Below are 55301 nucleotides of genomic sequence, written 5' to 3'. Positions count from 1 at the left end.
TCGCGGCTTGCGCCGCTCCTACAGTCGGCGACCGCGATTGACGGATATCTGGATGTGGGAGCGGCGCGAGCCGCGACCGCGAATCGGCCACCGCCACGCCGACCGACCCGCGCGCGAAACCCTCAGCCGCCCACCTGCTCGAACGCCATCTCCTCCAGGCAGGTGGCGAACAGCTTCGCCGCTTCCTCGATCTCGGCCACCGACAAGGCACCGTAGCCGAACAGCAGACCGGCGCGTTCCAACGGATGCAGGTAATACGGCGCGATCGAATACAAGCCCAGACTGCGGCTTTGCGCATAGGCGATGAACGCCTCGCCCTGGGCCGCCGTGCGTCCGCGCAACCACACCAGCAGGTGCATGCCCGCGTGCGAGTCGTCGATCTGCAACGCGTCGCCGGCCAAACGTCGCAACGCGGCCAGCAGCACATCGCGGCGCTGCTTGAGGGTCTTGGCGGTGCGGCGCAGATGCCGCTCGAAGCCGCCGTCGGCGAGGAAATGCGCGAGCGCGGCTTGTTCGATGCCCGGCGATCCGAAATCGTCGACCCACTTGGCGCTGACGAAATCGTCGCGCAGCCCGGGCGGCGCGACGATGTAGCCCAGCCGCAGCGAGGGAAACAGCACTTTCGAGAACGTACCGACGTAGATCACCCGGCGACTGTCGTCGAGCCCGCACAGCGCCGCGTGCGGCTGCGCGTCGTAGCGGAACTCGCCGTCGTAGTCGTCTTCGAATACCCAGCAATCGTGGCGATTGGCGTAGTCCAGCAGCGCGCGCCGGCGCGGCAGCGACATCAGCGAGCCGGTCGGAAACTGGTGCGACGGCGTCACGCAGATCAGCCGCGGCGGTCGCTCGGGCAACAGGTCGGTGCACAGGCCGTCGGCGTCGACCGGCACAGGCACCAGCTTGGCGCCGTGGATCTGCAGCGCCTCGCGCACGGCGAAGTACTGCGGGTCTTCGATCACCACCTCATCGCCTTCGTCAAGCAACACCCGCGCGGTCAGACTGATCGCCTGCTGGGTGCCGGCAACCACGATCACGTCCTCGGGCGCGGCCTGCACGCCGCGGCGCAGCGACAAGTACTCGCACACCGCCGCGCGCAATACCGGCAGGCCCTGCGCGGTCGGATAGTTGGGCGGCGTGTAGGCGGCCGCGTGCGACAACGCACGCGCCCAGGCCGAGGTCAGCAGCGGATTGGTGAACGGCACGCCGTACTGGAAGCTGTGCAAGGTGCCCGGCGCGCGTCGGCCGGGAATGTTGGCGTGATCGTGATAGCGCCGCAGCCGCCGCGCATAGGCGCTTTGCGCGGCGATCCGCTGCGGCGGCTCGTTGCGCGCCTGCACCGGCGAACCCGGCAGGGCCACGAAACTGCCCGAGCCCACCCGCGCCTGCATGAAGCCTTCCGCGCGCAGTTGCTCATAGGCGGCCAGCACCGTGTTGCGCGACAGTCCGAGCTGCTGGGCCAGCAACCGGGTCGGCGGAAACCGCACCCCGGCCGGCAATCGGCCCCCCAGCACGGCGTCTTTGAGCGACCGGACCAATTGACCGTGCAGCGGACCCCGGCCGTCCAACGGCAGATACATGGTGTGCTCCGGATTGGCCCCCTCGGGCCTTGCGTCGCATCGAGTGTGCCAAGCCAATCGGCGAGTTGCGAGACGGCGACTGCGAGTCGGGCGTTCCCGGCACATCGACGGCGCTAGACCGGCGCAATGCCGGATTGAGACGGCGATCCGCGCCGCAATCGATTGGCTCCTTCGGTGCCGAAGTAATTGGCCCTCCTGATGAGGGCTCCGGATGGCTAGCTTAGGTGCCAACCGAGGTGGTCCCCCCACACGCAGCACCCCCGACGAGGGCCGTATGAGCCTGCATCAGCACCGGATTCATTTCGCCGAGCACCTGGATCTGTCGGCCGCCCGCCCCGGCCCGCATCCGCCCGGGCTGCACCTGATCCGCGCCTCCGGCCGCGCGGTCCAACTGGACGTACCGGCCGGCTGGATGTCGCTGTGGCTGCCGTTGCGCGGCCCGCTGCGGCTGGAGTCGGCCGACAGCACCTGGGAGCTGGCCCCGGGCCATCTGCATATCTGGCGCGACGGCCGCCTGCGCAGCAGCGCGCGCTTGCCGTGCTGGTGGCTGTGCCTGAGCGGGCCCGAGGCGGCATGGCGCCCGTACCTGCTCAACGGTCCGGACGAACAAAGCAGCGATCTGCTGCCGTGGGAAGGCGCCGCGCCGCGCGACGTACAACGGCTGCTGGTGCGGCTGGCGCGGCTGGCCGCGCAGCCGGCCGAATTGGCGGCCAACGGCGCCGCGCTGGTGCGGACCTTGTGCTCGCTGTTGCTGGAGCAGCAGCGCGACCTGCAAGAACGCCTGCCGCGCTGCAGCGGCCGCACCCAGCGCCGGCGTCAGCAGACCTTGCTGCGGCTGTTGCGCGTGCAGCACCTGATCCGCCGTCATCCGGAGATCCGCCTGGACCTCAACCGGCTCGCGCGCAGCGCCAACTATTCGCCCTGCCACCTGATCCGGATCTACCGCGACGTGTTCGACGAAACCCCGACCGAATTCGCCGCGCGCCTGCGTTCGGACCGCGCCTGGCGCATGGTCCGCGAAACCCGCATGCCGGTGTGCGAGATCACCGAGGCGCTGGGCTTCGAAAGCCAGAGCGCGTTCTGCCGCGCGTTCAAGAATTCCTTCGGGCTGACCGCGACCCAGGCGCGGCGACTGGACCGGCCGGAGGTACGGGCGGCCTGAGTCGCCGCGCGCCCAAGCCGCCTTCGCCCGATCGCCATTGCAGCATCCGCAGCGCCACCGCCCTCGTATCGACTGGCGACCGCAGCGCCTCGCGTTCTTCCCTAATTCACGAGATCCGTCATGACTTACGCCGCACGCCCCACCCGCTCGTTGCCGTTGTGGACCGCGATCGGCGGTCTGATCGCCGGCACCCTCGATATCGCGTATGCGATCACCTACTGGGGCGTCACCGTGGGCGTGCCCGCGCAGCGCATCCTGCACAGCGTCGCCTCCGGCCTGATCGGCCGCGAAGCCGCGATGGCCGGCGGCGCCGGGACCGCGGCCCTGGGCCTGTTCCTGCATTACTTCATCGCCCTGGTCATGGCCGCGGTCTACGCCTTCGCCGCGACCCGCCTGGCGTGGATGCGTCGACGTCCGTGGCTGGCGTCCACCTTGTACGGCTTGTGGCTGTTCGTGGCGATGAACTTCATCGTCGTGCCGCTCTCGCGAGCCGGCAGCAAGGGCTTGCCCGACGACATGCTGTGGATCGTGCTGAGCATCGCCGTACATGTGGTCTTCGTGGCGTGGCCGATCGCCTGGGCGGTGCAACGCGCCTTCGCCGACAAGGGGCTGTCGCATGCGCGCTGACCGCGATGGCGACGGCGCGCGCGCATCGAATGGCCGCGGTTGCGGACGGGCCGACGCGATCGCCCTGGCCGCCGCGCTCGCCCTGGCCCTGGCGATCGGCGGCTTCGCCCAAGCCGCCTCGCCGCCCGCGGATCCGCCGCGGGCCCAAGATGCGCCGGCAATCGCGTTCCCCGCCGGCTACTCGATGTGGACCCACATCAAGAGCGGCCTGATCACCTCCGGCCACGCCGCCTACCCGCGCTTCGGCGGCCTGCACCACATCTACGCCAACCCCGCCGCGCTGCAGGGCTATCGCAGCGGCGAGTACCCCGACGGCGCCGTGCTGGTCTACGACCTGTTCGAAACCCGCGACAGCGGCGACGGCATCGTCGATCAAGGCCCGCGCCGGCATATCGATGTGATGGTCAAGGACAGCGCGCGCTTCAAGGCCAGCGGCGGCTGGGGTTACGCCGAATTCGCCGCCGGCGAACGCGCCGACCGGCTCAAGACCGCCGAACGCGACGGCTGCGCGGCCTGCCACGCATCCCGCCAACAACACGGCGATGTCTTCAGCGAATGGCCCAACGCCGGCGCGCGCGAGCACTCGGATTCGTAACCGCCGCGGGCCCGATTCGATTCGGATCTACGGACCGGCAAGCTCTTGTGGGAGGGCCTTCAGGCCCGACGCCTTTCGGCCGGGCCTGATCGAAAAGCGTCGGGCCTGAAGGCCCTCCCACAAAAGCACGGCATCGGCCTTGGCGCGCACAGCCCCGATCCGCCCAGCGCTCGCCCGAAATGCGAGAATCCGCGTTCGCCCCCATCCCCGCCCCAGGCCCGGCCGATCCGCCGGGCCCTTGTCGGCGATGGCATTCAAGAACGCATCGGCCGCCGCGCGCGGGGCCGGGTGGCACCAGGGCCGCGCCTCAGGCCGCGCCCGGCAGGACAGACCATGATCAACAACGACGTATTGCGCAGCATCCGCTACATGCTCGATCTGAGCGACCTGAAGGTCGTGGAGATCGTCAAACTCGCCGACCCGGCCTTCGCGCTGGAAAAAACCGACGTGCAGGCCTTCCTCAAGAAAGACGAGGACGAGGGCTATGCCGAATGCGACGACGCCGTGCTCGCGCGTTTCCTCGACGGGCTGGTGTTCCACTACCGCGGCCGCGATGAAAGCCAGCCGCCGCGCCCGCTGGAAAAACGCGTCAGCAACAATCTGGTGCTGAAGAAACTGCGCGTGGCCTTCGAGCTGAAGGACCTCGACATGCACCAGGCCTTCGCCGACGCCGGTTTCCCGGTATCCAAGCCGGAGCTGAGCGCGCTGTTCCGCCAGAGCGACCACAAGAACTTTCGCGCCTGCGGCGATCAGATGCTGCGCAACTTCCTCAAGGGTTTGACGTTGCGCATTCGCGGCAACGCGTGATCGCACGCGCGACGGGTGCGCTGCGGCACCCGTCGGACTCGAAGCGGGTCAATGCCCGCCGTCGAGCGCCTTGAGCTCGGACACCAGCGCGCTGGCCATCTCGGCGCCGTCGCCGTACAGCATGCGGGTGTTGTCGGCGTAGAACAGCGCGTTTTCGATACCGGCAAAACCGGTGCCCTTGCCGCGCTTGATCACGATGGTGTTGCGCGAATTGACCACGTCCAGGATCGGCATGCCGTAGATCGGCGAGGACGGATCGGTCTTGGCGACCGGATTGACCACGTCGTTGGCGCCGATCACCAGCGACACGTCGGTGTTGGCGAATTCGGGATTGATGTCGTCCATGTCGGCGATCAGGTCGTAAGGCACGCCGGCCTCGGCGAGCAGCACGTTCATGTGCCCGGGCATGCGGCCGGCGACCGGATGGATCGCGAATTTCACCTTGACCCCGCGATCCATGAGTTTCTGTGCCAGCTCCCAGATCTTGTGCTGCGCCTGCGCCACCGCCAGGCCGTAACCGGGCACGATCACCACGCGTTCGGCGAAGCCCATCATCGCGGCGACGTCGCCGGCCTCGATCGGCTTCTGCGTACCGCTGATTTCCTGCGCCTGGCCGCCGCCGCCGAAGTTGGAGAACAACACGCCGCTGATCGGCCGGTTCATCGCCTTGGCCATCAATCGGGTGAGCAGCATGCCGGCCGCGCCGACCATGGTGCCGGCGATGATCAAGGCCTCGTTGCCGAGCACATAACCTTCGAACGCCACCGCCAGACCGGTGAAGGCGTTGTACAGCGAAATCACCACCGGCATGTCGGCGCCGCCGATCGGCAAGGTCATCAGCACGCCCAGCGCGAGCGCGACGATGAAGAACGCGAGAATGATCGGCACGTTGAGGGTCATGACCGCGGCGACGCCCAGCACGACCATCGCCAGGGCCACGATCGCGTTGAAGATCTGCTGGCCCGGGAACACCACGCGCTTGTCCAGGCGGCCGTCGAGCTTGGCCCAGGCGATCACCGAACCCGACAGCGACACCGCGCCGATCGCCGCGCCGATCACCGCCAGCACCAGCGCCACGCTCGGGGTCTGCATCTCGATCACGCCGCGCTGCAACTGCGCCTGCAGCGGATCATCCGGAATCCGCGCCGACAAGCGCAACAGCTCGACCGCGCCGATCGCCGCCGCCGAACCGCCGCCCATGCCGTTGTACAGGGCGACCATCTGCGGCATGTCGGTGATCGCGACCTTCTTGCCCGACACCCACGCCAGGATCGTGCCGATGCCGACCGCCAGCACGATCAGCGCCAGGTTGTGCAGCCCCGGCAGGAAGAAGGTCGCCACCGTGGCGATGACCATGCCCGCGCCGGCCCAGCGGATGCCGCTGCGCGCGGTCACCGGCGAAGCCATGCGCTGCAGGCCCAGCAGGAACAAGGTGGCGGCGACCAGATAGCTGGTCTTGACCAGAATCGATAAGGCTTCCATCAGCGCGTGCGCTCCATAAAACCGCAGCTGCCCGAGCGGCAGCACGTAACCGAAGAAAGCCGGAGCGGCGAGCACCGCCAGCCCCACGACGACCGCCGCGGCGATCGCGGCGTAGCGACAGACCCGACCATTCAACCGCCCGCCTTGCCGGCCGGCTTCTTGCTGGACTTGAACATCTCCAGCATGCGTTCGGTCACCACGTAGCCGCCGGCGGCGTTGCCCGCGCCGAGCAGCACCGCGACGAAGCCGATGACTTTCTCCAAGGTGGTGTCGGCGTGGCCGAGCACGATGATCGCGCCGATCAGCACGATGCCGTGGATGAAGTTGGAACCCGACATCAGCGGGGTGTGCAGAATCACCGGCACCCGCGAGATGATCACGTGGCCGGCGATACCCGCCAGCATGAAGATATACAGCGCCACGAACCCGTCGCTCATCCTAATCCGTCCCCATGCGATGTCTCCCGCATCATAACCGTCCGTGAATACGGCGCCACCGCTGTCAACCGATCCGGGGCCGGGACGTTTCCGGTTTCCGTAAGCGCCGCACATTCCGGCGCGCGGAAACGCCCATGCCGAACGCGACGAACCGTCATATACGCCCGGGCCGCCGGACCGGACGCGGTTGAGGCCCCCCAGGTGCTGCTACCGCCAAGCGCCCGTATGCTGGAGGTCGTGAGCGTCGACCACGACCCGCTGCCGCCGAACGATCCGCTCGAACACCGCTACCAGGCGCGGGCGAACGGGCGGCCGCAAGCGCGCGATTCCGGCCGGGCCGGCGCCGATCCGCAGGCGGCTGGGCCGGTTTCGCCTCACGACAGGCTGCGCGAAGGCGCGCCGTCGGGCGCAAACGCCGAATCGGACACGCAAGGCGGGGCGCAGCCCGCGGACGGATCGGCCGACGACTGTGCCGGACAGGACCCGGCCGCAGTCGAGGCGACCACACCGGACGCGCCGGCGCGCCTGCCGGCGACGATCGACGAGTTCCTCGCCGGCCTGGGCACCCGCGCCTTCCGTTTCGCCGAACTGGGCCTGCGTCACCGCGAGGACGCGCTGGACGCGGTCCAGGACGCGATGATGAAGATGCTGGCCTATCGCGAGCGGCCGGCGCGGGAATGGACGCCGCTGTTCTGGAGCATCCTGCGCAGCCGCATCGTCGATGTGCAGCGCCGCCGCACTTTCCGCCTGCGCTGGCTGATGCCGGCGCCGCGCGAAGACGATGCGCCGCTGGACTGGGCCGACGATGGCCCCGACCCGCAGCGCAGCTTCGACGGCCGCGAGGCCTACGCAAAATTCGCCGACGCGCTGGGCAAGCTGCCGCGCCGGCAACGCGAGGCGTTTTCCTTGCGGATTCTGGAAGAACTCGACGTCGCCACGACCGCGCGGGCGATGGGTTGCAGCGAAGGCGCGGTGAAAACCCATCTGTCGCGCGCGCGCGAAGCCTTGCAGCGGCAATTGGAGGACTGGCGATGAACCCCAACCAACACTCGCAACACCGCGCAAACCCGCCGCCCGATCCGGATGCGCGCTTCGACGCCGCCGTGCGCGATCTGCACGCGCGCGCCGTCGACAGCGTCAGCCCGCAGATCCGCGCCCGCTTGCGCACGATCCGCAGCGAGGCCGCCGCCCAGCCGCAGCGCGGCCGCGGCGGCCTCCTCGGCTGGGCCCTGGCCGGTTCGGGCGCGTTCGCCGGTATCGCGGCGCTGGCGCTGGTGGTGAACCTGCAACTGGGCGCCAACCCCGGCCCGGCCTCGGCGCAGTCGGCGACGGCCGTGCCCGCGGTGATCGCCGCGACCGCCGGCGCGACTTCACCCGACGCGGTCTACGACCCGGACACCGCGGTCGCCTCGCTCGACGAAAATCCCGATCTCTATCTGTGGCTGGCGTCCAACAGCGACGCCCTGCCGTCCCGGACTCATACGGAGTAAACCGCCATGCGTCGCCTCGCCCCGCTACGCCGCGCCGGATGGGCTCTCGCCCTGGCCGCGCTGGTCGCGCCCGCCCTCATCGCCACCGCCACCGCGGCGCCGCCGGATCCGGCGGCCGCCAGCGCAGCCAACCTGCCGGCCTGGGATCAGCTCAGCCAGGCCCAGCGCGAGCAGCTGATCGCGCCGATGCGCGAGCGCTGGAACAACTCGCCCGAAGAACGCCAGCGCATGCTCGAACACGCGCGCCGTTGGCAGCAGATGACGCCCGAAGAGCGCAAGGACGCACGCCGCGGCATGAAACGCTGGGAACACCTGGACCCGGAAGAGCGCAGCCAGATGCGCGCGCTGTTCGCTCACCTGCGCGGCCTGGACGACAACGCCCGCCGCGCGATGATGGAAAAGTGGCGCGCGATGACGCCGGAGCAGCGTCGCGCCTGGGTGCAGGCCAATCCGCCGCCGCCGAAGCCCGAGCGCGGGTCGTCGTCGAGGGATTGATCGGGTTCCACCGTCGTCATCCCCACGAGGGAGCGACCCCGTTCACCGTCATCCCGCGAAGGCGGGGATCCAGGGATTCATCGGGGCAGGACCGTGAAACCGCTGGATCTCCGCTTTCGCCGGGCCTAGGCATAGCCGCATCGCCGATAGCCACGCCGGCGACCGAAAAGTCTCGGTCGCAGCTTGCGCAGCTCCTACTGCGAGGTGATCGGTACGACGCAGCAACCGTAGGAGCTGCGCAAGCCGCGACCGCGCTGCCGCAGCCACGTCGAAACCCCAGTCGCGACCGACTCGCCGCCAGCTGGGCGAACGGCGCAACGTCTCCAAACGGGAACATTGCGCCGAGTGCGCTAAATCCGGTCGCACTCGATCATTTCAGTTCCTCATCGATCCGCGGCGCATCCGGCCGCTGCCGGTCCAGCGACTCGCGATAACGCACGCAACCGCGCAGAAACGCCGGCCACTGCGGCACCGCGATCCGCGGCTGGGTTCGTTCGGGCAACAGATTCCACAGCTGCGGGTGATGCCAGCACAGTTCGTGTCCGCTGCTGTCGCGATGCGCGCGGATGCCCGCGCGCAAACGCCGCACCTGTTCGCGCAGTTCGTCCGCGCTCATCGATTGCAGGTCCTCGTCCATTGCGCCTCGCCGTCAGTGAGCCCGGTCCGAGCCTGCGAGAATCCACGTTAATTCCGTGCGTGCCGGGCATGAGCGCCGCGTAAGCCGCATCGACGCGCCGCGTGTTCAGCCCCGGGCTTGCAAGCGATGCCGCGCCCACGGAAATTCGCGCGCATGCAGGGCGAAATACGGACTCGCCAGGTTCACCCCGACACCGGCCAGACCGTCGTGCAGCGCGTGCCGGACCGCCTCATCGCCGGGTTCCGGCGGCCTGGTCAGAAACAGCGCTTCGACGGGGCGATAGCACAGGCTGTATTCGTATTCGACCGCGCCACCCCAGAAACATGCCGAGTGGTACAGCACCGGCGCCGACAGCTCGGCCGCCAGTTCGCTCAGATAGCGTCGCAACGAAGGCGGCGGCAAGGAATCGACGTCCTCGGGCAAGGTGTCGGCCGACGGCGTCTCGCCGCTCGTGCATTCCAGCAGATACATCGCCAGCTTCCGGCCGATGCGATCCGGCTCGGGGCCTTGATCGTGCGTGGGCCGCAAGCTCGACCACTCCAGCGACGGCACGCCGTACCAGGAATCGTCGCCGTCGTCGCCGCGGGTGTCGCGCACCGGGCGGATCGCGATCAACCCGTCCTGGGGCAAATCGTGGCGATGGTGTTCGGCGTGCCAGACATGGCCGTCGAGATCGCGCACCCAGTACGCGAACGGCGCCAGCAAAGGATCGCCGGCGATCCGCTTCACCGCGTGCGCGGTGGCCGGCAAGAGGATTTCGTCGGCGAACCAGGTCATCCGCGCTCAGGCCGTGGTTGTGCGCTCCGGCCAGATCGTCTTGGCCAGCAGTTCATCGTTCCAATCGAAATTCAGCGCGCCGTCGTTGACGAACAGGCTGACGAAGTTGAGCACGTTGCGCGCATACATCTCGCTGGCGTGCACCGCGCCGCTGCTGGCCAGGTTCAACGGGCCAGCGACGGTCACGCCGTCGACGTCGATGGTTTCGCCGGGCTGGGTGAGCTCGCAATTGCCGCCGGTTTCCGCGGCCAGATCGACCAGCACGCTGCCCGGCTTCATCCCCGCGATCATCGCCGCGCTGATGATCTTCGGCGCCGGACGCCCGGGCACCGCGGCGGTGCAGACGATCACGTCGATGTTCTTCAGATGTTCGCCGAGGCGGCGCTGCTGCTCGGCGCGCTCCTCGTCGGTGAGTTGGCGGGCGTAACCGCCCTCGCCCGCGGCGCTGACGCCCAGGTCGAGGAACTTGCCGCCCAGCGATTCGATCTGCTCGCGCGTCTCCGGACGCACGTCGAAGCCTTCGACCTGCGCGCCCAGGCGCTTGGCCGTGGCGACGGCCTGCAGCCCGGCCACGCCGGCCCCGACGATCAGCACCTTGGACGGCCGGATGGTGCCGGCCGCGGTGGTCAGCATCGGAAAGAACCGCGGCGCCAGCTGCGCGGCGATCAGCACCGCCTTGTAACCGGCCATGCCGGCCTGCGAACTGAGCACGTCCATGGCCTGGGCGCGGGTGGTGCGCGGCAGGCGTTCGAGCGGGAAGGCATTGAGCCGGCGCGCGACGATGGCCTCGCCGCGCGCGGCATCGGCCTGCGGCTGCAACAGCCCGACCAGCGCCGCGCCTTCGCGCAATTGCCCAAGCCTGGCAGGTTCCGGTGCCTGCACGCATAGCACCACGTCGGCATCGCCGGTGGCCGCGTCGGCATCGTCGGCGAGCTCGGCGCCGGCCTGGACGTAGGCCTCGTCGGTGAAACTCGATGCGCGCCCGGCACCGCGCTGGATGCGCACGCGCGCGCCGCGGGCGACGAGTTTCTTGCAGGTCTCCGGCGTCAGCGCTACGCGCTTTTCGCCGGATGCGGTTTCGCTCGCAACGCCAATCGTAATGCCCGACATGCTCCGCTCCGTGCCCCGTTCGATGCATCGTAACGGAATGATCGGGGCGCGTGCGATCTCGGATCGATGACGGTCGGCGGCGGTGTCGCGGAAACGGATTGGGGTCACACGGGCTGCGGGCGACAGGTCGCCTCTAGGAACCTGTGTCCGCCACTTGTGAGGCCTCAAAGTCTTTTGTGGGAGGGGCTTCAGCCCCGACGCTTTCCGATCAGTCGTCCCGATAATGCAGCGATCTGACCGAACAGCGTCGGGGCTGAAGCCCCTCCCACAAAAGAGTTCGGGGCTTTCGCCCCGTCTGGTTCATCTCGAAGACGTCGGGCTTTCGATCCGATCCCCATCTGCTGCGCTTGCGCGAATCCGATCGCGGAAGGCTCAGATCACCCGGTCCAGATGCCTGCGCACCTGGCGCATCGCCTCGTCGAAGGCGGTGCGCTCTGCGCCGACCATGAGCCGTCCGGCCGCCGCCAGTACCGCCAGTTCCTCGGCCGAGGCTACCAGCGCGCGCACGCCGCGCCGGTTCACCAGCAAGAAGCGTGAGGTCAACGGGCTGATCCAGGCGACCTTGACCGCGACGGTCTCGCCCTGGGTGTTGGTCAGGCGCAACCAATCGCCGGGTTCGAGCTGGCGCATGCGCTGCGCCAACAGCGGATCGTGCGCGACCTGGGCGGTGCCGCCGGCCAGATACAACCGGCGTTCCTCGGCCACGTCCTCTTCGACTTCGGCCGAGGTGGGCAGAGGGTGTTCGCTGCGTTCCTTGTCCGGCGTCGCCAACGCGCGCACCAGGCCGGCCATGCCGTGCTGGGCGGCGCTGTCGTCCAGGCCCGAGCTGGCCAGGCACTGGACGATGATCGGCTGCAAGGCCAGCAACTGATCGGCCAGCTCGCGGCCGCGATTTTCCGCGGCGAGTTTGTCTGCCATCACCAGCGCGTCGCCCAGCGCCAACGCTTGCGCGCGGCGCTTGGGATCCTCGTTCTCGCGCAACATCACCTGGACCAGATGATGCCGCCACGGCGTGGCGATGAAATCGGCCACCGCCTGGGTCAGGCGCGCTTCGCCGATGCGTTCGCGCACCGCGTGATCGGCCTGGCTGCGCGCCGCGCCGAGGCGCTCGCGGCCATACGTGGCCTTGGCCGCGCGTTGTTCCTGCAATTCGATGCGGCGGCGATGCTGGGCCAGCAACGCGTCGAGTTCGGCATGGGCGAGTTCGAACACCGCCAGGTCTTCGTTGTAGTCCGAGACGATGCGCTGGGAGATTTCCGAGGCGCGTTCGAGCAGATCGCGGTCCTGCGGCGTCTCGCCGTCGTTGCCTTCGCAGGCTTCGGTGATCGCATCGAGCAGACGTCGCGCCGGGTGTTCGCGCTTGACGAACACCGCGTTGTCGGTCAGCGCCACCTTGACGTAAGGCATGACCAGCCGCGCATACACGCGCCGGGCGCGGTCCTGCAGGGCGTGGTTGCGGAACAAAGAATCGAACAGCAACGCGACCAGATCGATCGCATCGTCCTCTTCGGCGCTGAAGCAGGTCTGATCCGGGTTGAAGCCCAACCGGCGCGCGCCGTCGTAGAGCTGATCGCGGATGGTTTCGCCGAGCCGGCCGGACACCGACAACGCCCGCGCATACGCATCGGGCGGCTCGGGCTGCAGCAACGAGGCCATGCCGACCACTTCTTCCACGCGCAGTTCGCGACGCGGCGCCATCGTGCGCTGCGGCTGCTGATGGGTCGGCGGCAAGCCGCCGGCCTTGATCAAGCCTTCGCGCCAAGCGTGCAGCTGCGAACGCAGCTCGGCCAGCTCGCTGGCCATCGCCGCGACATCGGCGGGCGATACCTGCGAGTGGGCGCCGCCATCCGCGCGGCCCATATGACCTGCGTGCGCGTCGCCGCCATAACCGCCTGCGCCGCCGTGATCGTGCGACGGATCGCGATGAGGAACCGTGTCGAACACATCGTCGAGGGTGTTGCGCTCGCGCCGTTCTTCGGCCGGACGCGCCGGCCCGCCCGCCGCCGGGCCGGCCATGCCCACGCCGTAACCGGCGGTGGCCAGCAAGTTGTTGATCCGCGCGTACAGATCGCCGAGCAGCCGCGACAATTCTTGTTCGTACTGACGGAACAGCCGCAGACGCAGGCTTTCGTTGACCTGCGCTTCGCTATACAGGGCGATGAACGCCCTGATCAACCGGTACGGTCCGAGCGGGTTGTCGCCGCCGGTCGAGCCCAGCGCCTGGCCGAGCATCTTGAGCCGGCCCTGGATCATCTCCAGCGGACGCAGATAGCGTTGATCCAACGCCTCGGTCAACCGTTCGCCGTCCAGGTCGAAGGCCAGTTGCTGTTCGCCGACCAACTGCAGCGGCGAACCGCCGAGTCCGCCCACGGCCGTGCCGGGCGAGCGGAACTGCTCGAAGCCCTGACTGACGTGCTGACGAAACGCCATGACATGGCTGGCCTGTTGCTGGCGCAGCACCCACAATGCGGCTTGGTCTTCGAAATGGTGGTTGCGGCCGTCGCCTTTAAGCGAATCGGCCTTCAGGGCGTCCTCGATCGGCCCATACAGGGTGCCAGGCAGCCCCCCGAGTTGCTCGAGCGTCTGTCGTTTGATTTCTTCGAGCACGCGCGATGGGTCGGTGCGCGTGGTCTGAACGACGCCGTGCAAGTGACCGGACACTGTACGGAGTTCCCCCTGGTGGATTCAGCGTGTCGGGTTGCGACCGCCGAAGTCAGGATAGTGCTTCGTTGCGACCGTTTATGTGTCGCCGTTCATTTTTGTGACAAGGATTCAATTTACTTAAATGGCCACTCCCAACCCCGACTTGCTCGCCGCGCTAGACAGCCGGCGCTCGATCCCCGCCAAGCAGCTTTCGGCGCCCGGACCGGACGAATCCACGCTCCAGCGTATGTTGATCTCGGCCGTGCGCGTGCCCGATCACGGCAAGCGCGTGGCGTTCCGGTTCCTGACCATCCAGGGCGACGACCGCCACGTGCTCGGCGAGCGCCTGGCCGCGCGCGGCATCGAAAAATTCCCCGATGCCGGCCCGGCCGCGGTGGAGAAAGACCGCGGCCGTTTCTCGCACGCGCCGCTGATCGTCACGGTGATCGCCCAACTCGGCCCGGACGAAAAAATCCCCGAGTTCGAGCGCACCCTGACCGCCGGCTGCGTCTGCTTCGCCTTGCTGCAGGCCGCCCAGGCGCTGGGTTTCGGCGCGGTCTGGCTGACCGGCTGGCCGGCCTACGACGAACAAGTCGCCTCGTGGCTGGGCCTGGCCGAGCACGAACACGTCGCCGGCTTCATCCATATCGGCACGCCCAAGCTCGACGCGCCCGAGCGCGAACGCCCCGATCCGGCCGCGGTGACCCGCGCCTGGTCGCCGCGGTGAGCGGCCGCGTGCTTGAATGAACGCATGAACGACGCCGCGCGCACTCCGCTGTACCTGGTCGATGCCAGCCTGTATGTGTTCCGGGCCTGGCACTCGATCCCCGACGACTTCCAGGACGCCGAAGGCTGGCCCAGCAACGCCGTGCACGGCTTCGCGCGCTTCCTGCTGGAGCTGATCGAACGCGAGAAACCCCGGCACATCGCCGTCGCTTTCGACGAAGCCCTGGATTCTTGCTTCCGCAACGCCTTGTACCCGGCCTACAAGGCCAACCGCGACCCGGCGCCGGACGCGCTCAAGCGCCAGTTCGGCCATTGCAAGGCCTTGTGCGAAGCGCTGGGCCTGGCGGTGCTGGCCGACGCGCGATACGAAGCCGACGATCTGATCGGCAGCGCCATCGTGGCGATGCGCGGGCACGGCTACCGCGGCGTGATCGTATCGGCCGACAAGGACCTGTCGCAGCTGCTGGTCGAGGCCGACGAGCAATGGGACTTCGCCCGCGGCGTGCGCTGGACCGCCGACGGCGTGCCCGCGCGGCAAGGCGTGCTGGCGCGGCAGGTCGCCGACTATCTGGCGCTGACCGGCGATGCGGTCGACAACATTCCCGGCGTGCCCGGCATCGGCGCCAAGACCGCGGCCGCCCTGCTCGCTCATTTCGACACCCTCGACGCCTTGCTGGCGCGGGTCGAGGAAGTTCCGTTCCTGCGCCTGCGCGGCGCCGCCAGCGCCGCGGCGCGATTGCGCGAACATCGCGCCCAGGCGCTGCTGTGCCGGCAACTGACCACCATCGCGATCGACGCGCCGCTCGCCAACAGCGGCGCTCACTTCGTGCGCGGCCAAGCCGACTCGGCCAACCTGCAAGCGTTGTGCGATCGCCTGCGCTTCGGCCCGATGACCCGCCGGCGACTGTTCGACGCGGTCGGACTCGACTTCGCCGCGTCACAAGTTCCGTCGTAGCATCGCTTCATGCAGCATGGGCTTCGAACGCCTTCAAGCACGCGGCCCGGACGCGATACGCTGACGCAACCCACACGGCCCGCCCGCTCCGGCCTGACCCGGCGGTCCGCACGGCCCGGCACATCGACATCACTTTGAAGCGTATCGGGCTCCCGCCCGCGACACGCCACGCGAGGAACGCAATGACCCAAGCAGATCACGCAGCCCACGACGAACCGGTCGAAACCATCTACACCGGCCAATGGCTGCGCATGATGCGCCGCGGTCACTGGGAATACGCCGAACGCACCCACGGCAAGGGCATGGCGGTGATCATCGTCGCCGTCACCCCCGACGACAACATCCTGTTCGTCGAGCAATACCGCGTGCCGCTGGGCGCGCGCACCATCGAAATGCCGGCCGGTCTGGTCGGCGACGACCACGATCACGACACCCTCGAATCGGCCGCGAGCCGCGAACTGGTCGAAGAAACCGGCTGGGAGCCGGCGCGGGTGCAAGTGCTGCTGACCGGCCCGACTTCGGCCGGCATGAGCAGCGAGCGCATCGCCTTCGTCCGCGCCAGCGGCCTGAGCAAGGTCGGCAGCGGCGGCGGCGTGGCCGGCGAGGACATCGTCGTCCACGAAGTCCCGCGCGCGCAGGCGCCGGCCTGGCTGATGGGCAAGCAGGCCGAGGGCTACGAACTGGATCTGAAGCTGTGGGCGGGGCTTTGGATGATCGAGCGCAATCCGGATGGGTCGGTGGCGGGGTAAGTCGCGGCACACGGTGATCGGCCCATTCGAAGGCCGGCACAAGAACCTCGGCAATCGCGCGCGATCGAACTACTGGAAAGACGGCTCGCTGTAACCCGTACTCCCGCAACCCGAACACGCGCCTGCGCGTCGGCCTGCGTCTGTGTGCGCCTGGTGCGGCTCGGATTCTCCCAAGCCGCTCAAGGAAGCCTCTTTGATCGGCACAAGCGCCGAGCAAAGAGGCAACCGGCGGCTCAGGCGAACTTATCCGTCGCCCGTACCAGCGCATCCACATTCTCATCCTCGAACGCCGAATGCCCCGAGGCCGGGGTGATGGTGAGTTCCGCCTTCGGCCAGGCCTGCTTGAGCTCCCACGCGTTCTGCACCGGGCAGACCACGTCGTAGCGGCCGTGCACGATCACGCCGGGGATGTCGGCGATCTTGTGCGCGTCGCGCAGCAGTTGGTCCTCGACTTCGAAGAAGCCGCCGTTGACGAAGTAGTGGTTTTCGATGCGGGCGAAGGCCAGGGCGAACTTGGCGTCCTCGTGGCCGCTGACGAAATCCTGATCGACGTGGAGGAAGCTGGTGGCGCCTTCCCACACGCTCCAGGCGCGCGCGGCGTCCAGGCGGGTGTTCTCGTCCTCGCTGGTCAGACGGCGATGGAAGGCGCTGATCAGATCGTGGCGTTCGACCGGCGGAATCGCCTTGAGGTAATGCTCCCACGCGTCGGGGAACAGACGCGAGGTGCCTTCCTGGTAGAACCATTCCAACTCCCAACGGCGCAGCATGAAGATGCCGCGCAACACCAGCTCGGTCACGCGCTGCGGATGGGTTTGCGCGTACGCCAGGGCCAACGTGGAACCCCAGGAGCCGCCGAACACCTGCCAGCGCTCGATGCCGAGCTTGGCGCGCAGCTTTTCGATATCGGCGACCAACTCCCAGGTGGTGTTGCCGACCAGATCCGCATGCGGCGTCGAGCGTCCGCTGCCGCGCTGATCGAACAGCACGATGCGGTACTTGGCCGGATCGTGGAAACGCCGCATCTTGGGGCTGCAACCCGCGCCGGGACCGCCGTGCAGCAGCACCACCGGCTTGCCGTCGGGGTTGCCGCACTGCTCGTAATACAAGGTATGGCGGTCGTCGACCTTGATCGTGCCGGTGTCGAAGGGTTCGATATCGGGATAGAGCGTGCGCATCGCGAGCCTCGCAGTCGGGGATGCGCGCAGTTTACCGGGACGGGCCGGCCGATCGCTTGCGCATGCGACGGTTTCGTCGTGCCGATCGGCGCGGTCGCCGATTCTGCGACCGCGGGTGGTTTCAGTCCGGCGCCCGGCGCCCCAGGCTGACCCGGTCGCGACCTTCCCAATCGCGCTCGGTCGTCACCTCGATCAACCCCGCGGCCTGCAGCAACGCGCGTACCGCGGCGCCCTGCTCCCATCCGTGTTCGACCAGCAACCAGCCTCCCGGCAACAGATGCGCGGGCGCCTCGCGGGCGATCGTGCGGATCGCATCGAGACCATCGGCGCCCGAGGCCAGCGCATTCGCAGGTTCGTAACGCAGATCGCCCTGGCGCAGATGCGGATCGTCGGATTCGATGTAAGGCGGATTGCTGGCGATCAGCTCGAAGCGATCGCCGGCCAGCGGCGCGAACCAGTCGCCGTGGCGGAACTCGACATTGGCGAAATCCAGCGTGCGTGCATTGGCCCGCGCGACCTCGAGCGCGGCTTCGCTGACGTCGACCGCGATCACCTGTGCATTCGAACGCTCGCAGGCCAAGGCCAACGCGATCGCGCCGCTGCCGGTTCCCAGATCGGCGACGCGCAGCGCGCCGGACTCGGGCAGACGCTGCAGGGCCAGTTCGACCAGAAGCTCGGTTTCCGGACGCGGGATCAAGGTCTCCGGCGTGACCTGCAGATCGAAGCGCCAGAAGCCGCGCGAACCGGTCAGGTACGCCACCGGCTCGCCGTCGGCGCGGCGATCGATCAGGCCGCGCAAGTGCCGGACCTGCGCATCGCTCAGTTCGTCGTCGCCATGCGCGAACAGCCAACTGCGCGATTTTCCGAGCCCATGGCAGACGATCAGTTCGGCGTCGGCCGGCTCCACGCGTTGGCGCGCCTCGCGCAGCAGGGCATCGATGCGGGTCATGAGCGGCGCGGCTGGGATCGGCAAGACAGGAGCGTCATCGTAACGCGAGCGGATGCGCACACCCAAGGCCAGGCCGCGACGAATCGTGCATGCCGCGCTCACGACACGACACAGACGTCGCCAACGCCGAAACACGCCGATCCCCTACCCCGTCGCGGATCGGCGATTCGCACGCACGTCTGTCGAATCGATCGATCGCGCGGAACCGTGCTGCGACGCAGCGCAGCGCCTCGCCAATCTGTGCGCAGCATCGAATTCGTCCACGGGCGCGCCGATGCGCACAGCGCTTTGATTGGCTTGGGAAAACCGTGACGCCCCGCCGCGTTTTAACGTTTTTACCCGATTTAAATCGATCCAAATATTGACACGACGAAATCGCCGCTCGCACTGTCGGCCCGTCGCCGCGTGGCGACAAGGAGCGCGTCTACGCGCCGCGATCGTCATCGCGGCGACGTCGCGCGCATTGCCGCCATTGCGTCGTCGCCGACGCTCATCGCAGGGGATCGCTCCATGTCGAAGTCGAACCAGAAACCGTCCGCCACCCTCCGCCGTCTTACCCCGGCGTTCGCCGCGCTGACGCTCGCGCTCGCCGCGCCGGCCGCGATCGGCGCCGAGTCGGCGATCTTCGGCGGCGGTCCGTTCTATTCCGGCGGCCAGGCTGTCATCAACGACCTGCGCGAGTCGGGTTTCACCACGGTGTTCTTGTGGAGCATCCATATCGAAGACAACGGCGACCTGGTCTACAACGACATCCCGATCGTCAAGAACGGCGCCTACATCGGCGCCGACGCCGATTGGCCGGCGCGACTGGCCACGCTGAAGACCGCGCCGACTTCGGTCAAGCGCGTCGAGGTCTCGATCGGCGCCTGGGGCGTGCCCGACTTCGAACGCATGTCCAAGCTGGCCAACGGCACCGCGGCCGGCTGCGGCACCACTCTGGTCTGCGGCACCGGCAGCACCAGCATCCTGTACCGCAACTTCCAGGCGCTGAAGACCGCCACCGGCGCCGACGCGGTGAATTTCGACGACGAGAGCCACTACAACGTCGCCGACACCACCACCTTCGGCCAGATGCTGGTCGGGCTGGGCTACAAGATCACTTTCGCGCCGTACACCAACCAAAGCTTCTGGAAGGGCGTCAAGGACAACCTGGGCGCATCGGTCGACCGCATCTATCTGCAGGTCTACGACGGCGGCGCCGGCAACAACCCGGCCACCTGGAACACGGCGATGGGCATGACCGTCATGCCGGGTCTGTGGACCAAGCACGGCAGCGGCTGCAGCGCGGGCGACAGTCCGGCGCAGGTCAACACCCGCATGGCCGGCTGGAAGACCAGCGCCGGCATCAGCGGCGGCTTTCTGTGGTTGTACGACGACATCCAGAAATGCTGGGCCCAGGGCACCACCGCGCAGTACGCCGCAGCGATCAACAACGCGGTCAGCGGCAACACCGCGCCGGTGGCCAACTTCGGCGTCAGCATCAGCGGATTGACCGCCAACTTCAGCGACTCCTCCAGCGACGCCGACGGCAGCATCGCCGCGCGCAGTTGGAACTTCGGCGACGGCGGCACCTCGACCGCGACTAATCCCAGCCGCACCTATGCCAGCGCCGGCAACTACACCGTCACCCTCACCGTGACCGACAACGGCGGCGCGACCCACACCAAGACCCAGACGGTCTCGGTGGGCGCGGGCAACGTCAATCTGGCGCTCAACAAGCCGACCACCAGTTCGGCTGCGTGCAACAGCAACGAATCGGCGGCCAAGGCGGTCAACGGCAGCGTGTCCGGCGGCAACACGGACAAGTTCTGTTCGCTGGCTTCGCCGGCGTGGTTGCAGGTCGATCTGGGTTCGGCGCAGACCATCGGCAGCTTCACCGTCAAACACGCCGGCGCGGGCGGCGAATCGGCGAGTTGGAACAGCAAGGCCTTCACCATCCAGACCTCGAGCAACGGCAGCACCTGGAGCACGCCGGTGACGATCACCATCAACACTGCCAGCTCGTCCACGCATTCGATTACTGCCGCGTCGGCACGTTACGTGAAGCTCAATGTGACTACGCCGACGCAGAACACGGATCCGGCTACGCGGATTTACGAGTTCGAGGTGCGCTGAGGGGGCGCATTTCGCGCTGGGATGACAAGCCGGCCGCGTCGTCGCAGGTCCGGCGGTTTGTTCGATGTCTTTTCGAACTGGCGCGGTGACATGCGGTTGCGCGGTCGCGGCTTGCGCCGCTCCTACATGGGTTACCTGTAGGAGCGGCGCAAGCCGCGACCGCGCTACTCGCCCTCCTCGCACTGCACCCAAAACGACAAAAAGCCGCCGGCGTTTCCACCGGCGGCTTTTGCATGTACCCAACGTATCGCGTCGAATATGGCTCAGGCCTGTTCGAGTGTCACCGCCACCGCATGTACCACCGCGCCGATCTTGAGCGCGCTCTGCACGCCCTGCGCGCTGATCTCATGCTTGCGCAACACCTTCTCGTGCGAATCCATGCAAGCGCCGCAACCGTTGATCGCCGACACCGCCAGCGACGCCAACTCGAAGGTCATCTTGTCGATGCCCGGATTGGCCATGACGTTCATGCGCAGCCCTGCGCGCAGCTGGCCGTACTCTTCGTTCTGGATCAGGTGCGTGGCGCGGTAGTAGATGTTGTTCATCGCCATCACCGCGGCCGCGGCCTTGGCGCCGTTGATCTCCTCCGGCGACAGCTTCTCGGCGGCGAACGCCTCGATCGCCTCGGCGAAGGGCTTGTAGCGCGAAGCGATCGCGCAGGCCAGGGCCACGGCGCGGATCTGCTTGCCGTCCAGCCCCTGCGAACCGGCGTCGCTGAGCACGCTGTCGAGGTTGAGCTTGAGGTCCTTGGCGTAGTCGGGCAGCGAATTGCGAAGATCGGAAAGGCTCATCGAAAGCTCCTGAAATCTGCGGAAAGATCCGTCGAGGGACGGACACGCGTCATCGCCTGGCGGGCATGCGCAAGCGCACGGCTGGCTGGGATGACGAAGGCTTGCGTTGCCGATAAGAGCGGCCGGGGCGAACCCCGGCCGCGGGCATCCCGCACGGGAGGGACGGAGGCCGGTAGAACCGGCCGCATGCGGGTATTGCCGAAAACGCGGTAAAAAACTGCGCTGGCGGCCTCGGCCGGCAGCGCAGGGAGAACCAGAGGGGAGCCGGGTCACGGAATCCGGCCCCGCCGCTCACTCCGGGCCGATCATCGATGCGGGTCGTCCATTGAAGGACGATCCGGCACGAATCAAGCGACCTTGAGGGTGCTCTCGCCCTGGCTCCAGTTGCACGGGCACAGCTCGTCGGTCTGCAGGGCGTCGAGCACGCGCAGCACTTCCTGCGGGTTGCGGCCGACCGAACCGTCGGTGACGTAGACGAAGCGGATGATGCCGTCCGGATCGACCAGGAAGGTGGCGCGCTGAGCGACGCCGTCTTCGGTCAGGATGCCGAGCGCCGAGGTCAGATCCTTCTTGATGTCGGCCAGCATGGGGAACGGCAGATCGCGCAGATCCTTATGGTCCTTGCGCCACGCCAGATGGACGAACTCGCTGTCGGTCGACGCGGCCAGCACCTGGCAATCGCGGTCGAGGAACTGCTGGTTCAGGTCGCCGAAGCCCTTGATCTCGGTCGGGCACACGAAGGTGAAGTCCTTCGGGTAGAAGAACACCAACAACCACTTGCCCTTGTAGGTGTCGTTGTCGATGTCGGCGAACGCGCTATCGAGGTTCTCGATACCGACGGTGGCCTTGACCTTGAATTTCGGAAACTTTTCACCGATCGAAAGCATGCGGATGACTCCTTAAGGAAGGGATGGGAGGGGTGGAAAGGGGGTGGGTGCAACCGATGGGTGCAGCCTATGGCGCCTATGCTGCGCCACAGCAATTGATTAATGAAATGAATTGTTCCTATTATGCCGATAGCCATCCTCAATTGACAGCCATCCATGAATCTTCGTGATCTCAAATATCTGGTCGCGCTGGCCGATCACAAGCACTTCGGCCGCGCCGCCGCGGCCAGCTTCGTGAGCCAACCCACGCTTTCGACCCAGATCAAGAAGCTCGAGGAAGAGCTCGGCGTGTCCTTGGTGGAACGCGCGCCGCGCCGGGTCATGCTGACGCCGGTCGGACGCGACATCGCCGAACGCGCGCGCAAGGTCATCGCCGATGTCGAACAGATGAGCGAGATCGCCCGCCGCAGCCAGGATCCGGAAGCCGGCACGGTGCGGCTGGGCCTGTTCCCGACTCTGGGGCCGTATCTGCTGCCGCACGTCGTGCCCGGTTTGCGCAAGCGCTTCCCGCGGCTGGAATTGTTGCTGGTGGAGGAGAAGACCGACCAGATCCTCGCCCGCCTGCGCGACGGCCGCCTCGACGCGGGCCTGCTGGCGCTGCCGATCCACGACGACCAATTGCACGTGGAACCCTTGTTCGACGAGCCGTTCCTGCTCGCGGTGCCGCAGCAGCATCCGATGGCCGGACGCGAGTGCCTGGATCTGCACGATCTGGACGATCAACACCTGCTCTTGCTCGAAGAAGGCCATTGCCTGCGCGAGCAAGCGCTGGACGTGTGCCGCCTGTCCGGCGCCGACGAGCGCGACGGTTTCCGCGCGACCAGTCTGGAAACGCTGCGGCAGATGGTCGCCGCGGGCGTGGGCATCACGTTGCTGCCGATGCTTGCGGTGCAGCCGCCGGTGCCGCCCTCGCCCGACATCCATCTGCTGCGTTTCAACGGCGAAGCGCCGCACCGGCAGATCGGCATGCTGTGGCGGCGCAGCTCGGCGATGTCGGATTTCCTGCTGCAACTGGCCGACGAATTGCGCAAGCTGCCGGCCTCGTTGTTGCAACCGCCGCGCATGCCGGCGGATAAGCGCAAGGGCCTGCGCGAATCGCACTGACCGCGGCCCGGCCGCTTCGGCTGCCCCGGTAGGAGCGGCGCAAGCCGCGACCGCGCAACCACGAACCTCGGCGCGATTGGCGGAAGCTCCGCCTGCTCTGCATGCTCTGTCTTGCCGGGCGGATTCGCGGTCGCGGCTTGCGCCGCTCCTACAGAGGGATACCAAACGTTCGTCATCGCCTGTCTGACGCTCGTCACTGGCCAGCGCCCGAGCGCGTGCGGATCATGACGATCCCCGCACCACGACGCGCCGCGCATGACCCGAACGCTCGTATTGATGATGATCGACCGACCCGCCGACTGGGAATACGGCCCGCTGGTCGGCGCGGCGCATGCGTGGTTCGGCGTGGATGTGGTCAGCGCCAGCATCGAAGGCTCGCCCTTGACCACGATGGGCGGCCTGACTGTGCAGCCGCAGCGCCGACTGGCCGATCTGGATCCGTTGGCCGCCGATTTGTGGGTCGTGCCCGGCAGTCCGCTGTGGGACGAAGCGCCCGCGCCGGAGCCGATCCTGGCCGCGCGGTCGCCGGCATCTGCGGCGGCACCCGCGCGCTCGCCGCCGCGGGCTTGCTGGATGAGCGCGCGCACACCAGCAACGAGCCGGGCTATCTGAGCGGTGTTCCGGGATATCGCGGCGGCGCGCATTACCGCGAGGACGTCTGCGTCAGCGACGGTTTGATCGCGACCGCGCCGGGTACCTCGCCGATCTCCTTCGCGCAGGCCTGCCTGCGCATCCTGGTGCCGGAGCAGGAGGAAGGCATCGCGCAGATGCGGGCGATGTTCGCGCGCGATTTCGCCTGAGCCGCCGCTGCGTCCGCTCACGCGACGGGTACACAGACGAACCAGGCCGACCAACGAAAAAACGCGATATCTCTGTGGGAGGGGCTTCAGCCCCGACGCTCTGCGATCAGACGCGGCGATCCGAGAAAAGAGCGTCGGGGCTGAAGCCCCTCCCACAGAGACCTCGCGGCTCGCGTCGGTTACGGGTTACGGGTTACCAGTTGCCGCGGACTGGGCGCGCAACTTGTGGCCTCACGCCACGCCGATCGGGCAACTCACGCCGGTGCCGCCCAGACCGCAGTAACCCATCGGGTTCTTCGCCAGGTACTGCTGGTGATCGTCTTCGGCGTAATAGAACTCCGGCGCCGGTGGCGGCGGGATTTCGGTGGTGATCTGTCCGTAACCGGCTTCGCCCAACTTGGCCTGGAACGCATCGCGGCTGGCCAACGCGGCCTGGTACTGACTGTCGTTCTCGCAATAGATCGCCGAACGGTACTGCGTGCCCGCGTCGTTGCCCTGGCGCATGCCCTGAGTCGGGTCGTGGTTTTCCCAGAACACCTTGAGCAAATCCTCGAACGCGATCTTGGCCGGATCGAACACCACCAACACCGCCTCGGTATGACCGGTCTGGCCGCTGCAGACTTCGCGGTAAGTCGGGTTGGGCGTGTAACCGCCGGAATAACCGACCGCGGTGACGGCCACACCCGGCAACGACCAGAACTTGCGCTCGGCGCCCCAGAAACAGCCCATGCCGAACTGCACCCGCGACAGACCGGCGAACGCGTCGCGCAGCCTGGCGCCGCTGAGGTAATGCGCGTTATGCAGCGGCAACGGCGCGGCGCGCCCCGGCAACGCGTCTTCGCGCTGCGGCATGCGCTGCTTGAACGCGCCGATGCCAGGAATGATCGAACCGGCCATGGAGTGCCTCCGAAGGGTGTGCGGATGATGGCGGCGTGGCTGTGCCGTGCCGATGAAATGCGGCATCCGTCGCAGGATTCAAGGGTTTGCGCGATGCGCGCGGGTTGCCGCGACGCGATCCAGGCCGGAAGCTCGAACCTCCGCGTCGCGCTCCGTCGCCGCTCTCACGCTCTCACGAGGATACCCGCATGCTCTCCCGCCTCGCCCCGCGCCTGTCCGCGATCGCGCTCGGCCTGCTATGCCTGAACGCCGCGCCCCTGCTCGCCACCGCTGCGTTCGCCACCGGCGCACCCGCCGCCGAAGAGTTCGGCACCGATTGGGACGACCCGCGCACCGCCGATCCGACCGTGGCGCGCCCGGCCACGCGCAGTTGCACGGTCGAGATCCTCGACACCGCCTTCGCCGACTTCGAATGGCATCCCGGCACCATCGCACCGCCGGCCGATTGCCCCGGACCCTGGAGCAAGGTAGTGCTGGAGATGGACGGACAGGTCAAGGGCGTGCAATTCGACCGTTTGGGCTATCTGCAGATCGGCGGCCTGACCGTGCTGTCGACCAGCACGCCGGAACCCTCGCGCGACGGCATCGGCTGGCACGTCGAAAAGGACATCAGCGACTACGCCTCGCTGCTCAAGTCGCCGCAAGCGGTGCGCATGTACCTGGGCAACGTGGTCAACCAGACTTACACCGGCGTGATCTACGTCCAGGCGCGGGTCGTGTTCTACAACGCCGACCGCCGCCACCCGGCGGTGGACGCCGCCGACCAGGTCGCGCCGCTGGCCAACGAGCACCGCGACGGCAGCGATCTGATCGGCGACTACACCCTGCCGGCCAACGCCACGCGCTGGATCGGCGAGGTCTACGCCACCGGTTCCGGCGGCGGCTGCGAGGAGTTCTGGTACTTCACCGCGCCGCCGGAAGCGAACTATTCCTGCCCCGCCCAGCACGGCCCCTACCGCGAAGTGCAGGTGCTGATCGACGGCCGCGTCGCCGGCATCGCCATGCCGTATCCGCACATCTACACCGGCGGTTGGTCCAACCCGTTCCTGTGGTACGTGATTCCGGCGCCGCGCGCGTTCAACATCGAACCGATCCGCTACGACCTGTCGCCCTTCATCGGCTTGGTCAACGACGGCCGAGCGCACGAGGTGCGTTTCCGCGTGGCCAACCTGCCCGACGGCGCATCCGGCTGGACCCTGCAACCCAATCTGCAGGCCTGGACCGACGCGCGCCGCGGTGCCACCGGCGGCCGTCTGCTGAGCTACGAACTGACGCCGTTGGCGGCCGAATCGAAGTACCGCGCCTTGCCGGACGGCAGGTTCGAAGTCGACACCCGCGGCGGCCACCGTTTGCGCGCGACCGGCTACGTGGACACCTCCAAGGGCCGCCAATACACCACGGTCGAACGCATCGTCGGCAACACCAACCTGCACGGTTGGGGCGCCGAGGAGAATCCGGACGGGGTCAAGGGCGAATGGAACGACACCCAGACCGTCGCCCGGATCGGCCGCGGCCTGCCGAGCGTGTCGACCCATTCGCAGCGCTTCGGCTTCGACGGATCGTTGAGCGTGGTGCCGTCGGGCAGCGCGCAACGCATCGTCACCACGATGAAGATCGTCGACGATGCCGATACCTTGCAGACACCGGGCCAGGGCCAGCCGGCGATCGCGCAGAGCAAGCGCAACCGTTTCGAAGGCCAGGCCGGCTGGAACTACGGCGTGCCGCGGCCGGAACGTCATGCGACCGGGCATTCGAGCCAGCGCCATCGCAGTTATGGCACCCAGGGTTGCTACGACCACGAGATCGCGCAGCGCAACGGGTTCATCGGCACGGACCGGTACCGTTGCGGCAAGCCTTGATCGCACGGTTTCAGGCGTTTTCCCGCATCGCGGTGCGGGGAAACGGCTGAATCGAAGATGGTGCCGGACGGTGCGGTTTCGCGGTCGCGGCTCACGCCGCTCCTACAATCGGTTACGTAGCCACGCGCGCTACCTGTAGGAGCGGCGCGAGCCGCGACCGCGAACCCACCCGATCGCGTCGCCCGCCTCAGCAACGTTTACGCAGACGTATCCTCAGTTTCATCCGCCTTTCGCTCGGGCGCCTTGAACAACGGCTGATCGCCGCGCGCCAGGCCCAGGAAAATACCCGCCAGCGACAAGCCGATGCCGAGCAGTTCGATTCCGCCCATCTGCTTATGGAACAACAGCACGTCCCAGACGTAGGCCAACAGCGGTTGCAGCAACAGACACAAACCGACGATGCCGGCCGGCAATTTCGGCATGGCGCGGCCGATCACCAACCAACCCAGCACCTGGGCGATGGCGGCGTACGCGGTCAGGATCAGCCAGTCGTGCGCGCTGGCCGGCCACAGGTTCTCGCCACCGAACGGCACGATCGCCCCGAGCATCACCGCCGCGCCCAGACACAGCCACCACTGCAAGGCCTCGTTGGGCGTCTGCCCGCGCCGTGCCTGCGCGGCGCGGAACGCCAGCAAGAAGCCGCCGTACAACACCGCCGCGGCCAAGGCGAACGCCACGCCGATACGGAAACGCGAGTCCATGTGCTCCCAACCCGGCGCCAGCAGCAGGGCCAGGCCGATCAAGGCCATGCTCAAGCCCAGCCACAGCTTCCAGCCGGCGCGTTCGCCCAGCCACAGCGCGCCGACGCCGGCCAGCACGAACACCTGGAAATTCGCCAGCAACGTCGACAAGCCGACGCCGACGTACAGGATGCTGCGATGCCAAAGCCACAGATCCAACGCCAGGAACGCCGCGCTCAGCATCACCAGCGCGAGCACGCGTCCTTCCGGCCGCCAATGCCGCAGACGTCCGCGCCGCCACGGCTGGCCGAGCACGAACAGCAAAATGATCGCGGCCAGGGCCATGCGCCAGAACGCCGACGCCGCCGGGCCGATGTCGACCCATTTGACGAACACCGCCGAACTGCTGATGACGCTGGCGCCCAGCAGCATCTGCAGCAACGGGCCGCGTGGAGCGGCGTGCGAGGACGCGGTTTGCGAAGAAGCGCTCATCCGCGCCTCCAGAAGAATCGAACGACAGATCGCATGATTGAACTCCGGTCGGTTCCGCCGCGGCCGAGGCCACGGTCGGGGCGCTGCGTCGCGACGACCGGCATCAAGCCGGCCACGCCGCAACGGGCGCATCTGAGAAAATGCAGGAACGGGCTTGCGCCCGCTTTCGGCCCGGACCTCGAGGTCGCGAACCGCTGGCGCCGCTCGGGGCGCCGTGGCCGATCACCGCAAGCGGAACATGATCCGCGCCGCGGCGCTCAGGCCGGGAGCCAGCCCGGTGGCGGCATCGCCTGGGCCGGCTCAGGTTCCGGTGGCGGCTCGCCCAGCGACAGGGCCTGCACCACCTGGTTCGCCTGCGGCCAGGCGACCTCGGGAACGCACACCTGGACCGCGCCGAACACCGGCAACTCGCCGATACCGCCGAGCAACGCCTCGCCGCGCAGGAACACCGGAATGCCGACGTCCTCCAGGGCGTGGCGAACCAGATGGGCGTCGATCAAATGGGCGGCGTCGTAGACGACTTTCATCGTCACTGTCCTTCGGCCTGCTGGCCTGGCGGGTCTGCGGCCAGCATACGCCGCCGCGCGGCGCCCGGCTCGTGACCCTTGTCAGCCGACCGCGTCCGCCGCCGAAACAGCCGTTTACGCAAGGCCGGAACGACGGCCCGCACGCTCCCCGGCCGGCCCGCGGACCGGTCACGCAGGCAGCCGGGCCCGGCACCGGCTAAACTCCCGTTTCTCCCTTACTCAAGATGCATTGCATGTCCGCCGATCCTTCCCGTCTTGCCCCCGAACATCCGTCCGATCCCGCCGCTGCGGCCGTGGTGAAGCAGGATTTCGTCCGTCAGATCGTCCGCGACGACCTGGCCAGCGGCAAGCACCAGGCGATCCGGACGCGCTTTCCGCCCGAACCCAACGGCTACCTGCACATCGGCCACGCCAAGGCGATCTGCCTGGACTTCGGCGTCGCCGGCGAATTCGGCGGGCGCTGCAACCTGCGCTTCGACGACACCAATCCGGCCAAGGAAGACCCCGAGTACGTCGAAGCCATCCTGGACGACGTGCACTGGCTCGGTTTCGAATGGGCCGAGCTGCGCCATGCCTCGGATTATTTCGAGCTGTTCTACCTGGCCGGCGAGAAGCTGATCCGCCAGGGCGACGCCTTCGTTTGCGACCTGAGCGCCGAGGAAGTGCGCGCCTACCGCGGTTCGCTCAACGAACCGGGCCGCAATTCGCCGTACCGCGACCGCAGCGTCGAGGAAAACCTTGACCTGTACGCACGCATGCGCGCCGGCGAGTTCGCCGACGGCGCGCGCACCCTGCGCGCCAAGATCGACATGAGCTCGGGCAATATCAATCTGCGCGATCCCACGCTGTATCGAATCAAGAAGGTCGAACACCAGAACACCGGCCACGCCTGGCCGATGTATCCGATGTACGACTTCGCCCATTCGCTCAGCGATTCCTGCGAAGGCATCACCCATTCGCTGTGCACGCTGGAATTCGAAGACCACCGTCCGCTGTACGACTGGTGCGTGGCCAAGGTCGACCTGCCGAATTCGCCCGAGTTGCTCGCGCCGCTGCTGGCCAAGGGTTTGCCGAAAGAAGCCGCGATCCCGCGCCAGATCGAGTTCTCGCGCGCCAACCTCAACTACACCGTGATGAGCAAGCGCAAGCTCATGGTGCTGGTCGAGGAAAACCTCGTCGACGGTTGGGACGACCCGCGCATGCCGACCCTGCAGGGCGTGCGTCGCCGAGGCTACACCGCCGCGGCGATCCGCCTGTGGGCCGAGCGCCTGGGCGTGAGCAAGCAGAATTCGGTGATCGATTACTCGGTGCTGGAAGGCTGCCTGCGCGAGGATCTCGATGCGGCCGCGCCGCGGCGCATGGCGGTGATCGATCCGCTCAAGTTGACTATCGCCAATCTGGGCGACGATCACGTCGAATCGCTGCACTTCTCCAACCATCCCAAGGACGAGAGCTTCGGCTCGCGCCAGGTGCCGTTCTCCAATGCGTTGTGGATCGAGCGCGAGGATTTCGAGGAAGTGCCGCCGAAGGGCTTCAAGCGCCTGATCCCGGGCGGCGAAGTGCGCCTGCGCGGCGCCGGCATCCTGCGCTGCGATGAGGTGATCAAGAACGAGGCCGGCGAAATCGTCGAGCTGCGCGGCACCCTGGATCCCGAATCGCGCCCCGGCATGGCCGGCGCCGATCGCAAGATCAAGGGCACCATCCACTGGGTCAGCGCGCGTCACGCGGTGGCGGCGGACATCCGCCTGTACGACCGCCTGTTCGACGTCGCAGCACCCGACGACGACAGCGACGGCAAGACCTACAAGGATCATCTGAACCCGAACTCGCGCCGCACCGTGACCGGCTACGTCGAACCGGCCGCGGCCGCGGCGGCGCCGGAGCAGTCGTTCCAGTTCGAGCGCGTGGGTTATTTCGTCGCCGACCGCTACGACCACCGCGCCGAGCGGCCGGTGTTCAACCGCAGCGTTACCCTGCGCGACACCTGGGCGAGCAAGGAATGAGTCCGAAGATTCCCTACCTGCTGACCGGCGCGGTGCAACTGGCGCTGCCGGAATGGATCGACGAAGCCGTCGACCGCACGCGCGCCTACCTCAGCGACGAGGATAAGGTCGCGCTGGCGATCGAGTTATCGCGGCGCAATATCGAACTGGGCACCGGCGGCCCGTTCGGCGCGGTGGTGTTCGACGGCAACGGCGTGGTGGTCGGCGTCGGCGTCAACCGCGTGGTGCCGCAGAACTGTTCGGTGGCCCACGCCGAGATGATGGCCTTCATGTGCGCACAGACCGCGGTCAGTGCGTACCGCCTCAATGAGCTGGGCCCGATGACCCTGGCCACCTCGGCGCAGCCGTGCTGCATGTGCTATGGCGCCAGCTTCTGGGCCGGCATCGACACCTTGCTGATCGGCGCGCGCTCGGAAGACGTGATGCGCTTGACCGAATTCGACGAAGGCCCGCTACCGGCGGACTGGATCGGCGAGCTGGAACGGCGCGGCATCGCGGTGCGCCGCGACCTGCATCGCGACGCGGCGTGCGAAGTGCTGCAACGTTACGGCGAGAGCGGCGTTTCCTACTGATCCACCCTGCTTCATGTAGGAGCGGCGCAAGCCGCGACCGCGACCTCGCAGTAACGGCGTAAGCGCGCGGTCGCGGCTTGCGCCGCTCCTACCCTGCACTACGCGCATACCGCGCATGGACCCTGAGCTCAGACTATGACCGACTCCGCCCTGTTCTGCTGGTGCCGCGCCGGTTTCGAGCCCGAACTCGCCGCCGAATTGAGCGAACGTTCCGCCGTCGCCGGCCATCCCGGTTACGCGCGCACCGAGCGCAACAGCGGGTATGTCGAATTCATCGTCGAGGACGCGCAAGCGGCCTCGCGCGCGCTGCCGTGGTCGAAGCTGATCTTCGCCCGGCAGAAGCTGGTGCGGCTGGCCGATCTGCGCCAGCTCAATCCCAGCGACCGGATCACCCCGATGCTGGCCGCGCTCGACGCGCAGGCCGGTTCGGGCTTGAACGTATCGATGTTCGGCGAGTTGTGGGTCGAGCATCCCGACTCCGACGAGGGCAAACCGCTGGCCGGCCTGGCGCGCAGCTTCGGCAACGCGCTGCGTCCGGCGTTGCGCAAGGCCGGCTGGCTCAGCAAGAACGACGATCCCACTCGCCCGCGTCTGCACGTGGTGTTCCTTGCCGGCGATCACGCGATGCTGGCGATGGCCGATCCGCACGACAGCGCGCCCTGGCCGCTGGGCATCCCGCGCTTGCGCATGCATCCCGACGCGCCGAGCCGCTCCGCGCTCAAGCTCGAAGAAGCCCTGCTGACCCTGCTCGACGACGACGAACGCGAACGCCGCGTGCGCGACAACATGCAGGCCGCCGATCTGGGCGCCGCGCCCGGCGGCTGGACCTGGGTCTTGATGCGCAACGGCATGAAGGTCACTTCGGTCGACAACGGCCCGCTCCGCCAGGCCTTGCTCGACAGCGGCCGGGTCGATCACCTGCGCGCCGACGGATTTTCCTGGCAGCCCAAGCGCACGCTCGACTGGATGGTCTGCGACATGGTCGAATCGCCCGCGCGCGTGGCCGAACGCATGGCCACCTGGTTCCGCGAGAATTGGTGTCGGCAGGCGATCTTCAACCTCAAGCTGCCGATGAAAAAGCGCTGGGACGAAACCCGGATGTGCCTGGAAGCGTTCGAGCACCAGACCCATCGACCGATGATCGTGCGCGCGCGTCAGCTGTATCACGATCGCGAAGAGATCACGGTGTTCGCTGCGCCGGCCGGGAAGTGAGGTGCGCGCGCTCGACTGTCGTCGCGATTTGGGGAATGGCGAGTCGGGGCTGAAGCCCCTCCCACAAAAGACCTCGCAAGTTCGCGCGGCGATCGTTGCGACCAAATGTGGACACCCCGCGTTCCCAAGCGCCCGCGAAGACTCCGAAGTCTTTTGTGGGAGGGGCTTCAGCCCCGACTCGCCCGATCAGATCGCGACACACCTTCGCTCATTCATCGTGGCGACGGCCAGGTGATGCCCGCTTAACTTTCCGATTCAGCGCCCGTTTCGAAGATTTACGCGCGTTTGATCCACGCCCGGTTAGCGTCGTAACCTCCCCACCGCGAGGCGCCGTGATGAAACGACACACGAACCAGCGACATGCCCTGTTGAGCGCAGCCCTGCTGGCAACGCTGGCAGCCACCGGCGTCGTTTCCGCCCAGGTGCCGTCCAAGGTCGAGTCCAAACACGAAGCGATAAACAAGGCCGATGCCGCTGCAGAGCAGGCGCGCACCGCGCGCGAAGACGCCGCCAGCGCGCAAACCGCGGCGCGCGCCGCCGCGGCGACGCGCGATCAGGGCGCGCTGAGCGCACGCGGCGCGATCGCCGCGGAAGCCACCGCCGAGCAAGCCAAGAGTTCGGCCGCCGATGCCCAGACCGCGGCGCAGCAGGCCACGAGCGCGGCCGAGGATGCGCGTTCGGCGCAGGCGGCCGCGGTGTCCGGCAGCAATCCGCACGGTGCCGCGATCCAGGCGCGCGCGGCGATGAACGAGGCGCGCACCGCCACCGCCATCGCCGCCGATGCGACCGGCGTCGCTCAGGCCGCCGCGGCCGCGACCGCCGAAGCCAATCAACTGCCCGCCACCGTCATCGCCGCGCCTAGCGACGGCCGCAACGTCGATTTCGTCGCGCTCGACGTCGACGCCGACGGGGTACTGACGCGCAGCGAAGCGCGCGCGTTCGCTCCGCTCAGCGCCAATTTCCTCGCCGTCGATGTCAACGCCGACGGGTCGTTGAGCGCGAGTGAGATCAATGGCTGGAGGCGCTGAGAGGTTGCGTGGCGGCTGGTGGAAGCTAGGGACTAGGACTAGGACTAGGACTAGGAAAGCCTAAGCCGGGCTCGCCTTCGCTCGTCACTCCCGTGGAGGCGGGCTCTGCTCTTTACTTCGGCAGCGCCGAACATCCGGTGCCTTTAGCGTCATCCTTCCAGAACGTCATTCCCGCGAAGGCGGGAATCCAGAGACTTCAAGCGTTCTCGCACGAAAGCCCCTGGATTCCCGCCTTCGCGGGAATGACGAGCAAAAGCAAACGACGCGAAAAATGCGAGCAAAACGAGAAGAACGAAGACCACTCGTTTAGCCTTTTACCGAGTCCCGAGTCCCGAGTCCCAAGCCCCGAATCTCCCTCAGAACGTAGCCCCCACCGCCACGCTAGCGAAATCATGATCGGCCAGCGAATCGTAATGCGCACTGCCGGCGTAATCGCTGTAACTCACGCTGGCGAAGTAGTGCTTGCCGTACTTCGCCGCCAACGCCACGGTGAGCTGGCGGCGGTCTTCGACCAGCTGATTGTCGATCGCGAAACCGCGCACGTCGTGACCGAAGCTCAAGCTCGGCGACAAGGTCCATTCGCCGCCCGGCGCGTAGTCCAACTGCGCGCGCAAACGGTAGCCCCACGCGTTGCGGGTATAGAAGCCTTCATCGAGACAGCCGCGCGGATTCTGCACCGGCGGACACACGCCGCCGTAACCCTCGGGCGAGAAGCCCCAATGGAAGCCGCGGCCGTAACGGGCCTGGCTCAGCGGCGCCAGATCGGCGTGGCTGTACGCGGCTTCCGCCATCAGCGTGGCCTGTTGAGCGCCGAGCACGCCGGCGAAGCTGCGCTGGGCGTTGACGATCAACTGGGTCTTGTCGACGCGGTCGAAGCCCTGCAACACCGCGCCCGGCGGCAATACCGCGTTGCGCTGGCCGATCGGTCCGCCGTTGCTGGTCAAGGCGCGGAACATGTCGGCGGTGTTGAGCTGCACCGGTTGGTCCTGGGTATGCGACAGCTCCGCGCCGAGCTTCCAGCCTTTCGCGCGCGCATCGAAACTCAGGCCGAAGATGCGGATGTCGTCGGGGTATTCCCAGGATACTTGGATCGTCGACAACCGCGCGGACAACTGCGCGTAAGCGCTCGGAACGCCCGCTGCGATCAGGCGCGGCGCCAGGGTCGGATCGGTGCGCGCGGGATCCATCGTGATCGCATCCAGATACGGCGCGCGCGAATTGATCCGTAGGTAATACGCGCCCCATCCCAGGCCGGTTTGCTCGTCGCGGTAACGCAGCGCCAGGCCCCATTGCCCGGAGTCGCTGCCGGGGCGGTCGCGACCGCGCGGCAAGATCGCTCCCATCGACTGGGTGAACCCGTCGCTGAGCCATGGCCCCGCATCGGGCGAGGCGCTGTTGATCGGATAGTAGGCATTGGACTGGATTCCGGCGCAGCCGCGCTCGAAGCCCAAGTCGCTGCCGGAGAAAAACGTGCCGCAGGGATCGTATTCGGAAGCGCGCCAATTCCATTGCCAGAAGCCTTCCAGACTCAGTTTCGAATCCAGCGTCCACTTCGCCCACAACATCTCGACCGGAATCTGCGCCTCGCTCGCCGCATCGGTGCCGGGACGGCGCAAGGTGGTGTAATCGAGCGGATTGACTTGATTGAGGCCCTGCACGAACAAGCCGTTGCCCCACTTCACGCTTTGCTTGCCCACGCGTACGTCCAGCGCGCTGTCTTCGTCTAGCTTCAGATGGCCGTAGACGTAGGCGTTGAGCCACAAGAATCCGGAGAACTTGTTCGAGCGGGAAAAGCCCGCGTCGCTGAGCGGCGCGCTCGCGTCGAAGCCGTTGGGCACGTTGCCCTGGGCCACCTCGCTGCGATCGAGCGTGGCGTCGTACCAGGCGCGCGCGCTGAGATTCACGCCGACGTCGCGGTATTTCAGGTCGACCGTCTGGACGATCTTGAACAAGCTGGAGAACGCATCGCCGCGATCGAAGTTCAGATTGCCGTCGTCGGCGGTATCGGCGCCGTTGCCGCCCTTGGCGCGGCCGTCGGAGGCATAGCCCTTGCCGAGCAGATGCGGCTTGGCCTGACCGGTGCGCACCGAGGTGCCGGCGACGACGCGGGTATTCCATTGGCCCTGGATCGAGCCGTCGGCGAGTTCGAACTCGGCCGCTTGCGCAGCGGTCGCGGATAAGATCAAGGCGAGCGCGACCGGCAAGGCGGCGCCCGACGCGCGCGTGAGCGCGGCGGGAATCTGAATGGAAAACAAGTGCAGCTCTGCGGGGGAACGGAGACGCTGCGTTTCTAGCATCGGCCGCGCGCGCGTCGCACTACTACTTTAGGCCGTACCGATGCCGCCCCGGGTTGCGCCGGCGCGACGTTGCGGCATAGTGCCTTGCCTCCCCGCCCGTCCGACCGCCGCTCGCCATGACCGCCACGCCCATCGTTCCCGACGCCGCCCGTCCGCTGAACCGTAACGACATCCGCACTTTGCTGCTGTCCGCACTCGGCGGGGCGTTGGAGTTCTACGACTTCGTCATCTTCGTGTTTCTGACCGAAACGCTGCGGCAATTGTTCTTTCCACCGGACATGCCGACCTGGCTGGGCACCTTGCAGGTCTACGGGATCTTCGCGGCGGGTTATCTGGTGCGGCCGATCGGCGGCATCATCATGGCCCATTTCGGCGATCGCTCCGGGCGCAAACGCATGTTCACGCTCAGCGTGTTCCTGATGGCGCTGCCGACCCTGGCGATCGGCCTGCTGCCGGTGTACGCGCAGATCGGCATCGCCGCGCCGTTGTTGCTGCTGGCGCTGCGCGTCGTGCAGGGCATCGCGATCGGCGGCGAAGTGCCCGGCGCGTGGACCTTCGTCGCCGAGCACGCACCGCGCGGCCGGGTCGGTTTCGCCTGCGCCACACTGTCGGCGGGCCTCACCGCGGGCATCCTGATCGGCTCGCTGATCTCCACCGCGATCAACACCTGGTTCACCCCGGAGCAAGTGCTGGGCGGCGCCTGGCGCGCGCCGTTCATCATCGGCGGTGTGTTCGGATTCCTCGCGGTGTATCTGCGCCGCTGGCTCAGCGAAACGCCGGTGTTCGCGGCGATGCGCGCCAGCCGCCAACTGGTGCAGGAACTGCCGCTCAAGCAGGTGCTGCGCAATCACATGGACGGCGTGGTGCTGTCGATGCTGGTGACGTGGCTGCTGACCGCGGCGATCGTGGTGATCATTCTGATGACGCCGACTATCGTCCAGCAGAAGTTCGCCATGGAGCCGTCGCGGGCGTTTCTCGGCAACAGCCTGGCGGCGTTCTTCCTGACCCTGAGCGCGGTCGGCGGCGGTTGGCTGGTGGACAGAATCGGCCGCGGCAAGGCGCTGCTGATCGGTTCGCTGGGCGTGTTGGTGAGCAGCTACGCGCTGTACTACGACCTCAACCACGGCGCGCAGAATTTCCTGCTGCTGTACGCGCTGGCCGGCGTGTTTGTCGGCGTGGTCGGGGTGATTCCGGCGGTGATGGTGGCCGCGTTCCCGGCGCCGGTGCGGTTTTCGGGCTTGTCGTTTTCCTACAACGTCGCCTACGCGGTGTTCGGCGCCGCCACCCCGCCGTTGATCGGCGGTTATCTGGCGCCGCACTTCGGCGGCATGGCGCCGGCGTACTACGTGATGGCGGTGGCGGTAGTCGGCATCGGCGTGTCGTTGTACCTGCTCAGAACCCAGCGCGAGTTCTACGAGCACTGAGGCCGGCGACGGCGCTCAGCAGACCAGCGCGAACTGCGTGTAGAAGACGATCAAGCCGGTCAACCATACCGCCGGCATCGCGATCAGCAAAGCGAGCGCGAACCAGACCCAACGCCACACACCTAGCGTCTTCGGCAGGCGCAAAGCCAACCAGGGCAGCGCGGCGCCCGCGAGCGCGAACAAGATCAGCACGACCAACCCCAGCGCCATGAACCAGGCCGGTTTCGGGCCGAATTCTTCCGGGCATTTTTGCATCGCCCATGCGGCGCCGGGCATCGAGGCGACGACGAACGCGATCGCCGCACAGGCCGAAGTCCCGACGACCCCGCGAACCGACGGGTGGTTCATATTGGCCTGCATGGCTGTTCCCTTCCTTGGTTGGCGCGGCCTGCGCCGCAACCGCGCCGCGAGCTACAAACCCGCGGCGCGCTTCCAGAAAAAATGCGTCAGCGGCGGCAAGCGGCCGGCCAGTCCCAGCATCGGACCGCGCAGCATCGTCGCGGCGAAATCGTCGTTCGAAAACAATTTGTTCAAACCGTCGAAACCGTACGCGGCCAGCGTGTTCTCGCTGCGCCGCTCGCGCGCCCAACGCGCCAGACGGGTCGGCGAGCCCGGGTCGAGCCCACGCTTGCGCGCCTGCGCGAGCGCGCCGCGCAAACCGGCGATATCGCGCAGCCCCAGATTGACGCCCTGCCCGGCCAGCGGATGCACCACGTGCGCCGCGTCGCCGGCCACGACCACGCGGCCTGCGACGTAACGCTGCGCGAGTTGGCGCCGCAGCGGGAACGCGGCGCGCTTGGACACGCCGGTCAGCACGCCCAGGCGCCCGGCGAAAGCGCGTTCGAGTTCGTTCAAGAACGTCGCATCGTCGAGCGCGAGCAACCGCTCGGCGTCTTCGCTCGGCAGCGTCCAGACGATGGAACTGCGACGGTCGCGCGCGCCCGCATCGCCCTGGCTCGGCGCAGACGCCGTCGGCAGGAACGCGAGCGGGCCGGTCGGCAGAAAGCGTTGCCAACAGGTCGCTTCGTGACTCAGTTCGCTGTCGACATAGGCCACCAATCCGCGCTGACCGTAATCGTGCGCGGGCGCATCGATGCCGGCGAACTCGCGCAACTTGGATTCGGCGCCGTCGGCGGCGACCACCAGGCGCGCGCGCAGGCGACGGCCGCCGGACAATACCACGCCGATGTTGTCGGCCGCGTCGGCTTCCAGCGCCTCGACCTGATCGGGGCAATACAGTTGCACGCCCGCACCCGGCAAGGCCGACCACAGGCGGTCGACCAGCAGGCCGTGTTCGACGATCCAGCCCAGTTCGCGCCGGCCGAAGGCATCGGCGTCGAAATGCAGCTCGCCGCCGCCGGCCGCGTCCCACACCCGCATGCCGCGGTACGGCTGCGCGCGGGTGTCGCGGATCGAATGCCACACGCCCAGATCATCGAGCAGCGCGGCGTTGTCCGGCGCGAATGCGTAGACGCGCAGATCCGCTTGTTGCGGCGACCACGGCGCCGGCTCGCGCGCTTCGACCAGGGCGACGTCGAATCCGTCCCGGGCGAAGGCCAGCGCCGCCGCCGCGCCGACGACGCCCGCGCCGACCACCACCACGTCCAACACGTCGCGACGGCTCATGCGCGGCCACCGAAACGGCTCGCATCGACGCCGGATTCGCCGCGACACAGGGCCGGCACATCGCCGCGATAGCCCATCGCGCCGCCGACCAGGAACGATTGCGCCGTCGACAGACGATCGACGGCGAACAGGCCCAGGCTGCGCAACGGCCGCATCAGCGCGCTCTCGTTGGACGCCAGGCGGGCCAGACCGTCAGAGAAATTCACCGTGCGCTCGCGATCTTCGCCGCGACGCTGGGCATAACGCTGCAACAGATCCTCGTTGCCGCAATCGACTGTTGGCGTTTTGCTCAGCCCTTGTTCGATCAACTCGGCCAGGGTCATCGCATCGCGCAAGCCGAGATTGAAGCCTTGCGCGCCGATCGGATGGATGGTCTGCGCGGCATTGCCGACCAGCAGCGCGCGACGCGCGGTGGTGCGCCGCGCGAGCACCCGGATCGCCGGGTACAGGCTGCGCGCGCCGCAGGCGACGAAGCGTCCGGCGCGCCAGCCGAAGGCCTCTTGCACGCGCGCCAGAAACGCCGCCTCGTCGAGCGCGGCGACTGCGTCAGCATCGGCGTTGGCGACGCCGTGGATCAGGCCGTAATGGCGGTCGCCGCGCGGCAGCAATGCGGTCGGTCCCTCATCGCCCAGACGTTCGTAAGCGGTGCCGTCGGGCGTGCGCTCTGCGCGCAGGCGGGTCACGAACAAGGTCTGGCCGTAGTCGTGTTCGTCGGCGCCGATGCCCAGCGCCTCGCGCACGCCGCTGCGGGTGCCGTCGGCGGCCACCAGCAGGCGCGCGCGCAGCACGCGTTCGCCGGCGGCGTCGGCGACGCGGATCGCGCGCCACTCGGAGCCCGCGCCGGCAGAGACGTCAGCGTCGCGCCGAGATGCTGCGTCGCCATCACGCGCCTGAGCATCGCCAGCCGGCGCGGCCGTTCGCTCATGAATTTCATCGGCCAACCCCACGAAACGCACCGGGCGATAACGCTGCAATCGCGGCAACTCCGCCAGGCGCGCTTCCAGCGCTTCGCCGAAATCGCGCGCGACCACGATCCGGCCGAATTCTTCGCGGCCGTAGCGCTGCGCGTCGAGCACAGCGCGGCCGAAATCGCCGCGCCGGCTGATGTGGATGCGGCGGATCGCGCCGGTCGGCGCGCGCAATTTGGCAAGCACGCCCAAGGCGCCGAGCGCATTGACGGTGGCCTCAGCGAAGCTGAGGTTGCGCTCGTCGAATACCGCCGGCAACGCGCCGGGCGGCGCGGCTTCGACCAGGCCCACGTCCAGGCCGAGGCGATCCAGAGCGATGGCGAGGCTGGCGCCGACCAATCCGCCGCCGACGATCAGGACATCGTGGCTGGCGTGGACGGCGTCGTGCGGAGCGGACTGCGTTGCGTCTGAAGTCATGCGTTCATGATACGGCGGGGTGCGTGCGGCGTCTGTTCGCATCGGGGCGCGCCGGCCGGCGCGGTCGCTGCGGATGGTGATTGCGATCAGGCTGGATCGGAAAGCGTCGGGCCTGAAGGCCCTCCCACAAAAGACCTCGTCGCAGCGTGGATCGCGAGGCCGACAGGCATCGGGCGTGGCCGTGAAGTCTTTTGTGGGAGGGCCTTCAGGCCCGACGCTTTTCCTCAGCCCTCGCCGAATCAATCACTTAGACCAGCCCGCCGGGTCTTGGCAACCTCTGTCCCACCGCCGAACCGGCACTTTGGTCTCAGGTTCCTTAGAATGTGCGGATCGACGCGCCGGTCCGGCGTCAGGAGCCTGAGCCCATGAAGCCGAACACCCGCAACAGCCTGATCCTCGCCCTGCTCGCCGTGCTGATGGTCGCGACCCGCGTCAATCACTGGACGCCGATTCCGGACGCGTCCTGGGCGGTGTTCTTCATCGGCGGCTTCTATCTGCGCAACTGGACCCGCTGGGCGTTCCCGCTGCTGATGGCGCTGGCCATCGTCGTCGATTACGCGGTGATCACCCGTCAGGGCATGAGCTTCTGGGAGCACTACTGCGTCTCGGCCGCGTACTGGTTCCTGGTCCCGGCGTATTTCGCGATGTGGGCCGGCGGTTTGTGGGTCTCGCGCAATTACAGCCGCAGCTGGCGCACGCTGGGCTTGACCGTGGTGGCATTGCTGGCTTCGGTCGCGGTCTGCCAACTGCTCAGTCAGGGCAGCTTCTATTGGCTGTCGGATTCGGTGCAGAACAAGTCCGTCGCCGGCTGGGCCGCGAACTACTTCCAGTGGCTGCTGCCGTACCTGCGCACCACCGCCACTTACGTCGGCATCGCCGTGGTGGTCCAGGCGATCGCCGCCGGCGCCAGCAAGACCAAGCCGCTGCCCGTGCGCAACGACGACGCCAAGCGCTGATCGATCGATGGGCAACCGTCTTTCGAAAATCTACACGCGCACCGGCGACGACGGCAGCACCGGCCTGGGCGACGGCAGTCGCACCGGCAAGGATTCGGCGCGGGTGGATGCGTACGGCACGGTCGACGAGGCCAACTCGACCATCGGCCTGGTGCTGGCGAGCGAGCTGCCCGAGGCGGTTCGCGATCAATTGGTCGCGATCCAGCACCAGATGTTCGACCTCGGCGCCGAACTGTGCATTCCCGGCCATGCGGCGATCTTCGACGCCGACATCGACCGGCTGGAGCATTGGCTCGACGGCCATAACGAACACCTGCCGCCGCTGAAGGAATTCATCCTGCCGGCCGGCGGCGAAGCGGCAGCGCGCTGCCACATCGCGCGCACGGTGGTGCGCCGCGCCGAGCGCGAAACCGTCGCTTTGTCGCGCGTGGAAAGCATCCGGCCCGAAGCGGTGCGCTATCTCAACCGCCTGTCGGATCTGCTGTTCGTGCTCGCGCGCGTGCTCGCCCGCGCCGGCGGCCACGGCGAGGTCACCTGGAACCACGAGCGCCGCAAGGGCTAGCCGTGCGCATCTACACGCATCCGGCTTGCACGCGCCACGACCCGGGTCCGGGCCATGCCGAGCGGCCGTTGCGTCTGGTCGCGGTGACCGAAGCGCTGCGCGAGGCCTATCCCGATCTGCAATGGTGCGAAGCGCCGGTGGCCAGCCGCGGCCAGTTGTTGCGCGCGCACGGCGACGGCCTGCTCGCGCTGGTGCTCGATACGCCCTGCGACGGCCCGGTGCAGCTCGATCCCGATACCGTGCTGGCCCCGGGTTCGGCCGAAGCGGCGCTGCGCGCGGCCGGCGCCGGCGTGGCCGCGGTCGACGCGGTGCTCAAGGGCGAAGAACGCCGCATTTTCTGTGCCGTGCGGCCGCCCGGCCATCACGCCACCATCGACGCGGCGATGGGCTTCTGCCTGTTCAACAACATCGCCGTCGCCGCCGCCCACGCCTGCGACAAGCACGGCCTGGCGCGGGTGGCGGTGATCGATTTCGACGTCCACCACGGCAACGGCACCCAGGCGATCTTCGACACCGATCCGCGGGTGATGTACGTCAGTTCGCACCAGATGCCGCTGTATCCGGACACCGGTTACGCGCAAGAACGCGGCGTGGGCAACATCGTCAATGCGCCGCTGCCCGCCGGTACCGGCAGCGAGGGCTTCCGCCGGGTCTGGCGCGAGCGGCTGCTGCCGACCATCGACTCGTTCCGACCGCAGTTGGTGCTGATCTCGGCCGGTTTCGACGCGCACCGGCGCGATCCGTTGGCGCAGATCGAACTCGACGGCGCGGATTTCGCCTGGATCACCACCGAGCTGGTCGCCATCGCCGAGCGCCATGCGCTGGGCCGGGTGGTATCGATGCTCGAAGGCGGCTACGACCTGGCCGCGCTGCGCGAAAGCGCGGTGGCGCATGTCGGCGCGTTGATGGCCTGAACCGCGCAGCGCAGGTCATGCGCTGCAATGGATACGCAGAACCGTCATCAAGCACCGGAATCATGTTGGTTTCGGTGGCTGCCGCATTCGATAGCCACCGAAGCCAACCGACGAAAGGCCTTCATTTCGCGTATTTCTTCGCTGCGATTCTCGGCCGCAGCGACCTGCTTCTGCGACCCTTGGACTTGCACGCAACTCACGCGTGCGGCGTCGCACGTGCTCTGCGATCGGGAACCCCGCAGCGATATCACCTCAAAGGAATGCACGATGGCAATCGATATCCGTTTTTATGGCCCCCTGCTGCGATGCGCCGTGGCGCTGGCCGGCACCGCATTCACCGTCACCCCGGCCTGGGCCGCGCTCGACGATGTCGGCCATGCGCCGCCCAGCACGCATCGGCTTAAGTTCCTGGTGGATTCGCAACTCTCGGCCGGCACCACCAGCGCCGAGATCGGGCGGCGCCTGAATCAGTACGTGGCCGACCTCAACACCGTGTTCGTGCGTGAGAGCGTGCGCAGCTTCGTGTTCGATCCGATCACCGACCTGGCGTTCGTCGATCCGGCCGGCGATGCGCGCTGCAAGGCCGGACCGGTCAATACCGTGGCCGGCACGATCGAAGTCTGCATCGCCAAGTCGGCCCAGAACTACAGCTACGGCGGTTACGCGGGCAGCGTGACCAATCCGCAGGCCGGATCGGTCAGGGGTATGAACTGGCTGAACATCTACGACCCGTTGCGGTTGTCGAAGACGGTGGTGGCGCCGTCCATCGTCGCCAGCGAGGAGGATTACCTCGTACGCCAGCTGCGTACCCTGGTTCACGAGCTGGAACATGTCTTCGGCGCGGGCATGGGCGAGTACTACAACCTGGCGTCCGGCACCGACCGCAGCGGAGTGCCGCCGACGCAGAATCTCGCGCTCAGCAACCGCAACGATCGCTATTGGTGGTCGCGTCAGCATTGGAAGCGCGACCCCTTGCTGAGCCCGATCTACGGCTACTACGGCCCGGCCAAAGATCGCGTAGCGATGCTTGAGATGACCCGCTTCACCGCGGGCACCAAGGCGCAGCTCAATACCGATTGGAGCCAGTGGCCCTACGCCTCGACCTATGTCATGCCGATGACCACGGCAACGGAAGTCTGGGTCACCGACCCGATCTCCAATACGCCGGTGGCCGGCGCGCAGGTCACGGTCTGGCAGGTGCCCCAGCCCACGGCGGCGGCGGCGAAGCAGGTCGCACAGGGCAACACCGATTCGGTCGGACGCTTCGTCTTCGACTGGAAATGCAATCCCAGTTGCTTCAACAACTACAGCGGCATCCTGCTGGTCAAGGCAACGGCGCCGCAGCGCGATCCGGCGGCGACCTGGTTCTCGATCTTCGATGCGTTCGAACAGAAGGCCGCGTTCGGCCAGAATGCGATCACCATCGATCTGCCGATGCCTGTGGCAGGCGCGGATACCCAGGCACCCAACATTTCGATCAGCGCGCCGGCGCGCGCCACGCTAGGTCAGCCGCTGACCATCTCGGCTACCGCGAGCGACAACACCGGCATCCAGGGGATCAAGCTGCTGGCGCCTGGCGATTGGGGCTGCACCCTGGTCGCGCCGCCGTATGCCTGCACCTTCGTGCCGGTTCTGGCCGGGGCCCAGGACGTCACCGCGATCGCGATGGACCTGGCCGGCAATCTCAGCCAGACCCAGGCGCGCATCGTGTTCGATCCGCCGGGCGATGCTATCGCTCCGCTGGCGACGGTCACCGCTCCGGCCAGCGCGCCCGTCAACACGGTCGTCCCGATCCTTGCGACCGCCTCGGACAATCTTGCGGTAATCGGCGTGGATGTCATCGTCGACGGCCGCCGGGTGTGCTCGCTTACGGCCACGCCCTATCGGTGCGACTGGACGCCTTCGAAGCCGGGCTACGCGAACATCGAAGTGCGCGCCAGCGACGCGGCGGGCAATGCTCATAGCGTCTCGACGACCACCCGCGTGCAATAGCCGCGGCCGCGGCGGGCGGTTTTGTCCGCGCAACTCGACCCCAGGCAACGCAGCCGGACGCAGGTCCGGCTGCGTTCACCCAGGAGCCATGCCGTTGTTGGGGCGCTACTGGCCCATCTCGGACCGTGGCGCGAAATCCAGCGACGCGGAATTGATGCAATAACGCAAGCCAGTGGGACGCGGGCCGTCCGGGAACACGTGCCCCAGATGCGACTCGCAGCGCGCGCATTTGACCTCTACCCTGCGCATTCCGTGACTTTCGTCGACATGTTCGGCCACCGCCTCGGCACTCACAGGCTGGTAATAGCTAGGCCAGCCGCTGCCCGAGTCGTACTTGGTCTCGGAGGAAAACAGCGGCTCGCCGCAGGCCACGCAGGTGTAGGTCCCGGCGTCCTTGTGGTTCCAGTAACGGCCGGTGAAGGCGCGCTCGGTGGCCGAGCAGCGGCAGACTGCGTATTGCTCCGGGGACAACTGCTCGCGCCATTCAGCTTCGCTTTTCTCGGCCGGGGCGGCGGCCGGGTTCGGCTGGGCAGCGGAGTTCGGGCTGGGATGCTGGCTCATGTCTCCTCCAATGGGACGCGCAATGGGACGCGGGGCCGGTCGCTGGAGCGCCGGGCGGCGCTCGCGGAACTGAACGCCATAGCCCGATAGATGGCGCTCGCGTTGCCCGCTTGCAAGGGATACGGCAATCTAACCGCCGTTTTTCCGTCTGCCGGATGCTCGCGTGCGCAAACCCCTCCGCCTGCTCCCGTTGTCGCTGTGCATCGCCATCGCTCTGCCCGCTTATGCGGCCGACGACAACGAGAATTGGGGCCTGTGCCCGCTGATCGACGCGGTGCCGTCCTTCGACGACGCCCCCGCCCCGACCGGCACCGCCGATCAGCGCGCCGCGCAACCCACCGACATCGACGGCGGCACCCTGCAGCGCGGTGCCGACGAGCAGAACATCGTGGTCCAGGACAACGTCCGGCTCAGCCGCGGCGACCAGTTCCTGGGCACCGACAAGCTCAGCTACAACCAGGAATCGGGCAAGTACACGGCCGAAGGCCACGTGCGCTACCAGGATTCGAGCATGCGCCTGGTCGCCGAGCACGCCGAGGGCGACCAGAACGCCGACCAGCACCGCATCGACGACGTCGAATACCAATTGACCTCGCGCCGCGGCAACGGCGGCGCCGAACGCATCGACTTGAACGGCGCCAAGGGCTCGCTGCACGGCTCGACCTATTCGACCTGCGCGCCGAACCAGCGCGTGTGGGAACTGCGCGCGCACCGGATCGATCTGGACACCGAGGAAGGCATGGGCGTGGCGCGCAACGCGACCATCCGGATCGGCAAGATCCCGGTGCTGTACGTGCCGTGGCTGACCTTCCCGATCGACGACCGCCGCCGCACCGGCCTGCTGTATCCCAACATCGGCTTCTCGGGCAAGAACGGTTTCGACTGGCGCCAGCCGATCTACCTCAACCTGGCCCCGAACTACGACGCCACCTTGTTCCCGCGCTACATGAGCAAGCGCGGCATGGCCATCGGCGGCGAGTTCCGCTGGCTGTACGAGAACGGCTCAGGCGAGGTCTCGGGCAACTGGATGCCCAAGGACGACCTGCCGGACAAGGATCCGGGGCGCTACACCGACTACCGCCGCAACGATCCCAGCGGCAGGCTGTTCGAGATCCCCAAAGACCGCATGCCGACCGACAACCGCGGCGAATTCGCGCTCAAGGCCACCCATCGACTCGACGGCACCTGGTACGTCGGCGCCAATCTGGCCTGGGTCAGCGACAAGTATTACCTGCAGGACTTCAGCAACAGCCTGTACGGCCAGTCGGCGACCTCGCTGCGCAGCGAGATCGGCCTGTACGGCCGCGGCCGTTACTGGGACGCCAGCATCATCGCCGACCACAATCAGCTGGCCGACTTCACCCTGCAGGAAACCGCGCTGGCCTACGACCGCCTGCCGCGCGCGACCTTCCACTGGGCCCAACCCTGGAACCGCTGGGTCGAGACCGGCATGGACACCGAGGCCGTGCGGTTCCAGCACGAGGACGTGAAGTTCACTCCCGGCGATCCTGCCGCTCCGACGGGCCTGCGCCGCGAGATTCCCGGCGGCAGCCGCTTCGACATCAAGCCCTACGTCAGCTTCCCGCTGGAAGGCGCGGCCTGGTTCTTCCGGCCCAAGCTGGCCTGGCGCTACACGGCCTACGAACTGGACGGCGAGCTCGCCACCCAGATGGCCAACCAGCAGGCCGACGCCTACGTCCTCGCCCACCGCAACGACCCGGTTCCGGTGGTCAAGACCGACGCGCTGGTGCGCAGCTTCTACAACAAATCGCCGAGCCGCAGCCTGCCGATCACCTCGATCGACGCGGGCATGTACTTCGACCGCGAGACCGAAATCCGCGGCGACCGTTACCTGCACACCCTGGAACCGCGCGTGTTCTACCTGCGCGCGCCGTACCGCGACCAGGACGGCATCCCGCTGTTCGACACCAATCCGATGTCGTTCAGCTGGGGCGCGCTGTTCCGCGACAACCGCTATTCCGGCGCCGACCGCCAGACCGACGCGAACCAGCTCACCACCGCGCTGACGACCCGCCTGATCAACTCCGAGGACGGCCGCGAGCGCCTGTCGGCCAGCATCGGCCAGATCCAGTACTTCGACGACATCCGCGTCGTCGCCGGCTCGGAAACCCCGATCAAGCAGGGCAAGTCGGCCTGGGTCGCCGATGTCGGCGTCTCGCCGAGCGACCGCTGGACCATCAACGCGACCTACCAGTGGGATCCGCGCCTGCGCAGCGAGGACGTGGCGACCTTCCGCGCCCGTTATCTGTTCGGCAACGCCGGCGTGGTCAACTTCGCCTACCGCTACCGCCGCAACCTGGCCGCGCCGCTGGACGCCACGCGCGATGTGCGCGACCAGTACGAGCAGGCCGATTTCTCCTTCCTGTACCCGATCAACAACAACTGGAGCGTGGTCGGCCGCTACTACTACTCGATCAAGGACAAGCGTCCCCTCGAGCAGATCGCCGGCGTGCAGTGGGAAAGCTGCTGCCTGGCGGTACGCGCCATCGCCCGCCGCTACCAGCGCAACCGCTCCGAAGACCTCAACAGCTCCTTTCAGGTGGAGTTCGAACTCAAGGGTCTAGGCTCAGCCGGCCAGAACACGGAGCGCGTTTTGCGCCGTGCTATTCTCGGCTATAACCGCGACGACCTTTATCTGGCGCCGCCGTCTCCCACGGTCAGCCGCGAAAACCGCGGCAACGACGCCGACGACTCGACCCTCGACCCGACCCTATGAACAAACGTTTCGCGAGCCCCCCGCTCTTCGGGGCAGTTGTCGCTGGATTCCTTGCCGCCGGTCTGCTGTTCAACAGCGCCTACGCTCAGGATGTCCAGCCGATCGACCGTATCGCCGCGGTGGTGGACGAGGACGTGATCCTCAAGACCGAGCTCGACCGCGCCGTCGCCAACATCCTGACCCAGTACGCCGGCCGCAGCGAACAGCTGCCGCCGCGCGACGTGCTCGAGCGCCAGGTGCTCGAGCGCCTGATCCTGCTCAAGATCCAGGTCGCCCAGGCCCAGGGCACCGGCGTGCGCGTGACCGATCAGGAAATCGATCAGGCCATCGGCAGCATCGCCCAGTCCAACAAGCTCACCGTCGATCAGCTGCGCCAGCAACTGGCGCGCGACGGCAGCTCCTACCCGGACTTCCGCGCCTCGATCCGCGACGAACTGCTGGTCCAGCGCCTGCGCCAGCGCTTCGCCCAGACCCGGGTCTCGGTCAGCGACGCCGAAATCGACGCCGCGCTCAAGGCCCAGGCCAATACCGGTACCCAGTTCCACCTGGCCCACATCCTGGTCGCCCTGCCCGAAGGCGCCACGCCCGAGCAGATCGCCACCGCGCAGAAGAAGATCGACGGCGTGAAGACGCTGATCGCCAAGGGCGAGATGGACTTCAACGCCGCCGCCGTGCGCTATTCCGACAGCCCCAACGCGCTGGAAGGCGGCGATCTGGGCTGGCGCAGCCAGGACGAAATCCCGGCCGCGTTCGGCGAGATGATGAAGTCGATGAAGGCCGGCGAAGTCACCGACCCGATCCGCGGCCCCAGCGGCTTCCAACTGCTCAAGCTGGTCGAAGTGCGCGACGCCTCCCAGGCCGCTCCGCAGATGGTCACCCAGTACCACGCCCGCCACATCCTGGTGCGCATCGGCGACACCACCAGCGAAGCGCAGGCCAAGGCCAAGGCCGAAACCCTGCGCGCGCGCATCGCCGGCGGCGCCAAGTTCGAGGACGTGGTCAAGGAAAGCTCGGAAGACCTGGGCAGCCAGGGCAAGGGCGGCGATCTGGGTTGGTTCACCCAGGACGAGTTCGGTCCCGAGTTCGGCCGCGCGGTCTCTTCGCTGAACGACAACGACATCTCGCAGCCGATCCACACCACCGCCGGCTATCACATCGTCCAGCGCCTGGGCACGCGTCAGAGCGACATGGCCGACCAGAGCAAGCGCGCCCAGGTCCAGGAGACCATCGGCCGGCGCAAGCTCGAGGAAGAGTGGAACCGCTTCCTGCGCGAGAAGCGCGGCGAAGCCTTCGTCGACTTCCGCATCGGCAAGAGTGCCGAAGCGAACGCGCCGGGCGCCGAAGCCATCGAAACCACCGTTCCGGTCAAACCGGCCGGCGGTTGAGATGACCCCGCCCCGGCTCGCGCTGGTGCCGGGCGAGCCGGCCGGCGTCGGGCCGGAGCTGTGCGTGCGGCTGCTGCAACAGCCGCGCGACTACGATCTGGTCGGCTTCGCCGATCCTCGCAGCCTGCGCGCCGCGGCCGACGCGCTCGGCCTGCCCCTGACCCTGCTGCCGCCCGATCGCCCCTCCCGGGCGCCGGGCGAGCTCGCCCTGGTCGAGATCCCCAATCCGGTCCTGCCGGCCTTCGGCACGCCCGAGCCGGCCAATGCCGCCGCGGTGATCCGGGCGCTGCTGGAGGGCGCCCAGGGCTGCCTGGACGGGACGTATGAGGGCTTGGTGACCGGCCCGGTGCACAAGGCCGTCATCAACGAGGGCGGCATCGCCTACACCGGCACCACCGAGTTGCTGGCCCGGCAGGCCGGATGCGAAGTGGTGATGATGCTCGCCAACGACATCGTCCGGGTCGGCCTGGCCACCACTCACCTGCCCTTGCGCGCGGTCGCCGACGCGATCGAACCGGTCTCGCTGACCCATACCCTGCGCACCGTCGCCGCCGCCCTGCGCTCCGACTTCGGCATCGAGCGCCCGCGCATCGCCGTGCTTGGGCTCAACCCGCACGCCGGCGAAGCCGGGCACCTGGGCATGGAAGAGATCGAAGTGATCGAACCGGTCCTGGCCGCCTTGCGCGGCGAGGGCCTGGACCTGATCGGCCCGCTGCCCGCCGACACCGCCTTCCTGCCGGCCAAGCTGCGCGGCTTCGACGCGGTGCTGGCGATGTACCACGACCAGGGCCTGCCGGTACTCAAGTACAGCGGCTTCGAACGCGCCGTGAACCTGACCCTGGGGCTACCCTATCCGCGCGTGGCGGTCGATCACGGCACCGCGCTGGACCTGGCCGGCCGCGGCCTGGCCGACCCGTCCAGCCTGATCGCCGCCGCCCAGACCTGCGCGCACATCGCACGCACCCGCCGCTCATCCGGAGCCACGCCATGACCGGCACCGCCAAGACCCACGCCAAGGGCTTCAAGCCCGAAGCGAAAAAACATCTCGGCCAGCACTTCCTGCACGACGCGGGGATCATCTCGATGATCGTCCACGCCGTCGATCCGCAGCCGGGCGACCGCCTCGTCGAGATCGGCCCCGGCCAGGGCGCGATCACCTTTCCGCTGCTGGACCGCCACGGCGAACTGACCGTGATCGAGTTCGATCGCGATCTGATCTTCCCGCTCACCGAGGGCGCGCGCGCCCATGGCACGCTGGAAGTGATCCATCGCGACGTATTGACCGTCGATTTCGCTGCCCTGGCGCACAACGGCGGCCCGATCCGACTGGTCGGCAACCTGCCTTACAACCTGTCCTCGCCGATCCTGTTCCATGCCCTGGACCATGCCGGCTCGATCCGCGACATGCACTTCATGCTGCAGAAGGAAGTCGTCGACCGCATGGCCGCCGGCCCCGGCAGCAAGGTCTACGGCCGGTTGAGCGTGATGCTGCAGGCGTATTGCCAGGTGATCGCGCTGTTCGACGTGCCGCCGGCCGCGTTCCGGCCGCCGCCGAAGGTGGATTCGGCGGTGGTGCGGATGATTCCGCATCCGCCCGAGAAGATCGGCATCGACGACCACGCCTTGTTCGCGCGCGTGGTCCGCGACGCCTTCGGCCAGCGCCGCAAGACCCTGCGCAACGCGCTCTCGCAGATCTGCGAAGGCGCCGCGATCGAAGCCGCGGGCCTGCGCCCGGACGCGCGCGCCGAGCAGATCGAGGTGGCCGACTTCGTGCGCCTGAGCAATTGGCTCAAGGCGAACGGAACGATCGAACCGGAACCCAAGTGAGCCGGCTGAGTTGGCTCAAGGCGAACGGAACGATCGAGCCCGAGCCGCACTGAGCCGACGGGCCGCATCGCCCCTGCCGAGCGAGCGCGGACCCGCCCCAAGACGCGAATCCCTGCGAGCCTCATCGCGCGTATACGCACTGCGAAGCGCCGCGTGTGCCGTGTTCCGGGCGGACCGAGGCCCACGCGCCACCGGCGGCCGCCACGCGGCCCGCGGGTTCGCCGCGATCGGTCGATTGCCCGTTTGCGCCGCGTTATCCGTTATTTTCCAGACTCATTCCCGCTTCATCCCAGCTTTGCTTAAACTGCCGCCATGAACCCCTCGCCCGACTACGTCTTCGACATCGACGTCGCCACCCGTTACTTGGACGACCAGTCCGAGCCGGAGCAGGACCGCTATGTCTTCGCCTACACCATCCACATCCGCAACACCGGCAAGATTCCCGCGCGCCTGATGTCGCGCCACTGGGTCATCACCGACGCCAACGGCAAGGTGCAGGAAGTGCGCGGCGACGGCGTGGTCGGCGAACAACCGTGGCTGCGCCCCGGCGACGACTACGAATACACCTCGGGCGCCGTGCTGGAGACCAGCCTGGGAACGATGGAGGGCAGCTACGCGATGGTGGCCGACGACGGCACCCAATTCGAAGCGCCGGTTCCGACGTTCACGCTCACCATTCCGCGCACCCTGCATTGAGCGCGGACGGCGTATGAGCGTTTGGGCAATAGGCGACCTGCAAGGTTGTTACGACGCCACCCAGCGGCTGCTGGAACGAATCGCGTTCGATCCGGCGCAAGACCAACTGTGGTTCTGCGGCGATCTGGTCAACCGCGGCGGGCAATCGCTGGAAACCCTGCGGCTGGTGCATTCGCTGCGCGAGCACAGCGTGACCGTGCTCGGCAATCACGATCTGTCCTTGCTGGCGATCGGCCAGCGCACCGAGGAAGAGAAGCGCAAGGTCAATCCCGACTTGCAGCGCGTCGTCCTGGCCGAGGACGGGCCGATGCTGCTGGATTGGCTGCGCCTGCAGAAGCTGGTCCACACCGACCGCAAACTCGGCTGGATGATGGTGCACGCCGGCCTGGCGCCGAATTGGACCACCACGATGGCCGAGCGCCACGCGCGCGAGGTCGAGGAGCGCTTGCACAGCGATCAGTACCGGCGCCTGCTCAAGAACATGTACGGCGATCGGCCGGCGTGGAATCCCAAGCTGGCCGGCATCGACCGCCATCGCGCGATCATCAACATCTTCACCCGTCTGCGCTATTGCACGCCGCGCGGCCGCATCGCGTTCGAGGACAAGGGCAGCCCGGGCACGCAGCCGGTCGGTCTGTATCCGTGGTACGAAGTGCCCGGCCGCGCCGAGCGCGACCTGAAGATCGTGTGCGGGCATTGGTCCACGCTGGGCTTGTTCATCGGCCATGGCGTGCACGCGATCGACACCGGCGCGGTCTGGGGCGGCAAGCTCACCGCGCTGCAACTGGACACCGACGAGCTGCGGCTGGTGCAGGTGCCCGGCCGCGACGTGCCCGCGCATCCGCCGCGGCCGCGACCGCCGCAAGCGCCGCGGCCGACGCAGGGGCAAGGCTGAGCCGCATGCGCCACGGACGGCGTCGATTCGCATCGATCCTGGCGGCGGTCGCGACGACCGTCCTGCTCGCCGCTTGCTCGCGCGCGCCGCAACCGCCGGAGCCGTCGAAAACCGCTGCGCGCAACGATCCCGCGCGCAGCGCGCAAGTGCCCGCCGCACCTTCGCCGCCGCTGGTAGCCGCGGCGCGCGCGCAGATCGGCGTGACCCGCTACTACGACCCCGCCTATGTCCGCCTGGCCTATCCCGGCGGCGACGTCGCCGCCGAGCGCGGCGTGTGCACCGACGTGGTGATCCGCGCGCTGCGCACCCAGGGCATCGACCTGCAGCAGACCGTGCACGAAGACATGCGCGCCCATTTCGCCAGCTACCCGACGATCTGGCGCGCGAATTCCACCGACCGCAACATCGATCACCGCCGAGTGCCGAACCTGCAACGCTGGTTCGAACGCCAGCGCTGGTCGTTGCCGGTCAGCGACCGCGCGGCCGATTATCGTCCCGGCGATCTGGTCACCTGGGAACTGCGCAGCGGCGTGCCACATATCGGCATCGTCTCCGACCGCAAATCCTGGGACCGCCAACGCCCACTGATGCTGCACAACATCGCGCGCGGCACCCAGGAAGACGACGTGCTGTTCGACTACACGATCACCGGGCATTACCGTCCGGTGTTGAAGAGCGGCGCGGCGACTGCGGCGCGTTGAGTATCGAGTATCGAGGCCCGCAGCGCTGAGGCTTGTCGGCATCGAGGCATCAAGGCATCAAGGCATCGGGCATCGGGCATCGGGCATTGAAGCAAGCCACGAAGTCTTTTGTGGGAGGGGCTTCAGCCCCGACGCTTTTCGGCCCGACATGGCGATCTGACCGAAAAGCGTCGGGGCTGAAGCCCCTCCCACAAAGACCTCGCAGCCACGAAGAGCGCCAACTCATCCCCGCACGAACGCAGCTCGAAAGCAGTTCGGACGCGAAGGCGTACAGGCCGAGAATCCGCGCCGCCGTATCGGCCTGCGCCGGATCGCGCAAGCGCACTTCGACCACCATGCCGCGCGATCTGACCGAAAAGCGTCGGGGCTGAAGCCCCTCCCACATAGACCTCGCAGCCGCGAAGAACGCCAACTCATCCCCACACGAACGCAGCTCGAAAGCAGCTCGGACGCGAAGGCGTACAGGCCGAGAATCCGCGCCGCTATATCGGCCTGCGCCGGATCGCGCAAGCGCACTTCGGCCACCATGCGCGCGATCTGACCGAAAAGCGTCGGAGCTGAAGCCCCTCCCACATAGATCTCGCAGCCGCGAACATCGCGAGCTCAATCCCCGTCCGAGCCCAGCTCGAACGCGAAGGCGTACAGGCCGAGGATCCGCGCCGCCGTATCGGCCTGCGCCGGATCGCGCAAGCGCACTTCGACCACCACGCCGCGCGATCCTTGTTCGCGCACCGCCAGCGACTGCGTGGCCACCTCGCCTTCGTCCAGGGCCTGGCGCAATGCATCGGCGATCTCGCGCTGCTTCAGCGCCGGCTTGTAGATCTTGCCGACCGGCGTCAGCGGCAGAGCGTCGACGATATGGATCGCGCGCGGCACCGCCGCGCGTTCGGCCACCTGCTCGCGGGCGAAGTTCAACAGTTCTTCCTCGCTCGCGCTCGCGCCGGCCTGCAATTGCACGTATGCCACCGGCACCTCGCCGGCGTGCGCGTCCGGCCGCCCGACCGCGGCGGCCATCGCCACCGCCGGATGCCGATGCAGCGGCGCCTCGATCGACGCCGGGTCGATATTGTGGCCGCCGCGGATGATCAGATCCTTGCGCCGGCCGGTGAGCCAGAAATACCCGTCTGCATCCTGCCGCCCCAGGTCGCCGGTGTTGAGCCAGCGCAACCCGTCGCCGCAATCGATCCATACCTCGCGGTTCTGCGCGGGGTCCTTGTAGCCGGCGAACACGTTCGGCCCGCTGACCGCGACGACGCCGATCTCCTCGATCGCGCAATCGCGCAGATAAGCGCCGGTCTCATCGAGCACCACCGCCTTCATCCGCTGACCCGGCAGACGCAGGCCGATCGAACCCACGCGGCGTTCTCCGAACGGCGGGTTGAGGCTGCTCACGCACGTCGATTCGGTCAGCCCGTAGCCTTCCAGAATCTTCAGGCCGGTGCGTTCCTGAAAGCCGCGGAACACCTCCACCGGCATCGGCGCCGCGCCGCACAGTCCGTATTCCAGCGACGACACGTCGCGACCGGCGACCGGCACCTGCATCAGCGCCGCGTACAGGGTCGGCACGCCGCTGAAGAAATGGATGCGGTGTCGCTCGACCAGTTCCCAAAAGCGCTGCACCACGCCCTCGCCGCGATAGCCCTGCGGCGTGCCCAGGATCACGTGCGCGCCGAGCGAAAACGGCATCAGGCCCGTCGCCATGGTCGCATTGACGTGAAACAGCGGCAGGCCGCAGAACAGATTCTTGTTCGAACCCATGCCCTCGCCGAAGAATCGCGCCGCGCTCCAGGCATTGGCGACCTCGTTGCCGTGGGTGCGCACCGCGATTTTCGGCAGGCCGGTGGTGCCGCCGGTGCAGAAGTAGGACGAACGATCCGAGGCCTCGATGCGGCGGCCGCTGTCGAGTCCCTCGCCTTGCCGCGCCCGCGTGGCGCGTTCGAAATCGTGGATATCGATCCGCGCCGGCACCGCGCCGCGCAGACC

53 protein-coding genes (1 of these 53 cut by a window edge) are annotated in these 55301 nt (G+C 67.6%); 32 read left to right on the top strand and 21 right to left on the bottom strand.

Annotation, left to right across the window (positions count from 1 at the left end; all coding sequences use genetic code 11):
- Positions 1-122 precede the first annotated feature (122 nt).
- On the bottom strand, positions 123-1577 hold the full coding sequence (gene pdxR / locus ACTOWJ_RS16345; protein ID WP_441335684.1) for a MocR-like pyridoxine biosynthesis transcription factor PdxR: 1455 nt from the start codon (positions 1575-1577) through the stop codon (positions 123-125).
- A 274-nt stretch (positions 1578-1851) separates the two neighbouring features.
- Between pdxR and ACTOWJ_RS16340 the strand changes: the two genes are divergently transcribed.
- From ACTOWJ_RS16340 to ACTOWJ_RS16330, 3 genes are all read left to right on the top strand, one after another.
- Entirely contained in the window at positions 1852-2739 is an 888-nt protein-coding gene (locus ACTOWJ_RS16340; protein WP_441335683.1) for a helix-turn-helix domain-containing protein, read from the top strand.
- A 120-nt stretch (positions 2740-2859) separates the two neighbouring features.
- Positions 2860-3366: a hypothetical protein gene (locus tag ACTOWJ_RS16335; RefSeq protein WP_441335682.1), complete on the top strand. Its 507-nt coding sequence runs from the start codon at positions 2860-2862 to the stop codon at positions 3364-3366.
- On the top strand, positions 3356-3961 hold the full coding sequence (locus tag ACTOWJ_RS16330; RefSeq protein WP_441335681.1) for a cytochrome P460 family protein: 606 nt from the start codon (positions 3356-3358) through the stop codon (positions 3959-3961). Before ACTOWJ_RS16335 ends, ACTOWJ_RS16330 begins: the two co-directional genes overlap by 11 nt.
- Here the strand turns inward: ACTOWJ_RS16330 and ACTOWJ_RS16325 are convergent.
- Positions 3915-4166: a DUF6053 domain-containing protein gene (locus ACTOWJ_RS16325; RefSeq protein WP_441335680.1), complete on the bottom strand. Its 252-nt coding sequence runs from the start codon at positions 4164-4166 to the stop codon at positions 3915-3917. The genes ACTOWJ_RS16330 and ACTOWJ_RS16325 overlap by 47 nt on opposite strands.
- A 128-nt stretch (positions 4167-4294) precedes the next feature.
- Between ACTOWJ_RS16325 and ACTOWJ_RS16320 the strand changes: the two genes are divergently transcribed.
- Positions 4295-4768 carry a DUF1456 family protein gene (locus ACTOWJ_RS16320; RefSeq protein WP_441335679.1) on the top strand — a complete coding sequence of 158 codons (474 nt, stop codon included), beginning with the start codon at positions 4295-4297 and terminating at the stop codon, positions 4766-4768.
- A 48-nt stretch (positions 4769-4816) separates the two neighbouring features.
- On the opposite strand, the gene ACTOWJ_RS16315 is transcribed toward ACTOWJ_RS16320, so the two are convergent.
- Complete coding sequence (locus ACTOWJ_RS16315) at positions 4817-6250, bottom strand: NAD(P)(+) transhydrogenase (Re/Si-specific) subunit beta (protein WP_441335792.1); 1434 nt, start codon at positions 6248-6250, stop codon at positions 4817-4819.
- Between the two features lie 131 nt (positions 6251-6381).
- The gene (locus ACTOWJ_RS16310) at positions 6382-6687 is read right to left on the bottom strand and encodes an NAD(P) transhydrogenase subunit alpha (protein WP_441335678.1); all 306 of its coding nucleotides are present in this window, start codon (positions 6685-6687) and stop codon (positions 6382-6384) included.
- Between the two features lie 525 nt (positions 6688-7212).
- On the opposite strand from ACTOWJ_RS16310, the gene ACTOWJ_RS16305 reads away from it, so the two are divergent.
- Genes ACTOWJ_RS16305 through ACTOWJ_RS16295 form a run of 3 tightly spaced genes read left to right on the top strand, consistent with a single transcriptional unit; the run spans position 7213 to position 8672 of the window.
- Positions 7213-7722, top strand: a complete 510-nt coding sequence (locus ACTOWJ_RS16305) for an RNA polymerase sigma factor (protein WP_441335791.1) — start codon at positions 7213-7215, stop codon at positions 7720-7722.
- Positions 7719-8177, top strand: a complete 459-nt coding sequence (locus tag ACTOWJ_RS16300; protein WP_441335677.1) for a hypothetical protein — start codon at positions 7719-7721, stop codon at positions 8175-8177. The genes ACTOWJ_RS16305 and ACTOWJ_RS16300 overlap by 4 nt, the downstream gene beginning before the upstream one ends.
- Before the next feature lie 6 nt (positions 8178-8183).
- Entirely contained in the window at positions 8184-8672 is a 489-nt protein-coding gene (locus tag ACTOWJ_RS16295; RefSeq protein WP_441335676.1) for a DUF3106 domain-containing protein, read from the top strand.
- A gap of 370 nt (positions 8673-9042) precedes the next feature.
- On the opposite strand, the gene ACTOWJ_RS16290 is transcribed toward ACTOWJ_RS16295, so the two are convergent.
- The 4 genes from ACTOWJ_RS16290 to ACTOWJ_RS16275 form a co-directional block, all read right to left on the bottom strand.
- Positions 9043-9309 (bottom strand): hypothetical protein, encoded by a 267-nt coding sequence (locus ACTOWJ_RS16290; protein WP_441335675.1) that lies wholly within the window; start codon positions 9307-9309, stop codon positions 9043-9045.
- A gap of 105 nt (positions 9310-9414) precedes the next feature.
- Entirely contained in the window at positions 9415-10086 is a 672-nt protein-coding gene (locus tag ACTOWJ_RS16285) for a hypothetical protein (protein WP_441335674.1), read from the bottom strand.
- 6 nt (positions 10087-10092) lie between these two features.
- Complete coding sequence (locus ACTOWJ_RS16280; protein WP_441335673.1) at positions 10093-11196, bottom strand: NAD(P) transhydrogenase subunit alpha; 1104 nt, start codon at positions 11194-11196, stop codon at positions 10093-10095.
- A gap of 372 nt (positions 11197-11568) precedes the next feature.
- On the bottom strand, positions 11569-13857 hold the full coding sequence (locus tag ACTOWJ_RS16275; RefSeq protein ID WP_441335672.1) for a DUF1631 family protein: 2289 nt from the start codon (positions 13855-13857) through the stop codon (positions 11569-11571).
- 124 nt (positions 13858-13981) lie between these two features.
- On the opposite strand from ACTOWJ_RS16275, the gene ACTOWJ_RS16270 reads away from it, so the two are divergent.
- The 3 genes from ACTOWJ_RS16270 to ACTOWJ_RS16260 all read left to right on the top strand — a co-directional run bounded on the left by ACTOWJ_RS16270 (position 13982) and on the right by ACTOWJ_RS16260 (position 16269).
- On the top strand, positions 13982-14566 hold the full coding sequence (locus ACTOWJ_RS16270) for a nitroreductase family protein (protein ID WP_441335671.1): 585 nt from the start codon (positions 13982-13984) through the stop codon (positions 14564-14566).
- A gap of 24 nt (positions 14567-14590) precedes the next feature.
- Positions 14591-15520, top strand: a complete 930-nt coding sequence (locus tag ACTOWJ_RS16265; RefSeq protein ID WP_441335670.1) for a 5'-3' exonuclease — start codon at positions 14591-14593, stop codon at positions 15518-15520.
- 182 nt (positions 15521-15702) lie between these two features.
- A complete protein-coding gene (locus tag ACTOWJ_RS16260; RefSeq protein ID WP_441335669.1) occupies positions 15703-16269 on the top strand; it encodes an NUDIX hydrolase in 567 nt (188 codons plus the stop codon).
- 233 nt (positions 16270-16502) lie between these two features.
- On the opposite strand, the gene pip is transcribed toward ACTOWJ_RS16260, so the two are convergent.
- Complete coding sequence (gene pip / locus ACTOWJ_RS16255; protein WP_441335668.1) at positions 16503-17444, bottom strand: prolyl aminopeptidase; 942 nt, start codon at positions 17442-17444, stop codon at positions 16503-16505.
- A gap of 121 nt (positions 17445-17565) precedes the next feature.
- Complete coding sequence (gene prmC, locus ACTOWJ_RS16250; protein WP_441335667.1) at positions 17566-18393, bottom strand: peptide chain release factor N(5)-glutamine methyltransferase; 828 nt, start codon at positions 18391-18393, stop codon at positions 17566-17568.
- Positions 18394-18903: 510 nt separating this feature from the next.
- On the opposite strand from prmC, the gene ACTOWJ_RS16245 reads away from it, so the two are divergent.
- On the top strand, positions 18904-20508 hold the full coding sequence (locus tag ACTOWJ_RS16245; protein WP_441335666.1) for a PKD domain-containing protein: 1605 nt from the start codon (positions 18904-18906) through the stop codon (positions 20506-20508).
- Positions 20509-20771: 263 nt separating this feature from the next.
- On the opposite strand, the gene ACTOWJ_RS16240 is transcribed toward ACTOWJ_RS16245, so the two are convergent.
- Together ACTOWJ_RS16240 and ACTOWJ_RS16235 are read right to left on the bottom strand one after the other, a co-directional pair.
- Positions 20772-21299 carry a carboxymuconolactone decarboxylase family protein gene (locus tag ACTOWJ_RS16240; protein ID WP_441335665.1) on the bottom strand — a complete coding sequence of 176 codons (528 nt, stop codon included), beginning with the start codon at positions 21297-21299 and terminating at the stop codon, positions 20772-20774.
- 347 nt (positions 21300-21646) lie between these two features.
- The gene (locus ACTOWJ_RS16235; protein ID WP_441335664.1) at positions 21647-22186 is read right to left on the bottom strand and encodes a peroxiredoxin; all 540 of its coding nucleotides are present in this window, start codon (positions 22184-22186) and stop codon (positions 21647-21649) included.
- 156 nt (positions 22187-22342) lie between these two features.
- On the opposite strand from ACTOWJ_RS16235, the gene ACTOWJ_RS16230 reads away from it, so the two are divergent.
- The 4 genes from ACTOWJ_RS16230 to ACTOWJ_RS16215 all read left to right on the top strand — a co-directional run bounded on the left by ACTOWJ_RS16230 (position 22343) and on the right by ACTOWJ_RS16215 (position 24373).
- Entirely contained in the window at positions 22343-23290 is a 948-nt protein-coding gene (locus tag ACTOWJ_RS16230) for a LysR substrate-binding domain-containing protein (RefSeq protein ID WP_441335663.1), read from the top strand.
- 255 nt (positions 23291-23545) lie between these two features.
- On the top strand, positions 23546-23902 hold the full coding sequence (locus tag ACTOWJ_RS16225) for a hypothetical protein (protein WP_441335797.1): 357 nt from the start codon (positions 23546-23548) through the stop codon (positions 23900-23902).
- A complete protein-coding gene (locus tag ACTOWJ_RS16220) occupies positions 23821-24090 on the top strand; it encodes a DJ-1/PfpI family protein (protein ID WP_441335790.1) in 270 nt (89 codons plus the stop codon). The genes ACTOWJ_RS16225 and ACTOWJ_RS16220 overlap by 82 nt, the downstream gene beginning before the upstream one ends.
- The gene (locus ACTOWJ_RS16215) at positions 24080-24373 is read left to right on the top strand and encodes a DUF6053 domain-containing protein (protein ID WP_441335789.1); all 294 of its coding nucleotides are present in this window, start codon (positions 24080-24082) and stop codon (positions 24371-24373) included. The genes ACTOWJ_RS16220 and ACTOWJ_RS16215 overlap by 11 nt, the downstream gene beginning before the upstream one ends.
- Here the strand turns inward: ACTOWJ_RS16215 and msrA are convergent.
- Positions 24322-24972 carry a peptide-methionine (S)-S-oxide reductase MsrA gene (msrA, locus tag ACTOWJ_RS16210; protein WP_441335788.1) on the bottom strand — a complete coding sequence of 217 codons (651 nt, stop codon included), beginning with the start codon at positions 24970-24972 and terminating at the stop codon, positions 24322-24324. The genes ACTOWJ_RS16215 and msrA overlap by 52 nt on opposite strands.
- 203 nt (positions 24973-25175) lie before the next feature.
- Here msrA and ACTOWJ_RS16205 point away from each other — a divergent pair, with 203 nt between their 5' ends.
- On the top strand, positions 25176-26846 hold the full coding sequence (locus tag ACTOWJ_RS16205; protein ID WP_441335662.1) for a peptide-N4-asparagine amidase: 1671 nt from the start codon (positions 25176-25178) through the stop codon (positions 26844-26846).
- Positions 26847-27043: 197 nt separating this feature from the next.
- Here the strand turns inward: ACTOWJ_RS16205 and ACTOWJ_RS16200 are convergent, their stop codons facing one another.
- Positions 27044-28018, bottom strand: a complete 975-nt coding sequence (locus ACTOWJ_RS16200) for a DMT family transporter (RefSeq protein ID WP_441335661.1) — start codon at positions 28016-28018, stop codon at positions 27044-27046.
- Positions 28019-28275: 257 nt separating this feature from the next.
- Complete coding sequence (locus ACTOWJ_RS16195; protein ID WP_441335660.1) at positions 28276-28545, bottom strand: putative signal transducing protein; 270 nt, start codon at positions 28543-28545, stop codon at positions 28276-28278.
- Positions 28546-28778: 233 nt separating this feature from the next.
- Here ACTOWJ_RS16195 and ACTOWJ_RS16190 point away from each other — a divergent pair, with 233 nt between their 5' ends.
- The 4 genes from ACTOWJ_RS16190 to ACTOWJ_RS16175 all read left to right on the top strand — a co-directional run bounded on the left by ACTOWJ_RS16190 (position 28779) and on the right by ACTOWJ_RS16175 (position 33360).
- Complete coding sequence (locus ACTOWJ_RS16190; RefSeq protein WP_441335659.1) at positions 28779-30548, top strand: glutamine--tRNA ligase/YqeY domain fusion protein; 1770 nt, start codon at positions 28779-28781, stop codon at positions 30546-30548.
- Positions 30545-31120: a deaminase gene (locus ACTOWJ_RS16185; RefSeq protein ID WP_441335658.1), complete on the top strand. Its 576-nt coding sequence runs from the start codon at positions 30545-30547 to the stop codon at positions 31118-31120. Before ACTOWJ_RS16190 ends, ACTOWJ_RS16185 begins: the two co-directional genes overlap by 4 nt.
- Positions 31121-31255: 135 nt before the next feature.
- Positions 31256-32332: a 23S rRNA (cytidine(2498)-2'-O)-methyltransferase RlmM gene (gene rlmM / locus ACTOWJ_RS16180; protein ID WP_441335657.1), complete on the top strand. Its 1077-nt coding sequence runs from the start codon at positions 31256-31258 to the stop codon at positions 32330-32332.
- A 335-nt stretch (positions 32333-32667) separates the two neighbouring features.
- The gene (locus tag ACTOWJ_RS16175; protein WP_441335656.1) at positions 32668-33360 is read left to right on the top strand and encodes a hypothetical protein; all 693 of its coding nucleotides are present in this window, start codon (positions 32668-32670) and stop codon (positions 33358-33360) included.
- A 356-nt stretch (positions 33361-33716) separates the two neighbouring features.
- Here the strand turns inward: ACTOWJ_RS16175 and ACTOWJ_RS16170 are convergent, their stop codons facing one another.
- Complete coding sequence (locus ACTOWJ_RS16170; RefSeq protein ID WP_441335655.1) at positions 33717-35615, bottom strand: DUF1302 domain-containing protein; 1899 nt, start codon at positions 35613-35615, stop codon at positions 33717-33719.
- Positions 35616-35773: 158 nt separating this feature from the next.
- On the opposite strand from ACTOWJ_RS16170, the gene ACTOWJ_RS16165 reads away from it, so the two are divergent.
- Positions 35774-37081 (top strand): MFS transporter, encoded by a 1308-nt coding sequence (locus ACTOWJ_RS16165; protein WP_441335654.1) that lies wholly within the window; start codon positions 35774-35776, stop codon positions 37079-37081.
- Between the two features lie 15 nt (positions 37082-37096).
- On the opposite strand, the gene ACTOWJ_RS16160 is transcribed toward ACTOWJ_RS16165, so the two are convergent.
- The 3 genes from ACTOWJ_RS16160 to ACTOWJ_RS16150 are packed head-to-tail and all read right to left on the bottom strand — an operon-like array spanning position 37097 to position 40092.
- Entirely contained in the window at positions 37097-37441 is a 345-nt protein-coding gene (locus ACTOWJ_RS16160; RefSeq protein WP_441335653.1) for a hypothetical protein, read from the bottom strand.
- Between the two features lie 51 nt (positions 37442-37492).
- On the bottom strand, positions 37493-38707 hold the full coding sequence (locus ACTOWJ_RS16155; RefSeq protein WP_441335652.1) for an FAD-dependent oxidoreductase: 1215 nt from the start codon (positions 38705-38707) through the stop codon (positions 37493-37495).
- Positions 38704-40092, bottom strand: coding sequence for an FAD-dependent monooxygenase (locus ACTOWJ_RS16150; RefSeq protein WP_441335651.1), 1389 nt, complete (start codon positions 40090-40092; stop codon positions 38704-38706). Before ACTOWJ_RS16150 ends, ACTOWJ_RS16155 begins: the two co-directional genes overlap by 4 nt.
- 365 nt (positions 40093-40457) lie before the next feature.
- Here ACTOWJ_RS16150 and ACTOWJ_RS16145 point away from each other — a divergent pair, with 365 nt between their 5' ends.
- From ACTOWJ_RS16145 to ACTOWJ_RS16130, 4 genes are all read left to right on the top strand, one after another.
- Entirely contained in the window at positions 40458-41048 is a 591-nt protein-coding gene (locus ACTOWJ_RS16145) for a hypothetical protein (protein ID WP_441335650.1), read from the top strand.
- A 7-nt stretch (positions 41049-41055) separates the two neighbouring features.
- On the top strand, positions 41056-41610 hold the full coding sequence (locus ACTOWJ_RS16140) for a cob(I)yrinic acid a,c-diamide adenosyltransferase (protein WP_441335649.1): 555 nt from the start codon (positions 41056-41058) through the stop codon (positions 41608-41610).
- 2 nt (positions 41611-41612) lie between these two features.
- Positions 41613-42524, top strand: coding sequence for a histone deacetylase family protein (locus tag ACTOWJ_RS16135; protein WP_441335648.1), 912 nt, complete (start codon positions 41613-41615; stop codon positions 42522-42524).
- A gap of 267 nt (positions 42525-42791) precedes the next feature.
- Positions 42792-44516, top strand: coding sequence for an Ig-like domain-containing protein (locus ACTOWJ_RS16130; protein WP_441335647.1), 1725 nt, complete (start codon positions 42792-42794; stop codon positions 44514-44516).
- A 105-nt stretch (positions 44517-44621) separates the two neighbouring features.
- Here the strand turns inward: ACTOWJ_RS16130 and msrB are convergent, their stop codons facing one another.
- On the bottom strand, positions 44622-45077 hold the full coding sequence (gene msrB, locus ACTOWJ_RS16125) for a peptide-methionine (R)-S-oxide reductase MsrB (protein WP_441335646.1): 456 nt from the start codon (positions 45075-45077) through the stop codon (positions 44622-44624).
- Positions 45078-45240: 163 nt separating this feature from the next.
- On the opposite strand from msrB, the gene lptD reads away from it, so the two are divergent.
- The 7 genes from lptD to ACTOWJ_RS16090 all read left to right on the top strand — a co-directional run bounded on the left by lptD (position 45241) and on the right by ACTOWJ_RS16090 (position 53318).
- Positions 45241-47814, top strand: a complete 2574-nt coding sequence (gene lptD / locus ACTOWJ_RS16120; RefSeq protein ID WP_441335645.1) for an LPS assembly protein LptD — start codon at positions 45241-45243, stop codon at positions 47812-47814.
- Positions 47811-49199: a peptidylprolyl isomerase gene (locus ACTOWJ_RS16115; RefSeq protein ID WP_441335644.1), complete on the top strand. Its 1389-nt coding sequence runs from the start codon at positions 47811-47813 to the stop codon at positions 49197-49199. The genes lptD and ACTOWJ_RS16115 overlap by 4 nt, the downstream gene beginning before the upstream one ends.
- Before the next feature lies 1 nt (position 49200).
- Entirely contained in the window at positions 49201-50190 is a 990-nt protein-coding gene (gene pdxA / locus ACTOWJ_RS16110) for a 4-hydroxythreonine-4-phosphate dehydrogenase PdxA (RefSeq protein ID WP_441335643.1), read from the top strand.
- A complete protein-coding gene (gene rsmA, locus ACTOWJ_RS16105; RefSeq protein WP_441335642.1) occupies positions 50187-51026 on the top strand; it encodes a 16S rRNA (adenine(1518)-N(6)/adenine(1519)-N(6))-dimethyltransferase RsmA in 840 nt (279 codons plus the stop codon). The genes pdxA and rsmA overlap by 4 nt, the downstream gene beginning before the upstream one ends.
- A gap of 312 nt (positions 51027-51338) precedes the next feature.
- Positions 51339-51722, top strand: coding sequence for a Co2+/Mg2+ efflux protein ApaG (gene apaG / locus ACTOWJ_RS16100; protein WP_441335641.1), 384 nt, complete (start codon positions 51339-51341; stop codon positions 51720-51722).
- A 13-nt stretch (positions 51723-51735) separates the two neighbouring features.
- A complete protein-coding gene (locus tag ACTOWJ_RS16095; protein ID WP_441335640.1) occupies positions 51736-52617 on the top strand; it encodes a symmetrical bis(5'-nucleosyl)-tetraphosphatase in 882 nt (293 codons plus the stop codon).
- A gap of 5 nt (positions 52618-52622) precedes the next feature.
- Positions 52623-53318, top strand: a complete 696-nt coding sequence (locus ACTOWJ_RS16090; RefSeq protein WP_441335639.1) for a DUF1287 domain-containing protein — start codon at positions 52623-52625, stop codon at positions 53316-53318.
- 603 nt (positions 53319-53921) lie between these two features.
- On the opposite strand, the gene ACTOWJ_RS16085 is transcribed toward ACTOWJ_RS16090, so the two are convergent.
- Positions 53922-55301: the 3' portion of an acyl-CoA synthetase gene (locus ACTOWJ_RS16085; protein WP_441335638.1), read on the bottom strand. 573 nt of this gene lie beyond the right edge of the window; 1380 of the gene's 1953 nt are visible here — the last part of the coding sequence; the start codon falls outside the window, past its right edge — the gene reads right to left on this strand; the stop codon is at positions 53922-53924.

Origin of the sequence: Lysobacter sp. CA199 (assembly GCF_052078715.1) — a bacterium.
Taxonomy (GTDB): domain Bacteria; phylum Pseudomonadota; class Gammaproteobacteria; order Xanthomonadales; family Xanthomonadaceae; genus Lysobacter.
This window is presented reverse-complemented; position numbering and strand designations above follow the sequence as displayed.

Excerpts from the sequence above, each read along its gene's own strand:
- rsmA (WP_441335642.1), top strand. The coding sequence starts at position 50,187 with ATGACCGGCACCGCCAAGACCCACGCCAAGGGCTTCAAGCCCGAAGCG.
- pip (WP_441335668.1), bottom strand. The coding sequence starts at position 17,444 with ATGCGCACGCTCTATCCCGATATCGAACCCTTCGACACCGGCACGATC.
- ACTOWJ_RS16165 (WP_441335654.1), top strand. The coding sequence starts at position 35,774 with ATGACCGCCACGCCCATCGTTCCCGACGCCGCCCGTCCGCTGAACCGT.
- ACTOWJ_RS16195 (WP_441335660.1), bottom strand. The coding sequence starts at position 28,545 with ATGAAAGTCGTCTACGACGCCGCCCATTTGATCGACGCCCATCTGGTT.
- ACTOWJ_RS16300 (WP_441335677.1), top strand. The coding sequence starts at position 7,719 with ATGAACCCCAACCAACACTCGCAACACCGCGCAAACCCGCCGCCCGAT.
- ACTOWJ_RS16230 (WP_441335663.1), top strand. The coding sequence starts at position 22,343 with ATGAATCTTCGTGATCTCAAATATCTGGTCGCGCTGGCCGATCACAAG.
- ACTOWJ_RS16290 (WP_441335675.1), bottom strand. The coding sequence starts at position 9,309 with ATGGACGAGGACCTGCAATCGATGAGCGCGGACGAACTGCGCGAACAG.
- ACTOWJ_RS16340 (WP_441335683.1), top strand. The coding sequence starts at position 1,852 with ATGAGCCTGCATCAGCACCGGATTCATTTCGCCGAGCACCTGGATCTG.
- ACTOWJ_RS16330 (WP_441335681.1), top strand. The coding sequence starts at position 3,356 with ATGCGCGCTGACCGCGATGGCGACGGCGCGCGCGCATCGAATGGCCGC.
- ACTOWJ_RS16185 (WP_441335658.1), top strand. The coding sequence starts at position 30,545 with ATGAGTCCGAAGATTCCCTACCTGCTGACCGGCGCGGTGCAACTGGCG.
- msrB (WP_441335646.1), bottom strand. The coding sequence starts at position 45,077 with ATGAGCCAGCATCCCAGCCCGAACTCCGCTGCCCAGCCGAACCCGGCC.
- ACTOWJ_RS16200 (WP_441335661.1), bottom strand. The coding sequence starts at position 28,018 with ATGAGCGCTTCTTCGCAAACCGCGTCCTCGCACGCCGCTCCACGCGGC.
- ACTOWJ_RS16335 (WP_441335682.1), top strand. The coding sequence starts at position 2,860 with ATGACTTACGCCGCACGCCCCACCCGCTCGTTGCCGTTGTGGACCGCG.
- ACTOWJ_RS16240 (WP_441335665.1), bottom strand. The coding sequence starts at position 21,299 with ATGAGCCTTTCCGATCTTCGCAATTCGCTGCCCGACTACGCCAAGGAC.
- ACTOWJ_RS16285 (WP_441335674.1), bottom strand. The coding sequence starts at position 10,086 with ATGACCTGGTTCGCCGACGAAATCCTCTTGCCGGCCACCGCGCACGCG.
- ACTOWJ_RS16205 (WP_441335662.1), top strand. The coding sequence starts at position 25,176 with ATGCTCTCCCGCCTCGCCCCGCGCCTGTCCGCGATCGCGCTCGGCCTG.
- ACTOWJ_RS16095 (WP_441335640.1), top strand. The coding sequence starts at position 51,736 with ATGAGCGTTTGGGCAATAGGCGACCTGCAAGGTTGTTACGACGCCACC.
- ACTOWJ_RS16155 (WP_441335652.1), bottom strand. The coding sequence starts at position 38,707 with ATGAGCCGTCGCGACGTGTTGGACGTGGTGGTGGTCGGCGCGGGCGTC.
- ACTOWJ_RS16190 (WP_441335659.1), top strand. The coding sequence starts at position 28,779 with ATGTCCGCCGATCCTTCCCGTCTTGCCCCCGAACATCCGTCCGATCCC.
- ACTOWJ_RS16310 (WP_441335678.1), bottom strand. The coding sequence starts at position 6,687 with ATGAGCGACGGGTTCGTGGCGCTGTATATCTTCATGCTGGCGGGTATC.
- ACTOWJ_RS16245 (WP_441335666.1), top strand. The coding sequence starts at position 18,904 with ATGTCGAAGTCGAACCAGAAACCGTCCGCCACCCTCCGCCGTCTTACC.
- rlmM (WP_441335657.1), top strand. The coding sequence starts at position 31,256 with ATGACCGACTCCGCCCTGTTCTGCTGGTGCCGCGCCGGTTTCGAGCCC.
- ACTOWJ_RS16145 (WP_441335650.1), top strand. The coding sequence starts at position 40,458 with ATGAAGCCGAACACCCGCAACAGCCTGATCCTCGCCCTGCTCGCCGTG.
- prmC (WP_441335667.1), bottom strand. The coding sequence starts at position 18,393 with ATGACCCGCATCGATGCCCTGCTGCGCGAGGCGCGCCAACGCGTGGAG.
- apaG (WP_441335641.1), top strand. The coding sequence starts at position 51,339 with ATGAACCCCTCGCCCGACTACGTCTTCGACATCGACGTCGCCACCCGT.
- ACTOWJ_RS16140 (WP_441335649.1), top strand. The coding sequence starts at position 41,056 with ATGGGCAACCGTCTTTCGAAAATCTACACGCGCACCGGCGACGACGGC.
- ACTOWJ_RS16280 (WP_441335673.1), bottom strand. The coding sequence starts at position 11,196 with ATGTCGGGCATTACGATTGGCGTTGCGAGCGAAACCGCATCCGGCGAA.
- ACTOWJ_RS16315 (WP_441335792.1), bottom strand. The coding sequence starts at position 6,250 with ATGGAAGCCTTATCGATTCTGGTCAAGACCAGCTATCTGGTCGCCGCC.
- ACTOWJ_RS16150 (WP_441335651.1), bottom strand. The coding sequence starts at position 40,092 with ATGACTTCAGACGCAACGCAGTCCGCTCCGCACGACGCCGTCCACGCC.
- ACTOWJ_RS16320 (WP_441335679.1), top strand. The coding sequence starts at position 4,295 with ATGATCAACAACGACGTATTGCGCAGCATCCGCTACATGCTCGATCTG.
- ACTOWJ_RS16160 (WP_441335653.1), bottom strand. The coding sequence starts at position 37,441 with ATGCAGGCCAATATGAACCACCCGTCGGTTCGCGGGGTCGTCGGGACT.
- ACTOWJ_RS16325 (WP_441335680.1), bottom strand. The coding sequence starts at position 4,166 with ATGGGGGCGAACGCGGATTCTCGCATTTCGGGCGAGCGCTGGGCGGAT.
- ACTOWJ_RS16260 (WP_441335669.1), top strand. The coding sequence starts at position 15,703 with ATGACCCAAGCAGATCACGCAGCCCACGACGAACCGGTCGAAACCATC.
- ACTOWJ_RS16130 (WP_441335647.1), top strand. The coding sequence starts at position 42,792 with ATGGCAATCGATATCCGTTTTTATGGCCCCCTGCTGCGATGCGCCGTG.
- ACTOWJ_RS16270 (WP_441335671.1), top strand. The coding sequence starts at position 13,982 with ATGGCCACTCCCAACCCCGACTTGCTCGCCGCGCTAGACAGCCGGCGC.
- ACTOWJ_RS16115 (WP_441335644.1), top strand. The coding sequence starts at position 47,811 with ATGAACAAACGTTTCGCGAGCCCCCCGCTCTTCGGGGCAGTTGTCGCT.
- ACTOWJ_RS16235 (WP_441335664.1), bottom strand. The coding sequence starts at position 22,186 with ATGCTTTCGATCGGTGAAAAGTTTCCGAAATTCAAGGTCAAGGCCACC.
- pdxA (WP_441335643.1), top strand. The coding sequence starts at position 49,201 with ATGACCCCGCCCCGGCTCGCGCTGGTGCCGGGCGAGCCGGCCGGCGTC.
- pdxR (WP_441335684.1), bottom strand. The coding sequence starts at position 1,577 with ATGTATCTGCCGTTGGACGGCCGGGGTCCGCTGCACGGTCAATTGGTC.
- ACTOWJ_RS16295 (WP_441335676.1), top strand. The coding sequence starts at position 8,184 with ATGCGTCGCCTCGCCCCGCTACGCCGCGCCGGATGGGCTCTCGCCCTG.
- ACTOWJ_RS16225 (WP_441335797.1), top strand. The coding sequence starts at position 23,546 with ATGACCCGAACGCTCGTATTGATGATGATCGACCGACCCGCCGACTGG.
- ACTOWJ_RS16175 (WP_441335656.1), top strand. The coding sequence starts at position 32,668 with ATGAAACGACACACGAACCAGCGACATGCCCTGTTGAGCGCAGCCCTG.
- ACTOWJ_RS16090 (WP_441335639.1), top strand. The coding sequence starts at position 52,623 with ATGCGCCACGGACGGCGTCGATTCGCATCGATCCTGGCGGCGGTCGCG.
- ACTOWJ_RS16265 (WP_441335670.1), top strand. The coding sequence starts at position 14,591 with ATGAACGACGCCGCGCGCACTCCGCTGTACCTGGTCGATGCCAGCCTG.